Source organism: Kitasatospora sp. NPDC090091 (genome assembly GCF_044747365.1).
Classification (GTDB): Bacteria; Actinomycetota; Actinomycetes; order Streptomycetales; family Streptomycetaceae; genus Kitasatospora.
This window is the reverse complement of record NZ_JBIVDY010000017.1, coordinates 168,328-222,290: the sequence shown is the minus strand read 5'-3', so window position 1 is coordinate 222,290 and position 53,963 is coordinate 168,328. Positions and strand designations below refer to the sequence as shown.

General features: G+C 74.0%; 52 protein-coding genes (1 of these 52 running past the window's edge). 21 read left to right on the top strand and 31 right to left on the bottom strand.

The window, feature by feature from the left end:
* Nucleotides 1–110 precede the first annotated feature (110 nt).
* The 3 genes from ACIPSC_RS28045 to ACIPSC_RS28035 form a co-directional block, all read right to left on the bottom strand.
* A complete protein-coding gene (locus ACIPSC_RS28045; protein WP_400829038.1) occupies nucleotides 111–848 on the bottom strand; it encodes a class I SAM-dependent methyltransferase in 738 nt (245 codons plus the stop codon).
* 313 nt (nucleotides 849–1,161) lie between these two features.
* On the bottom strand, nucleotides 1,162–1,356 hold the full coding sequence (locus ACIPSC_RS28040; protein ID WP_400829036.1) for a DUF397 domain-containing protein: 195 nt from the start codon (nucleotides 1,354–1,356) through the stop codon (nucleotides 1,162–1,164).
* Entirely contained in the window at nucleotides 1,353–2,207 is an 855-nt protein-coding gene (locus ACIPSC_RS28035) for a helix-turn-helix domain-containing protein (RefSeq protein ID WP_400829034.1), read from the bottom strand. The genes ACIPSC_RS28040 and ACIPSC_RS28035 overlap by 4 nt, the downstream gene beginning before the upstream one ends.
* A gap of 258 nt (nucleotides 2,208–2,465) precedes the next feature.
* Here ACIPSC_RS28035 and ACIPSC_RS28030 point away from each other — a divergent pair, with 258 nt between their 5' ends.
* From ACIPSC_RS28030 to ACIPSC_RS28015, 4 genes are all read left to right on the top strand, one after another.
* The gene (locus tag ACIPSC_RS28030) at nucleotides 2,466–2,918 is read left to right on the top strand and encodes an ATP-binding protein (RefSeq protein WP_400829032.1); all 453 of its coding nucleotides are present in this window, start codon (nucleotides 2,466–2,468) and stop codon (nucleotides 2,916–2,918) included.
* Nucleotides 2,915–3,202 (top strand): hypothetical protein, encoded by a 288-nt coding sequence (locus ACIPSC_RS28025; protein ID WP_400829031.1) that lies wholly within the window; start codon nucleotides 2,915–2,917, stop codon nucleotides 3,200–3,202. Before ACIPSC_RS28030 ends, ACIPSC_RS28025 begins: the two co-directional genes overlap by 4 nt.
* Nucleotides 3,199–3,354: a hypothetical protein gene (locus tag ACIPSC_RS28020; RefSeq protein WP_400829029.1), complete on the top strand. Its 156-nt coding sequence runs from the start codon at nucleotides 3,199–3,201 to the stop codon at nucleotides 3,352–3,354. The genes ACIPSC_RS28025 and ACIPSC_RS28020 overlap by 4 nt, the downstream gene beginning before the upstream one ends.
* Before the next feature lie 80 nt (nucleotides 3,355–3,434).
* The gene (locus ACIPSC_RS28015) at nucleotides 3,435–3,959 is read left to right on the top strand and encodes a GNAT family N-acetyltransferase (RefSeq protein ID WP_400829027.1); all 525 of its coding nucleotides are present in this window, start codon (nucleotides 3,435–3,437) and stop codon (nucleotides 3,957–3,959) included.
* A 35-nt stretch (nucleotides 3,960–3,994) separates the two neighbouring features.
* On the opposite strand, the gene ACIPSC_RS28010 is transcribed toward ACIPSC_RS28015, so the two are convergent.
* From ACIPSC_RS28010 to soxR, 3 genes are all read right to left on the bottom strand, one after another.
* Nucleotides 3,995–4,501: a cupredoxin domain-containing protein gene (locus tag ACIPSC_RS28010; RefSeq protein WP_400829025.1), complete on the bottom strand. Its 507-nt coding sequence runs from the start codon at nucleotides 4,499–4,501 to the stop codon at nucleotides 3,995–3,997.
* A 126-nt stretch (nucleotides 4,502–4,627) separates the two neighbouring features.
* Nucleotides 4,628–5,341: an SDR family oxidoreductase gene (locus ACIPSC_RS28005; protein WP_400829023.1), complete on the bottom strand. Its 714-nt coding sequence runs from the start codon at nucleotides 5,339–5,341 to the stop codon at nucleotides 4,628–4,630.
* Between the two features lie 178 nt (nucleotides 5,342–5,519).
* On the bottom strand, nucleotides 5,520–6,056 hold the full coding sequence (gene soxR / locus ACIPSC_RS28000) for a redox-sensitive transcriptional activator SoxR (RefSeq protein ID WP_400829021.1): 537 nt from the start codon (nucleotides 6,054–6,056) through the stop codon (nucleotides 5,520–5,522).
* A 56-nt stretch (nucleotides 6,057–6,112) separates the two neighbouring features.
* On the opposite strand from soxR, the gene ACIPSC_RS27995 reads away from it, so the two are divergent.
* Both ACIPSC_RS27995 and ACIPSC_RS27990 read left to right on the top strand, forming a co-directional pair.
* A complete protein-coding gene (locus tag ACIPSC_RS27995; RefSeq protein WP_400829019.1) occupies nucleotides 6,113–6,814 on the top strand; it encodes a transketolase in 702 nt (233 codons plus the stop codon).
* A gap of 147 nt (nucleotides 6,815–6,961) precedes the next feature.
* Nucleotides 6,962–7,855: a transketolase family protein gene (locus tag ACIPSC_RS27990; protein WP_400829017.1), complete on the top strand. Its 894-nt coding sequence runs from the start codon at nucleotides 6,962–6,964 to the stop codon at nucleotides 7,853–7,855.
* Nucleotides 7,856–7,952: 97 nt separating this feature from the next.
* Here the strand turns inward: ACIPSC_RS27990 and treZ are convergent, their stop codons facing one another.
* From treZ to glgX, 3 genes are all read right to left on the bottom strand, one after another.
* Nucleotides 7,953–9,743 (bottom strand): malto-oligosyltrehalose trehalohydrolase, encoded by a 1,791-nt coding sequence (gene treZ / locus ACIPSC_RS27985; protein ID WP_400829015.1) that lies wholly within the window; start codon nucleotides 9,741–9,743, stop codon nucleotides 7,953–7,955.
* A complete protein-coding gene (gene treY, locus ACIPSC_RS27980) occupies nucleotides 9,740–12,178 on the bottom strand; it encodes a malto-oligosyltrehalose synthase (protein ID WP_400829013.1) in 2,439 nt (812 codons plus the stop codon). Before treY ends, treZ begins: the two co-directional genes overlap by 4 nt.
* 71 nt (nucleotides 12,179–12,249) lie before the next feature.
* The gene (glgX, locus tag ACIPSC_RS27975) at nucleotides 12,250–14,382 is read right to left on the bottom strand and encodes a glycogen debranching protein GlgX (RefSeq protein ID WP_400829011.1); all 2,133 of its coding nucleotides are present in this window, start codon (nucleotides 14,380–14,382) and stop codon (nucleotides 12,250–12,252) included.
* A 460-nt stretch (nucleotides 14,383–14,842) separates the two neighbouring features.
* Between glgX and ACIPSC_RS27970 the strand changes: the two genes are divergently transcribed.
* Together ACIPSC_RS27970 and ACIPSC_RS27965 are read left to right on the top strand one after the other, a co-directional pair.
* On the top strand, nucleotides 14,843–16,120 hold the full coding sequence (locus ACIPSC_RS27970; RefSeq protein ID WP_400829009.1) for an SAV2148 family HEPN domain-containing protein: 1,278 nt from the start codon (nucleotides 14,843–14,845) through the stop codon (nucleotides 16,118–16,120).
* A 136-nt stretch (nucleotides 16,121–16,256) separates the two neighbouring features.
* Entirely contained in the window at nucleotides 16,257–16,958 is a 702-nt protein-coding gene (locus ACIPSC_RS27965) for an exonuclease domain-containing protein (RefSeq protein WP_400829007.1), read from the top strand.
* Between the two features lie 102 nt (nucleotides 16,959–17,060).
* On the opposite strand, the gene ACIPSC_RS27960 is transcribed toward ACIPSC_RS27965, so the two are convergent.
* The 3 genes from ACIPSC_RS27960 to ACIPSC_RS27950 all read right to left on the bottom strand — a co-directional run bounded on the left by ACIPSC_RS27960 (nucleotide 17,061) and on the right by ACIPSC_RS27950 (nucleotide 21,610).
* Nucleotides 17,061–18,140, bottom strand: a complete 1,080-nt coding sequence (locus tag ACIPSC_RS27960; protein WP_400829005.1) for a polysaccharide deacetylase family protein — start codon at nucleotides 18,138–18,140, stop codon at nucleotides 17,061–17,063.
* Nucleotides 18,141–18,325: 185 nt separating this feature from the next.
* The gene (locus ACIPSC_RS27955; RefSeq protein WP_400829003.1) at nucleotides 18,326–19,219 is read right to left on the bottom strand and encodes a phosphotransferase enzyme family protein; all 894 of its coding nucleotides are present in this window, start codon (nucleotides 19,217–19,219) and stop codon (nucleotides 18,326–18,328) included.
* 132 nt (nucleotides 19,220–19,351) lie between these two features.
* On the bottom strand, nucleotides 19,352–21,610 hold the full coding sequence (locus ACIPSC_RS27950) for an MMPL family transporter (RefSeq protein ID WP_400829062.1): 2,259 nt from the start codon (nucleotides 21,608–21,610) through the stop codon (nucleotides 19,352–19,354).
* Nucleotides 21,611–22,161: 551 nt separating this feature from the next.
* Here ACIPSC_RS27950 and ACIPSC_RS27945 point away from each other — a divergent pair.
* The 6 genes from ACIPSC_RS27945 (at nucleotide 22,162) to ACIPSC_RS27920 (ending at nucleotide 29,325) form a co-directional block, all read left to right on the top strand.
* Nucleotides 22,162–24,336: an MMPL family transporter gene (locus ACIPSC_RS27945; protein WP_400829001.1), complete on the top strand. Its 2,175-nt coding sequence runs from the start codon at nucleotides 22,162–22,164 to the stop codon at nucleotides 24,334–24,336.
* Nucleotides 24,337–24,632: 296 nt separating this feature from the next.
* Complete coding sequence (locus tag ACIPSC_RS27940; RefSeq protein ID WP_400828999.1) at nucleotides 24,633–24,839, top strand: cold-shock protein; 207 nt, start codon at nucleotides 24,633–24,635, stop codon at nucleotides 24,837–24,839.
* Between the two features lie 149 nt (nucleotides 24,840–24,988).
* On the top strand, nucleotides 24,989–26,635 hold the full coding sequence (locus tag ACIPSC_RS27935; RefSeq protein ID WP_400828997.1) for a DEAD/DEAH box helicase: 1,647 nt from the start codon (nucleotides 24,989–24,991) through the stop codon (nucleotides 26,633–26,635).
* A 310-nt stretch (nucleotides 26,636–26,945) separates the two neighbouring features.
* The gene (locus tag ACIPSC_RS27930) at nucleotides 26,946–27,674 is read left to right on the top strand and encodes a ricin-type beta-trefoil lectin domain protein (protein WP_400828995.1); all 729 of its coding nucleotides are present in this window, start codon (nucleotides 26,946–26,948) and stop codon (nucleotides 27,672–27,674) included.
* Between the two features lie 80 nt (nucleotides 27,675–27,754).
* Nucleotides 27,755–28,510 carry an RICIN domain-containing protein gene (locus ACIPSC_RS27925; RefSeq protein WP_400828993.1) on the top strand — a complete coding sequence of 252 codons (756 nt, stop codon included), beginning with the start codon at nucleotides 27,755–27,757 and terminating at the stop codon, nucleotides 28,508–28,510.
* Nucleotides 28,511–28,563: 53 nt separating this feature from the next.
* Complete coding sequence (locus ACIPSC_RS27920) at nucleotides 28,564–29,325, top strand: RICIN domain-containing protein (RefSeq protein WP_400828991.1); 762 nt, start codon at nucleotides 28,564–28,566, stop codon at nucleotides 29,323–29,325.
* Nucleotides 29,326–29,463: 138 nt separating this feature from the next.
* Here ACIPSC_RS27920 and ACIPSC_RS27915 read toward each other — a convergent pair whose 3' ends face one another.
* The 11 genes from ACIPSC_RS27915 to ACIPSC_RS27865 all read right to left on the bottom strand — a co-directional run bounded on the left by ACIPSC_RS27915 (nucleotide 29,464) and on the right by ACIPSC_RS27865 (nucleotide 39,390).
* Nucleotides 29,464–30,261 carry a sirohydrochlorin chelatase gene (locus ACIPSC_RS27915; RefSeq protein ID WP_400828989.1) on the bottom strand — a complete coding sequence of 266 codons (798 nt, stop codon included), beginning with the start codon at nucleotides 30,259–30,261 and terminating at the stop codon, nucleotides 29,464–29,466.
* Between the two features lie 10 nt (nucleotides 30,262–30,271).
* Entirely contained in the window at nucleotides 30,272–31,180 is a 909-nt protein-coding gene (locus ACIPSC_RS27910; protein ID WP_400828987.1) for an ABC transporter permease, read from the bottom strand.
* Nucleotides 31,167–31,970, bottom strand: a complete 804-nt coding sequence (locus ACIPSC_RS27905) for an ABC transporter ATP-binding protein (RefSeq protein WP_400828985.1) — start codon at nucleotides 31,968–31,970, stop codon at nucleotides 31,167–31,169. Before ACIPSC_RS27905 ends, ACIPSC_RS27910 begins: the two co-directional genes overlap by 14 nt.
* Before the next feature lie 193 nt (nucleotides 31,971–32,163).
* Nucleotides 32,164–33,345 carry an aliphatic sulfonate ABC transporter substrate-binding protein gene (locus ACIPSC_RS27900; RefSeq protein WP_400828983.1) on the bottom strand — a complete coding sequence of 394 codons (1,182 nt, stop codon included), beginning with the start codon at nucleotides 33,343–33,345 and terminating at the stop codon, nucleotides 32,164–32,166.
* Nucleotides 33,346–33,611: 266 nt separating this feature from the next.
* Complete coding sequence (locus tag ACIPSC_RS27895; protein WP_400828981.1) at nucleotides 33,612–34,937, bottom strand: sulfate adenylyltransferase subunit 1; 1,326 nt, start codon at nucleotides 34,935–34,937, stop codon at nucleotides 33,612–33,614.
* Nucleotides 34,938–35,876, bottom strand: a complete 939-nt coding sequence (gene cysD / locus ACIPSC_RS27890; protein ID WP_400828980.1) for a sulfate adenylyltransferase subunit CysD — start codon at nucleotides 35,874–35,876, stop codon at nucleotides 34,938–34,940.
* Nucleotides 35,873–36,454, bottom strand: coding sequence for an adenylyl-sulfate kinase (cysC, locus tag ACIPSC_RS27885; RefSeq protein WP_400829060.1), 582 nt, complete (start codon nucleotides 36,452–36,454; stop codon nucleotides 35,873–35,875). Before cysC ends, cysD begins: the two co-directional genes overlap by 4 nt.
* 71 nt (nucleotides 36,455–36,525) lie before the next feature.
* Nucleotides 36,526–37,227, bottom strand: coding sequence for a phosphoadenylyl-sulfate reductase (locus ACIPSC_RS27880; RefSeq protein ID WP_400828978.1), 702 nt, complete (start codon nucleotides 37,225–37,227; stop codon nucleotides 36,526–36,528).
* Nucleotides 37,208–37,387, bottom strand: a complete 180-nt coding sequence (locus ACIPSC_RS27875) for a hypothetical protein (protein WP_238740113.1) — start codon at nucleotides 37,385–37,387, stop codon at nucleotides 37,208–37,210. Before ACIPSC_RS27875 ends, ACIPSC_RS27880 begins: the two co-directional genes overlap by 20 nt.
* A complete protein-coding gene (locus tag ACIPSC_RS27870) occupies nucleotides 37,384–39,108 on the bottom strand; it encodes a nitrite/sulfite reductase (RefSeq protein WP_400828975.1) in 1,725 nt (574 codons plus the stop codon). Before ACIPSC_RS27870 ends, ACIPSC_RS27875 begins: the two co-directional genes overlap by 4 nt.
* Before the next feature lie 198 nt (nucleotides 39,109–39,306).
* Nucleotides 39,307–39,390 (bottom strand): putative leader peptide, encoded by an 84-nt coding sequence (locus ACIPSC_RS27865; protein WP_310593185.1) that lies wholly within the window; start codon nucleotides 39,388–39,390, stop codon nucleotides 39,307–39,309.
* A 176-nt stretch (nucleotides 39,391–39,566) separates the two neighbouring features.
* Here ACIPSC_RS27865 and ACIPSC_RS27860 point away from each other — a divergent pair, with 176 nt between their 5' ends.
* The 3 genes from ACIPSC_RS27860 (at nucleotide 39,567) to ACIPSC_RS27850 (ending at nucleotide 43,100) form a co-directional block, all read left to right on the top strand.
* Entirely contained in the window at nucleotides 39,567–40,865 is a 1,299-nt protein-coding gene (locus ACIPSC_RS27860; protein WP_400828973.1) for a YihY/virulence factor BrkB family protein, read from the top strand.
* 389 nt (nucleotides 40,866–41,254) lie between these two features.
* A complete protein-coding gene (gene rsgA, locus ACIPSC_RS27855; RefSeq protein WP_400828971.1) occupies nucleotides 41,255–42,394 on the top strand; it encodes a ribosome small subunit-dependent GTPase A in 1,140 nt (379 codons plus the stop codon).
* A 127-nt stretch (nucleotides 42,395–42,521) separates the two neighbouring features.
* Nucleotides 42,522–43,100: a YdeI family protein gene (locus ACIPSC_RS27850; protein ID WP_400828969.1), complete on the top strand. Its 579-nt coding sequence runs from the start codon at nucleotides 42,522–42,524 to the stop codon at nucleotides 43,098–43,100.
* Between the two features lie 63 nt (nucleotides 43,101–43,163).
* Here the strand turns inward: ACIPSC_RS27850 and ACIPSC_RS27845 are convergent, their stop codons facing one another.
* Nucleotides 43,164–43,598, bottom strand: a complete 435-nt coding sequence (locus ACIPSC_RS27845) for an ASCH domain-containing protein (RefSeq protein ID WP_400829058.1) — start codon at nucleotides 43,596–43,598, stop codon at nucleotides 43,164–43,166.
* Nucleotides 43,599–43,894: 296 nt separating this feature from the next.
* On the opposite strand from ACIPSC_RS27845, the gene ACIPSC_RS27840 reads away from it, so the two are divergent.
* On the top strand, nucleotides 43,895–45,415 hold the full coding sequence (locus ACIPSC_RS27840) for a DNA-3-methyladenine glycosylase 2 family protein (protein WP_400828967.1): 1,521 nt from the start codon (nucleotides 43,895–43,897) through the stop codon (nucleotides 45,413–45,415).
* Nucleotides 45,412–45,921 (top strand): methylated-DNA--[protein]-cysteine S-methyltransferase, encoded by a 510-nt coding sequence (locus tag ACIPSC_RS27835; RefSeq protein WP_400828965.1) that lies wholly within the window; start codon nucleotides 45,412–45,414, stop codon nucleotides 45,919–45,921. The genes ACIPSC_RS27840 and ACIPSC_RS27835 overlap by 4 nt, the downstream gene beginning before the upstream one ends.
* 51 nt (nucleotides 45,922–45,972) lie before the next feature.
* On the opposite strand, the gene ACIPSC_RS27830 is transcribed toward ACIPSC_RS27835, so the two are convergent.
* Nucleotides 45,973–46,488, bottom strand: a complete 516-nt coding sequence (locus ACIPSC_RS27830; protein ID WP_400828963.1) for a GNAT family N-acetyltransferase — start codon at nucleotides 46,486–46,488, stop codon at nucleotides 45,973–45,975.
* A 60-nt stretch (nucleotides 46,489–46,548) separates the two neighbouring features.
* The gene (locus tag ACIPSC_RS27825) at nucleotides 46,549–47,085 is read right to left on the bottom strand and encodes a MarR family winged helix-turn-helix transcriptional regulator (RefSeq protein ID WP_400828961.1); all 537 of its coding nucleotides are present in this window, start codon (nucleotides 47,083–47,085) and stop codon (nucleotides 46,549–46,551) included.
* A 100-nt stretch (nucleotides 47,086–47,185) separates the two neighbouring features.
* On the opposite strand from ACIPSC_RS27825, the gene ACIPSC_RS27820 reads away from it, so the two are divergent.
* A complete protein-coding gene (locus ACIPSC_RS27820) occupies nucleotides 47,186–48,691 on the top strand; it encodes an MFS transporter (RefSeq protein WP_400828959.1) in 1,506 nt (501 codons plus the stop codon).
* Between the two features lie 68 nt (nucleotides 48,692–48,759).
* On the opposite strand, the gene ACIPSC_RS27815 is transcribed toward ACIPSC_RS27820, so the two are convergent.
* The 3 genes from ACIPSC_RS27815 to ACIPSC_RS27805 all read right to left on the bottom strand — a co-directional run bounded on the left by ACIPSC_RS27815 (nucleotide 48,760) and on the right by ACIPSC_RS27805 (nucleotide 50,768).
* Nucleotides 48,760–49,461 (bottom strand): DUF305 domain-containing protein, encoded by a 702-nt coding sequence (locus ACIPSC_RS27815; RefSeq protein ID WP_400828957.1) that lies wholly within the window; start codon nucleotides 49,459–49,461, stop codon nucleotides 48,760–48,762.
* Nucleotides 49,458–50,120, bottom strand: coding sequence for a DUF3105 domain-containing protein (locus ACIPSC_RS27810; RefSeq protein WP_400828955.1), 663 nt, complete (start codon nucleotides 50,118–50,120; stop codon nucleotides 49,458–49,460). The genes ACIPSC_RS27815 and ACIPSC_RS27810 overlap by 4 nt, the downstream gene beginning before the upstream one ends.
* A 135-nt stretch (nucleotides 50,121–50,255) precedes the next feature.
* Nucleotides 50,256–50,768 carry a hypothetical protein gene (locus ACIPSC_RS27805; RefSeq protein ID WP_400828953.1) on the bottom strand — a complete coding sequence of 171 codons (513 nt, stop codon included), beginning with the start codon at nucleotides 50,766–50,768 and terminating at the stop codon, nucleotides 50,256–50,258.
* A gap of 283 nt (nucleotides 50,769–51,051) precedes the next feature.
* Here ACIPSC_RS27805 and ACIPSC_RS27800 point away from each other — a divergent pair, with 283 nt between their 5' ends.
* Nucleotides 51,052–52,710, top strand: coding sequence for a hypothetical protein (locus tag ACIPSC_RS27800; protein WP_400828951.1), 1,659 nt, complete (start codon nucleotides 51,052–51,054; stop codon nucleotides 52,708–52,710).
* Between the two features lie 82 nt (nucleotides 52,711–52,792).
* Here ACIPSC_RS27800 and ACIPSC_RS27795 read toward each other — a convergent pair whose 3' ends face one another.
* Together ACIPSC_RS27795 and ACIPSC_RS27790 are read right to left on the bottom strand one after the other, a co-directional pair.
* The gene (locus tag ACIPSC_RS27795; RefSeq protein ID WP_400828949.1) at nucleotides 52,793–53,398 is read right to left on the bottom strand and encodes a TetR family transcriptional regulator C-terminal domain-containing protein; all 606 of its coding nucleotides are present in this window, start codon (nucleotides 53,396–53,398) and stop codon (nucleotides 52,793–52,795) included.
* A 109-nt stretch (nucleotides 53,399–53,507) separates the two neighbouring features.
* On the bottom strand, nucleotides 53,508–53,963 hold the end of the coding sequence (locus ACIPSC_RS27790; protein ID WP_400828947.1) for an agmatine/peptidylarginine deiminase. It continues 588 nt past the right edge of the window; the window shows 456 of its 1,044 coding nt (coding positions 589–1,044); its start codon lies beyond the right edge, outside the window — the gene reads right to left on this strand; its stop codon occupies nucleotides 53,508–53,510.

The window sequence follows — 53,963 nt, the reverse complement described above, 5'->3', positions numbered from 1 at the left end:
GCGGGGGGGGGCGGGGGGCGCGCGCGGCGGCGGCCCCTCCGCGTGGCGGGGGGGGGGGGGGGGGGGGGGGCCGCGCCCCCCCCCCCCCCCCCCCCCCCCCCGGTGGGGTGCTACGGGCGCCCGGCCGGCCGCCGGAACAGTGCGGTGAGCAGGACGGGGATGCCGAAGAGGGGCGAGTCGGCCGGCTGCGGCTCCATCGGGCGGATCTCGATCTCGGTGAAGTCCGAGAAGAGGTGGCGCAGTTCGTCGGGGGTGTAGGCGAGGCCGCCGTCGAGCCGGCCGTTGCGGTACAGCTCCTCGTCGGGGAGCTCGCTGCCCATCGCCCCGGCGGCGAAGGCGTTGACGACGAGGTGGCCGCCGGGCGCCAGCACGCGGTCCAGCAGGGCGAGGTAGCTGATCCGGCGGTGGGGCGGGAGGTGGTGGAGGCAGCCCGAGTCGTAGACCAGGTCGTACTGGGTGTGCGGGAGTTCGACGTCGAAGATGTTCCCGCAGTGGAACCGGACGGCGGCGCCGGCCTCCCGGGCCCGCTCCTCGGCCCAGGCGACGGCGGTGGGGGAGAGGTCGACGGCGTCGACGTCGAAGCCGAGCGAGGCGAGGTGGATCGCGTTGCGGCCGGGCCCGGCCCCGAGGTCCAGAGCGCGGCCGGAGGAGGGGAGGAGGCCGCGGTCGAGGTAGCAGACGAGGTTCTCGTCGGGCTTGGGAACGAAGAACGGGCGGCCGGAGGACCGGTCGGCGTAGAAGGTGTCCCACCAGCCGGCGGCGTTCTCCGTCCAGCGGTCGGCCTCGGGGAGGAAGAGCCGGTCGAGAAGGTCGAGGACGTCCTCGGTGGTACGGATGTCGCGATGCATTCACAGCCCCCTGTACGGCGGACGGTCGGGTTGTCCGCTGCTGTGAATTCTAGTGATCGGGGGCGGGAAATTCGCTGGTCAGAGGTGGTGCGGCGAGTGGCGGCGGGGGGCCGTGGAGGCCCTTGTGTGCGGCCCGGGACCTGGCCCCTTCGAGGGGGTACGGGTGTGTCTTCCGACCCCCACTGCGGCCCGGCCGAGGCCCTTTGTGGGTGGCGGCGACGTCCACGTTCGAGGCGGCCCGGATAACGCTTTCAGCACAGAGGTTCGGGGGGCCCTTGGCCCCGTCGGGTGCCCACCCGACGGGGCCGAGAAGTCAGCCCTGGAGCTCGCCGTTGTGGATGGCGCCGACGAACGCGCGCCAGGCGTCGGCGGTGAAGGTGAGGGCGGGCCCGTTGGGATCCTTGCTGTCCCGGACGGGGACTATTTCGGTGCAGCCATCGGCGACCTCGATGCAGTCGCCCTGACCGTTGCTGTAGGTGCTCTTGCGCCACTTGAGGTCTTGCTTCATTCCGTGCACTCCTCTGCGACCTTCCTCAACCATGAGATGGACTTCTCGGGTTGGACTGACGAGGCCATGAGGCGCAGGAACGCGTCCTCATGGCGTGCGACCTCCGAGGGCCGCTCCGAGTAGATGCTGCTGGTCGTAGCCTCGGTGTAGGCCACACTTCCGGGGATATCACTGAACGAGAGCACTGAGAAGGAAGCGCCCATGGCGGCGTGGGCACCCGCAGAGAATGGCAGGACTTGGATCGTGATGTTGGGCCGCTCGTCGGCCATGTCGGCAAGGTGATTCAACTGCTCGGCCATGCTCGGAGCATCCCCCACGGGGCGCCGTATGACGGCCTCACCGACGATTGCCCAGAGCTGCGGTGGATCAGGGCGGTCGAGAATCCGTTGACGGTCCATCCGTAGCGCGACGCGACGTTCAACTTCCTCGGTGGATTCGGTCGGGTTCATTGCCCGGATGACACCTCGGGCGTACTTCTCGGTCTGGAGAAGCCCTGGGATCAGCTCGCACTGATACGTGACGATCTTCGTGGCATCGGATTCGAAGCCTACGTAGGCGCGGAACCACTCCGGCAAGGCATCGCCGTAGGCGTGCCACCAACCTTGCTGGCGGCTTTGCCTGGTCAGGCTGAGGAAGTGCTTCACCTCTTCGGGTGAACTGACGCCGTAGTGAGCCAGGAGCTTCGCTGCGTCCCGCTCCTGCAGCGGAACCTGCCCGCTCTCGATCCGGCTCAGCTTGGAAGCGGACCAACCGAGCGCAGCGGCCACATCCTTGGCGTTCATCTCGCGCGAGGTGCGCAACTTGCCGAGCTCGCCACCGAGCCTACGCCGCAGCACGGTCGGACTGCCCACGCGTCACACCCCCTGGCTGGTTGGTTCCTTGCATAGTGTGCCACCCCCTCTGGGGCTCAACCCCCGCTAGAGATCATGCAATTGCTTGACGGAAGCGGTTGCATGCAATTGCTCGATGGGGGCATGCTACTCGCAGTAGCTCGACGGTTCGTCTGAGTGATCACGATGGCTGCTCGCCGGGCATTCCCATGCCTCCGCCCGGCCATCCCCCCTCGCCAACTCGCCTTCATCTCACTGCGCCTGGAAGGTGGCTCCCCCATGCCCGAAATCGCCGACTCGGACCGCGTCCCCATCCCCGTCGCCCGATCCGAGCACTGGCTGTTGCGCAGCCGGCGGTCGCCCGGCGAGGCCCGCCGGCACCTCCAGGCCCTCCTTGCGAGCACCCCGGTCGCTCAGCAGTTCGCCGACGTCGGACTCCTGCTCGTCTCCGAGCTCGTCACCAACGCCGTCGTGCACGGCACGCCCATCGGCAACAAGGTGCTCCTCGTGATCGACCTCGCTCCCGCGCGCCTCCGGATCGAGGTGCACGACGCCCGGGGCGACCGAGCGCCCCTCCTCCGAACCGCCGGCAGGGACGACGAGTCCGGCCGCGGGCTGGTCCTCGTCAAGTCCCTTGCCCTCCGCTGGGGTTGCTGCCCCCGTCGTGGCATCGGGAAGATCGTCTGGGCCGAAGTCGGCCCCACTGCCACCCCCGCGGAGCGTGCCGCATGAGGGAGGACCGCCTCGTCACCGCCGAGATCACCGGCGGCATCCTGCCCCCGGCGACCTACTCGCTCCTCCCCGACGCCCTCGACTCCCTCTGGAGCGCCCTCCGGTTCCGCCCCATCGGCAGACCCCAGTGGCAGTGGTTCGAGCGCTACCTCACCGGCCCCTCGGCCGACCGCTTCGTCGCCGAATACCTCGACCGCACCGGTCCGCTCGACCTCCCCGTCGTCCTCCCCGAGGCCGTCCACCATCTGCGCCTCCACTGGACCGCCCTGGAGGCCGACCGGTGAGGCGCCCCCGCCACCTCCGGCGGGTCGTCGTAGTGCGCCTCCTGCGGGCCGAACGCCGCCGTCTCGACGCCGAGTTGGCCGACTTCCTCCCCGAGGCGTCCGCTCGCATTCGCCGCCGCGTCCTGGCCGCCCTCGCCGGCGACCTCCGCTGAACCCCGCAGAACCCGGCGCAGGAAGTCGACCGGATCGACTTCCTGCGCCCCGGCTCCGCACCCCTGATTAGAGTGACGGAATGATCGACCATCAGATATCTCTCCGCCCCTTCTCCGAGGTCGACTTGGCGCTGCTCGAAGCGCTCGTCCAGGACCCCGAGGCCATCGGCCCGCTGCAGTGGTACGGCTGGTCGGATCCCGGGCGGCTGCGGCGCAAGTGGGCCGAGAACGGGCTGTTGGGGGAGGAGCAGTCCCACCTGGCGGTGGTCGCCGAGGGTGCGTTCCGGGGCTTCGTCGCCTGGCGGCGCCGAGCTGTGGTGCCGGCCGCGCCGTACTGGAGCATCGGCATCCAGCTGGCCCCGGACGCGCGCGGCCGGGGCGTCGGCACGGCAGCCCAACGGCTGCTGGTGGACTACCTGTTCGCGCACTCGCCGGCCGTGCGCCTGGAGGCCGACACCGAGACCACCAACCTGGCCGAGCAGCGCGCCCTGGAGAAGTGCGGCTTCACCCGCGAGGGCGTGCAGCGCAGCCTGGTGTTCCGCGACGGCGAGTGGCGCGACATCGTCCGCTACAGCCTGCTTCGCTCGGACCCGCGCCCGGCCTGATCCGGCTCGGGCCGGGCCCCGGCGGCCCCGCCGCCCTACTGGACGACGAGCGTGCCCGTCATGTTCGGGTGGACGTCGCAGTGATAGGCGTACGAGCCGGGCGCGGACGGCGCGGTGATCGTCGCCGACTGCCCCTGCTCCAGCAGCCCGGTGTCGAACTCCTTGTTGATGGCCGTGAGCGTGTGCCCGGCGCTGTCCTGGTTGGTGACCACGATCTTCGCCCCCGGCGCCACCGTGAAGGTGGCGGGGTTGAAGAGGAAGTTCTTGATCGTCACGGAGACCTGCCCCGCGCTGGGGGAGCCGGTGGCCGTCCCCGTGGCCGTCGGGGAGGCCGTCGCGGTCGGCGACGGCGAGGGCGAGACCGGGGAGGTCGGCGAGGGCGACGAAGCCGGTGACGGGCTGGCGGTCGCGGTCCCGGTCGGGGTCTTCGGCTCACCGCCCCCGTCGGAGGAGCAGCCGGCGGCGGCGAGCACGAGCAGGGCCGCCGCCGCGCCGACGGCGAGGGCGGTCCGGCGGGGACGGGACGGACGGACGGTCAACATGCTGCTCCAGCCTTGCTGCCTGCGGCGACGCGCCCACGCTAGACCGTTCCGGCCCGTTCGCCGGGCAACCGGAACCGAGGGTCACCCGAACGCCGGAGCGGCCGCCCCCGCCGCGCACCGCCGCCGCTACCAGGGCAGCGGCCGCCCGTGGCGGAAGAAGCCGCCGGTGGGGCCCGAGTCGGGCAGCGTGGCCGCCCAGACGACGCCGGCGCCGCCCTCCTCCACCGGGGCGCCGCCGGGGCCGCCCATGTCGGTGGCGATCCAGCCCGGACAGACCGCGTTGACCAGGATCCGTTCCGCCCGCAGTTCGTCGGCGAGCTTGCGGGTGAGCGCGTTGAGGGCGGCCTTCGAGACGCCGTACGCGGGTGTCCCGCCGCCCATGCTCGTCAGCGAGCCGGACTCGCTGGAGACGTTGACCACCCGCGGGTGGTCGGAGCGGCGCAGCAGTGGGAGGAAGGCCTGGGTGGTGCGCCATGCGCCGAAGAGGTTGGTCTCCAGGGTGTGGCGCACCTCGTCGAGATCGACGTCGGTGGCGCGGGCGGCGGTGTCGTAGTTGATCGCGGCGTTGTTGACGAGGACGTCGAGCCGCCCGAACTCCGCCTCGACGGCGCGGGCGAGGGCGTGGAGGCCGTCGCCGTCGGTCACGTCGAGCCGGCGGGGCAGGACGGTGCCCGCGGGCCAGGCGAGGTCGGTCAGTTCGGCGGCGGCACGCTCGGCGTCCTCCTGGCGCCGGGCGCAGAGCAGCACGGTGTGGCCGAGGCCGGCCAGCTGGCGGGCGGTCTCCCGGCCGATCCCCCGATTGGCGCCCGTGACCAGCGATACCGGTGCGTCGGTGCTCAAGCTGCTCTCCTCCTGCCGTTCCGGCGCCGGCGGTTCCGGTTCCGCTCCGTTCCGGCAGGCTATGCCGCCGGCGAAGCCCGCGGACCGGTCCGGGGAGGGAGCGGACGTGCGACCTTGGGCTTAGTCCGCCGAACGGAGTACCCGTCAGCAGCTCCCGGCGTCAGCGGCCGCCTCGGCGTCACCGGCCGCCGACGTCGCCGGCCTCCGCCGGGGCCGGCTCGGGGCCGGAGGCCGGATCGCGGGTGAGCAGGTACCGGGCGCCGGGGCCGGTCTCGCCGGCGCGGTCACCGGCGTTGTAGAGGCCGCAGCGGTTGAGCGACAGGCAGCCGCAGCCGATGCAGCCGGTGAGTTTGGCCTTCAGCCGCTCCAGTTCGGCGATCTGCTCGTCGATCCGGTCCTGCCAGGACGTGGCGACGCCGTCCCACTCGGCCCCGCTGGGGGCGCGGTGCTCGGGCAGCCGGTCCAGGGCGACGCGAGCCTCGCCGAGCGAGAGGCCGACGCGCTGGGCGGCCCGGACGAAGGCGACCCGGCGCAGCGTGCCGCGGGTGTAGCGGCGCTGGCCGCCGGTGGTGCGGGTGGCGTGGATCAGGCCGAGCTTCTCGTAGTAGCGCAGGGCCGACGTGGCGAGGCCGCTGCGGTCGGCGAGTTGGCCGATGGTGAGCAGATCGTGGCGGCTGGGGCCGGCGGGTTGCTCGGGGGCGGTGGGCGCGGTCATGGGCGCCACTGTAGCCGCTTGACTTCAAGTCGACTTCAAGTTGCACCATCGAGGACATGACGACGACGATCCCGGGCGGAGCCGCCTTCAGCGACCTCCCCGCCCTGATGGGCCTGATGACCGGCGACGAGAAGCACGGCCCCGCCGCCACCTCCACGCTGGATGCCCTCTGGGTGCTCTACGACCGCGTGCTCCGCGTCACCCCGGCCACCGCCGACGACCAGGGCCGGGACCGCTTCCTGCTCTCGAAGGGCCACGGCCCGATGGCGTACTACGCCGTCCTGGCCGCCAAGGGCTTCGTCGACCGGGAGGTGCTGACCAGCTTCGGCGCCTACGACTCGCCGCTCGGCCACCACCCCGACCGGACGCTCGTCCCCGGGGTGGAGATCGGCTCCGGCTCGCTGGGGCACGGGCTGCCGCTGGCGGTCGGCACCGCGCTGGGGCTGCGGGCCCAGGGGCTGAGCGAGCCGGCCGTCTGGGTGCTGCTCGGGGACGCCGAGTTCGACGAGGGTTCCAACCACGAGGCGGTCGCCTTCGCCGGGGCCGCCGGCCTGGAACGGCTGCACGTCGTCGTCATCGACAACTCCTCGGCCACGCACGGCTGGCGGGGCGGGATCGCGGCGCGCTTCGCCGCCGAGGGCTGGTCGACCGCGACGGTGGACGGCCGCGACCACGAGGCGCTCCACGCTGCGTTCACCGCCGCGCACCCGGGCCGCCCGCACGCCGTGGTGGCGCGCGTCGAGCCCAAAAACGCCTGAACGCCGCCCGCCCGCCCCTGCTGCCGGCCGCCTACCCGCCGCGGCCGCCCACTGCCGCCGACCGGCACCGACCGGCACCGACTGGCACCGACCGCCGCCGACCACCGAACGCCACCGAACGCCACCGAAAGGCACGGGACTTCACCGATGGACACCATGCGCGAGCGCTTCCTCGACGTCACCACCCGCCTGCTCGACGACGACCCCCGGCTCGCCGTGGTGCTCGCCGACATCGGTGCGGCCGGCTTCGCCCCCGCCGCCGAGCGGTACCCCGACCGGGTGGTCAACGTCGGCATCCGCGAGCAGCTGCTGATCGGGGCGGCCGGCGGCCTGGCGCTCACCGGGATGCGCCCGCTGGCCCACACCTTCGCCAGCTTCCTGGTCGAACGGCCCTTCGAGCAGATCAAGTTGGACCTGGTCCACCAGGGCGTCGGCGCCGTCCTGGTGAGCGCCGCCGGCTCCTACGACTGGCCGGCCGGCGGCCGGACCCACATGGCGCCGGGCGACGTCGCCCTGCTGGACACCCTGCCGGACTGGACGATCCACGTGCCCGGCCACCCGGACGAGGCGGAGCTGCTGCTGCGCCACGCCGTGGCCGACGGCGACCGCAACGTCTACGTGCGGCTCTCCGCGCACCAGAACGCCGCCGCCGTGCCGGTGGAACCCGGGCGGTTCACCACCGTGCGCGAGGGCGGCGGGGGCGTGGTGCTCGCGGTCGGCCCGATGCTGGACGCCGTGCTGGCGGCCACCGAGGGCCTGAACGTGACCGTGCTGTACGCGGCCACCGTGCGGCCGTTCGACCGGGCCGGTCTGCGCGCCGCAGTCGGCGGCCGGGCGGACGTGGTGCTGGTCGAGCCCTACCTGGCCGGGACCTCCGCCAACGAGGCGCATGCCGCGCTGAACGACCGGCCGCACCGGGTGCTCGCCCTCGGTGTGCCGCGCGAGGAGCACCGGCACTACGGCTCGATCCCCGAGCACCTGGCCGCCTACGGGCTGGACGCCGCCTCGCTGCGGGAGCGGATCGGCACCTTCTTCTGGTGAGTCCCGGGCGCGCCAGCGGGGCTCGCGCGCCCAGCGGGGCTCGCGCGCCCGGCGGGGCTCGCGCGCCTGCCGAACCCGGCCCAGCCGCCGTGCGTCCTCACACCGCGACGACCGCCACCGACTCCGCCCCCAGCCGCACCACCGAGCCGTCCAGCGTGCACTCCCCGAACGAGGCCGCCACCGCCCGGCCCGCGGCCCCCAGCGGGAGCGCCGCCGGCCCGCCGCCCAGGTTGGCCGCCACCCGGTACGGCCCCCGGTGCACCACCAGCCACCGCGCCGCCTCGTCGAACTCAACCCGGACCGCCGCCAGGTCCGGATCGGCCAGCGCCGCCCGCTCGCGCCGCAGACGGATCAACCTCCGGTACCAGTCGAGCAGTTCGGAGTGCGGGGCGCGCCACGGCTCGGTCCAGTCGAGGACGGAGCGCAGCACCGTGGCCGGTTCCTGCGGGTCCGGCACGGCCTCCGCCTGCCAGCCGTGCTCGGCGAACTCCCGCCGCCGGCCGCGGCGGACGGCCTCGGCGAGGCCCGGGTCGGTGTGGTCGGTGAAGTACTGCCAGGGGGTGGCCGCGCCCCACTCCTCGCCCATGAAGAGCATCGGGGTGAACGGCGAGGTGAGCACCAGGGCGGCGCCGCAGGCGAGTTGGCCGGCCGACAGCACGGCGGAGATCCGGTCCCCGAGTGCCCGGTTGCCGATCTGGTCGTGGGTCTGCAGGTAGCCCAGCAGCCGGTGGCCGCCGCCCGGCGGGAAGGGCCGACCGTGGCTGCGGCCGCGGAAGGAGGACCAGATGCCGTCGTGGAAGAACCCGCGGGTGAGCGTCTTGGCCACGGCGGCCAGCGGGGCGCGCGCGAAGTCGCCGTAGTAGCCGTGGGATTCGCCGGTCAGGGCGGTGTGCAGGGCGTGGTGGAAGTCGTCGCTCCACTGCGCGGTGATCCCCTGGCCGCCGGCCGCGCGCGGGGCGGTGGTGCGGGGCGAGTTGAGGTCGGACTCGGCGATCAGGAACAGCGGCCGGTTGGTCGCGACGGCCAACCGCTCGACCTCCGTGGAGAGTTCCTCCAGGAAGTGGACGGCCCGGTCGTCGGCGAGGGCGTGCACGGCGTCGAGGCGCAGGCCGTCGATCCGGTAGTCGCGCAGCCAGGAGAGCGCGCTGCCGATCAGGTAGGCGCGCACCTCGTCGGAGCCGGGGGCGTCCAGGTTGACCGCCGAGCCCCACGGGGTGTGGTACCGGTCGGTGAAGTAGGGGCCGTACGCGGGGAGGTAGTTGCCGGACGGGCCGAGGTGGTTGTGCACCACGTCCAGGACGACGCCGAGGCCCTTGCGGTGCGCGGCGTCCACGAAGCGCTTCAGGCCCTCGGGCCCGCCGTACGGCTCGTGCACGGCCCAGAGCGAGACCCCGTCGTACCCCCAGCCGTGCTTGCCGGGGAACGGGCAGACCGGCATCAGCTCGACCAGGTCCACCCCCAACTCGACCAGGTGGTCCAGGTGTTCGGTGGCGGCGTCGAAGGTGCCGGCGGCGGTGAAGGTGCCGATGTGCAGCTCGTAGAGGACGGCGCCCGGCAGCGCTCGGCCGCGCCAGCCGGTGCGGGACCAGCGGAACGCGGCGTGGTCCACCGGCCGGCTGGGACCGTCCGGCCCGTGCGGCTGGCGCGGCGAGCGCGGGTCGGGCAGCGGCGGGCCGCCGTCCAGCCGGAACGCGTAGTCCCCGTCCGGGGCCTCGCCCCGCCACCAGCCGGCCCGTGCGGTGTCGCGGGCCAGCCGGTGCCGGTCGCCGTCGACCTCCACCTCGACCTGTTCGGCGGCCGCCGGGGCCCACACCTCGTAGTGGCGCGGCGCGTCCGTCCGGGGTCGTGCCGGCCGCGGCCCGGCCGTCCGTTCCTCGTGGCCCGTCATGCCCCGCCCCTCCTGGTCAGCAGTGCCACCGGGTGCGCCGCCAGCAGCTCGGCCACCGGCACCTCGCCGGCGGCGAAGCGCCGCCGGGTGAGCGTGTCCGTCCAGGCGCCGCCGGCCGGCAGTGCCAGCGCGGTGCCCTGCCAGCCGCCGGCCCGCTCCAGGCCGTACGGGAGCCGGGTGACCGCGGTGACCACGTCCTGCCCGCGGGCGAAGGCGAGCAGGTGGCCGGCGGCCGTGCCGGTGGCGGTGAGCGGGCCGTACGCGCCGAGCGGCCGGGACCGGCGCAGGTGCAGTGCGGTGGTGGTGAGGTGGAGCTTCTCCCGGGCCGGGTCGTCCGGCCGGGGCGTCGCCGAGTCGGTCAGCCGGACGGCGAGCGCGCCCAGGTCCACCACGCCCCGGTTGTCCGGGTCGACCAGGGTGTACAGCGGCTCCTCGCTGCCCTGGTAGAGGTCCGGCACCCCCGGCACGGTGAGGTGCAGCAGGGCGGCGGCCAGTGTGTTGGCGCGGGCGTGCGGGGCGATCGCCCGGACGTACCCCTCGATCCGGGGCAGCAGGCCCGGGTTCCCGTAGACGCCGCGGGCCCGCTCGGCGAGCGCCTGCTCGTAGCGGTCGTCGGGGGTCGTCCAGGAGGTGCGCAGCTTGGCCTCGCGGGCGGCCTTGAGCAGGGCCCGGACCAGTCGGTCCGGGGTGATCGGCCAGGCTGCGACGAGGGTCTGCCAGAGCAGCCAGTCGCCCTCCCGGTCGCCGCCGGGGCCGGCGGCGGTGGACCAGGCGGCGGCCTCGGCGGCCCAGGAGTCGGGCTGCTCGGCGAGCACGGCCAGCCGGGCCCGGGCGTCGGCGCTGCGCTTGGTGTCGTGGGTGGAGAGCACGGTCATGGTGGCCGGCCAGTGCCGCTCGACGTAGTGGCACCAGGCGTGGAAGTCCGCCGGGGGCAGGCCCGGGCGGGCCGGGTCGCCGCCGACCTCGTTCAGGCCGATGAGGGCGTTCCAGCGGTAGAACGCGGTGTCCTCGACGCCCTTGGCGGCGACGGCGGCGGCGGTCTGGGCGAACCGCACACAGAACTCGTCCTGTTCCGGGCCGCGCCCGAGCCGGCCGAGGGCGAGCCCGGCGACCAGCCGGTCGGTGGGGTCGCCGGAGCCGTCCAGGGCCGCCCGGAGCTGCTCCTGCGAGGCCGCGGGCGCCGGCTCGCCCGGCCGGACGTAGGGGCGGTACGCCGGGTAGCCGGTGAGCACCCGCTGCAGGGCCGCGCGCAGCTGCCAGGGCGCGTGGTCGGCGTGCGCGGGGTCGGCGGCGCCGATCCGGACCGCGAGCCGGACCAGCCGGTCGACCTCGGCGGCGAGCTCGCCGAGCGGCGCGGTCATGTCGGCCCGGCCGCGCCGGGCGGCGGCCACGGCCGGGTGCGGGTCGGCGCAGGGCTCGCCGGCGGCCGCGCCGGAGACGAAGTGCTCGTAGTGGCCGGCCAGCCGGCAGGCGCCGGAGTGGTCGGTGAGGACGCCGTCGATCCGGTGCAGCGCGTCGTAGCCGGTGGTGCCGGCGCAGGGCCAGTCGGTGGGGAGCCGCTCGTCGCCGGTGAGGATCTTCTCGACCACGGTGTAGGCGCCGCCGGTGGCGTCGGCGAGCCGGGCCAGGTAGCCGCGCGGGTCGGCGAGGCCGTCGGGGTGGTCGATCCGGAACCCGTCCAGGACGCCGTCCGCGTGCAGGCGCAGCAGTACCCCGTGGGTGGCCTCGAAGACCTCGGGGAGCTCCACCCGGACGGCGATCAGCTCGTTGACGGTGAAGAACCGCCGGTAGTTCAGCTCGGTGCGGGCCAGCCGCCACCAGGCGAGCCGGTACCACTGGCGGGCGAGCAGCTCGGGGAGCGGGAGGCCGGCTGTGCCGGGCCGCAGCGGGAGGACGTGGTCGTGGTAGCGGAGCCGTTCGCCGTCGACGGCGAGGTCGCCGAGGACGGCGCCGAGCCGGTCGCCGAGCACGGGCAGCAGCACCCGCCCGCGGTCGGGGGCGTCGGCGGGGCCGGGCTGGGCGGTCCAGTCGATGTCGAACCAGCGCGCGTAGGGCGAGTCCGGGCCGTCCCGCAGGACGTGCCAGAGCGGCCGGTTGAGCTGTTCGGGGACGGGGACGGCCATGTGGTTGGGCACCACGTCGGCGATCAGCCGCAGACCGTGCCGGTGGGCCGCGGCGGCCAGCTCGCGAAGCGCGGGCTCGCCGCCGAGCTGCTCGCTGATGCGGCCGTGGTCGACGGTGTCGTAGCCGTGGGTGGAGCCGGGGGCGGCCTCCAGCAGCGGGGAGAGGTGCAGGTGCGACACCCCGAGGGCGGCCAGGTAGGGCACGGCGGCGGTGGCGTCGCGGAGGGTGAAGCCGGGCTGGAGCTGGAGGCGGTAGGTGGCGGTGGGGACAGCGGCCGGGCGGGGCTGCGCGGGCTCGGCGGCGGAGGTCATGTGTCCATGAGTACCCGCGCTAGCCCGCGGCCAAGACCCGGTGCTGATCCGAACAGGTGACCGGGGCCCGGTCACGCGGGCCGCTGCAGCACCATGAGCGAGCGGTCCGTGAGCCAGAGCGTGTCCCCGGCCTTCACCCGGGCGCCCGTCCCGGGGGCGGGCAGCCGGGGCAGGGTGGTGTCGACCACCACCTGCCACTCCTGGCCGTGGTCGGCGGGGACGGTGAACTCCAGCGGCTCGAAGTGGGCGTTGAACATCAGCAGGAAGGAGTCGTCGACGATCCGCCCGCCGCGCCGGTCCGGCTCCGAGATGGCGTAGCCGTTGAGGAAGACGGTGAGCGACTTGGCGTAGCTGGCGCCCCAGTTGCGCTTGGTCATCTCCTCCCCGCCGGGGGTGAACCAGGCGATGTCGGTGAGGTCCTCGGAGCCGCCGGCGGCCGGGCGGCCGGAGACCGGGCGGCCGTGGAAGAAGCGGCGGCGGCGGAACACCGGGTGGTCGCGGCGGAGCCAGATCATCCCCTGGGTGAACTCCAGCAGCCGGGCCTCCGGGCCGTCCCCCTCCGGCCAGTGCACCCAGGTGAGTTCGTTGTCCTGGCAGTAGGCGTTGTTGTTGCCGAGCTGGGTGCGGCCGAGCTCGTCGCCGTGCGAGAGCATCGGCACGCCCTGGGAGAGCATCAGGGTGGCGATCAGGTTCCGTTGCTGGCGGGCGCGGAGCTCCTCGACGGCCGGGTCGGTGCTCGGGCCCTCGGCGCCGCAGTTCCAGGAGCGGTTGAAGGACTCGCCGTCCCGGCTGTCCTCGCCGTTGGCCGCGTTGCGCTTCTCGTTGTACGAGACCAGGTCGCGCAGGGTGAAGCCGTCGTGGCAGGTGACGAAGTTGATCGAGGCGATCGGCCGGCGGCCGTCGTCCTGGTAGAGGTCGGAGGAGCCGGTGAGCCGGGAGCCGAACTCGGCCAGGGTGGCGTTCTCGCCGCGCCACAGGTCGCGGACGGTGTCCCGGTACATGCCGTTCCACTCCGTCCACAGCGGCGGGAAGTTGCCCACCTGGTAGCCGCCCTCGCCGAGGTCCCAGGGCTCGGCGATCAGCTTGGCCTGGGAGACCACCGGGTCCTGCTGGACCAGGTCGAAGAACGAGGAGAGCCGGTCGACCTCGTGGAACTGCCGGGCCAGGGTGGCCGCGAGGTCGAAGCGGAAGCCGTCGACGTGCATCTCGGTGACCCAGTAGCGCAGTGAGTCCATGATCAGCTGGAGCACGTGCGGGCTGCGCATCAGCAGGCTGTTGCCGGTGCCGGTGGTGTCCTCGTAGAACCGCTGGTCCTGGGCGAGCCGGTAGTAGGAGACGTTGTCCAGGCCGCGCAGCGAGAGGGTGGGGCCGAGGTGGTTGCCCTCCGCGGTGTGGTTGTAGACGACGTCCAGGATCACCTCGATGCCGGCCGCGTGCAGCGCCTTGACCATCGACTTGAACTCCTGGACCTGCTGGCCCCGGTCGCCGTTCGAGGAGTAGGAGGAGTGCGGGGCGAAGAAGCCGACCGTGTTGTAGCCCCAGTAGTTGGCCAGGCCGAGGTCGCGCAGCCGGTGGTCGCGGACGAACTGGTGCACCGGCATCAGCTCGATCGCGGTGACGCCGAGCTTGGCCAGGTGCTCGATGACCGCGGGGTGGGCCAGGCCGGCGTAGGTGCCGCGGATCTCCTCGGGGATGCCCGGGTGGAGTCTGGTGAGGCCCTTCACGTGCGCCTCGTAGACGACCGTGCGGTGGTAGTCGGTGCGCGGCGGCCGGTCGGTGCCCCAGTCGAAGTAGGGGTTGATGACCACCGAGTGCATGGTGTGCGGGGCGGAGTCGAGGTCGTTGCGGCGCTCGGGGGCGCCGAAGTGGTAGCCGTAGACGGACTCGTCCCAGTCGATGTGGCCGCTCATCGCCTTGGCGTACGGGTCCAGCAGCAGCTTGGCGCTGTTGTGCCGCTGGCCCAGGCCGGGGTTGTAGGGGCCGTGGACGCGGAAGCCGTAGCGCTGCCCGGGCTGGACGCCGGGCAGGTAGGCGTGCCGGACGAAGGCGTCCGTCTCGCGCAGTTCGACGGCCGTCTCCGAGCCGTCCTCGGCGAGCAGGCAGAGCTCGATCCGGTCGGCGCTCTCCGAGAACACCGCGAAGTTGGTTCCGGCCCCGTCGTAGGTGGCACCGAGGGGATAGGGCTTCCCAGGCCAGACCTGCATCTGTCCCCAACTTCCTTGTGTAGAAGGAAAACTGACATGTAGTCCGACAATCAGCCCGGACCCCGACGCTCTCTTCCCGGCCGGGCGGCCGGGCATGTGCGGCGGTTGCGCACCGTGACGCACGGCACAGTCCGCATACTCCCCGACGCTTTCCCCGGCAGCGGGGCCATTTGGCGTGTGTTCGCCCGAACGGGTGTCCGGCGATGGCCGGGCGCCCGGTCCGGCGGCGGCCGAGGCCCGGTCCGGCGGCGGTTCGCGGCGGTCCGGCAGGCCCGCGGGACCGGTGGGGCGGACGGGCCGGCCGGGCCGGCCGACGTCCCTCGGCCAACCGGCTGCGGGCGGCTCGCGGCGGGCAGTACCCTTGATCGTCCGGCCGCCCCCGCGCTCGTGGCGATCCATCAGAAGACCGAGACCCAAGACCGACAGCAGTAGCTCCAGCAGGAACCAGGTGAGGTGGCGCATGGTGTACCCCGCCGGCGGCCGTGGCGGTGGGCCGGGCGGCCCCGACCGGGGCAACGCCCGCAGCGAGGCGCCGACCGTCGTCATGCGCCCCGCCCTGACCGGCCGCGCCGTGGTGCCCGCCCAGGGCGGGCCGGTCGAGATACCCGCCCTGGCCTGGTCCGGCACCGAGTGGGAGGACGCCTACCAGCGCGTCCGCCTCTCCGGGCGCGCCTACGTCTGGCTCAACCTGGTCGAGCAGCGGCTGCGCTCGCTCGTCGACGAGGTGCTGTACCCCATCTACGCACCCGCCCACGGCGAGGACTGGGTCACCGCCGCGGCCGGCCCCGCCGGCGAGGAGTGGGCCCACCGGGCCGGCGCCGTCCGCGAGGTCAGCCGCCGCAAGGGCTACCTGCTCGACCCGGCCGACGACGACCCGCTGGTCTTCCTCACCCTGCCCCAGCTGCGCGAGCTGATGGTCCAGCACTGGCCCTGCTTCGAGCCCTACCTGGCCGACCGCCGCGAGATCGAGCTGGCGCTCGACGAGTTGGAGGTCGCCCGGCACGTCGTCTCCCGCAACCGCGTCCTCACCCCGACCGTCCTCGCCCAGACCGAGCGCGCCGCGGCCCGGCTGCTGGCCGTCCTGGACGGCGGCGCCGGCGGCGTGCCCGCCGACGTGGTCGAGTCCCTGGTCGCCGGCCGGTACGCGGACGTCGTGGCGGTGCACCCCGACCGGGTCCGGCTCCAGCGCGACCTCCCCGTGGAGGACCTGCTGGACGGCGCCCGCCGGCTGGACGCGCTCGGCATCGGCCTCGGGATGCTCTGCCAGAACTACACCGGGAAGCGGCTGGTCCGGCTGGCCGGCGACGGCTGCCGGGTCCGGCTGCTCTTCCTCAACCCGGCCAGCAGCGCCGTCCGCCGCCGCGAGCGCGAACTCGGCCTCGGGCGCGGCGAACTGGCCCGCTCGATCGAGATGAACATCATGCACGTCCGCCGGGTCCGGGCCCGGCTGCGGGACCAGGGCGGCTTCGAGATCCGGGTCTTCGACGAGACCCCGCGCTTCACCGCCTACCTGGTCGAGGGCGCCCGCCCGGCAGGGCCGGCCGGCGGCCCCCGCCGGCAGAGCCGCGACCTCGGCGTCGTCCAGCCCTACCTGCGCCGCGCCCGCGGCATGGAGTCGCCCGCGCTCGTCCTGCGCGGCGGCGCCGGCCAGGAGCCGGGCGGCACCGACGCCGGGCTGCTGGAGGTATACCGGGAGGAGTTCGAAGGGGTCTGGGGGGACTCCCGGCCGGTGTCCTGACGCCGTCGGCCGGCCCGGCCGGGGCCGCTCGGGGCCGGGCCGGGGCCGGCCGCGCCGCGACCCACCGGCGGCATTGTCGGTGGGTCGGGCGATGATAGGGGCTGTTTCGACCAGCAGGACGGAAGGACACACCCCTATGAGCTGGTGGCAGCAGCCACTGGTCGGCTTCGACCTGGAGACCACGGGCACCGACCCGGCCGTGGACCGCATCGTCACGGCCGCCCTCGTGGACACCCTCGGAGCCCGCCGGCTGAGCGCCACCGGATGGCTGCTCGACCCGGGCGTCCCGATCCCCGCCGAGGCCGCGGCGATCCACGGCATCGGCGACGACACCGCCCGCAGCAAGGGCCGCCCGGCCAAGGAGGCGGTGGACGAGATAGCCGCCGCGCTCTGCGAGCGGCTCGCCGCCGGCCGCCCGGTGGTCGCCTTCAACGCCCCCTTCGACCTCTCGCTGCTCGACGCCGAGCTGCACCGCCACGGCCTCGCCCCGCTCGCCGAGCGGCTCGGCGGGCCGGTCGCGCCGGTGCTCGACGCCCTGGTCATCGACCGGGCCGTCGACAAGTACCGCAAGGGCTCGCGCACCCTGCAGCGGGTCTGCGAGGTCTACGGCGTCGAACTGACCGACGCGCACGAGGCCGGCAGCGACGCCCTCGCCGCCGTCCGGGTCGCCGTCGCGCTCGCCGAGCGCTATCCGGCGCAGGTCGGCGCCGTGCCGCTCGCCGAGCTGCACGCCCGCCAGATCGACTGGTACCGGGACTGGGCCCAGGGCCTGGAGTCCTGGCTGCGCCGCGGCAAGGACCCGCAGGCCGTCGTCGACCCGCGCTGGCCGCTGCGCTGACCCGCGCCGACCCGCCGCGCGGGCGGGCGCCCGCGGCGGAGCGCCCGGGTGAACCCGCCGCCGGGGCAAGGGGAGGGGTGCGGTAGCCGGAGGCCGGGCGGATCACCCGGCCGGGAAGTCGAACCGGTACCCCTGGGCGACGAGCCAGGGGAGCAGCTGCTTCAGCGCGGCGACGGTCTGGCTCCGGTCGCCGCCGCCGTCGTGCAGCAGGACCACGCCGCCGGGGCGCAGCTGGCTCTGCACGGAGGCGACGATCGACGCCGCGCCCGGGCGGGACCAGTCGCGCGGGTCCACCGACCAGCCCAGCGGGCGCAGGCCGAGGCCGGCCGCGATCCGCTGGTTGTCGGCGGTGAACCCGCCGCCGGGGGCGCGGAACCAGGAGACCCGGGTGCCCGGCCCGCCGGCCCGGACGATCTGCTCCTCGGCGTGGGCGATCTCGTAGCCGGCCCGGTCGTGCGAGAGCGCGGCGAACGGCTGCGGGTGGTCCACGCTGTGGTCGCAGAGCCGGTGCCCCGCGGCGACGATCCGCTTGACCAGCGCGGGGTTGGCGGCGGCCTGCTGGCCGATCTGGCAGAACGTCGCCCTGGCGCCGTACTGGGCGAGCAGGTCCAGCACCTGGCCGGTGGCCGGGCCGGGGCCGTCGTCGAAGGTGAGCGCGACCGTGCGGCCGCCGGAGGCGGTGGAGCGGACCACCGAGGTGGCGGTGTCGTTGGCGGGCGGCGGTGGCGGGGCCGGGGTCGGGGTCGCCGTGGGCGGCCGGGTGGCCGGCGGGGCGGTCGGCGTGGCCGGGGCCGGTGAGTGGGCCGGGGGTTCGGCGGTCGGTGCCGTGGCCTGGGGCTTGGGCGTGGTCGGCTTCGGCGCCGCCGGGGTGGGCGACGCGGCCGAAGTGCCGGGCGCGGTGGGTGCGATGGGTGCGGTGGACGGCGTCGGCGTGCCCGGCCCGGAGCCGGACGGGCCCGGGGACGCAGGCGTGCCGGTGGGCGCGGCGGACGGTGCGGTGGACGTCGGACCGGCGGGGCGCGACACGGCGGTGACGCTCGGCTGCGGCTGGAGCGCCCCGTTGGCGGTGCCGCAGGCGGCCAGACCCAGGGCGGCGGCCACGACGGCACAGCTCGCGGTCAGGGCGCGCCGGCGGCGCCGGGCGGGCGGTGAGGTGCGGGGGGAGGTGGCGTGCGACGGCATGGCGGCGGCTCCCGGATGCGGCGGTGGGTCCCGATCCCTCGGTCAGGCCCGGTTTCAGGCTGACTGTCAGACAGGACGCCGATCGGATCACGCCCGGTTGCGGTCCACAAGGGCGCGGCCCGCCGGGGTGGCCCCGCCGTTCCCGCCGGCACCTCGGGCCCCCTCCCCGAGGCCCCTGCCCGGGGTCAGAACGGGTACCAGCGCACCTCCGTCGCGCCCGCCCGCAGCGACTCCACCCGGCGGCGGAACTCGGCCAGCGCGGCCGGGTTGCCCGGCGCCTGCTGCGCCACCCAGGAGGCGCTCGCCGTCTCACGGGCGCCGCGCAGCACCGCGAAGCCGGGCCACTCGCGGACGTCCCAGCCGTAGCCGTCGGTGAACTCCCGGTACTCCTCGGCCGGGACGCCGTACCGGTCGTGGCTGAGCGCGAGCACCACCAGGTCGTGCTCGCGGAGGTCGTGCGCCGCGTTCTCCACGTCGAGCAGGACGGGGCCCTCCGGGCCGACGTGGACGTTGCGCGGCAGCGCGTCGCCGTGGATCACCCCGGCCGGCAGCTGCGGGACGAGGTCGGGCAGCGCGGCGGCGAAGGCGTCCCGGCGGTGGCGCAGGAAGGCGACGTCGGCGGGGTCGACGTGGCCCTCGGCGGAGGCCAGCCAGCGCTCGACCGGGGCGAGCAGGTCGCGCCGCTCCAGCGGGAAGGGCGGCAGCGGCAGCCGGTGCAGGGCGTGCAGCAGCGGCGCGAGGTCGGCGGGCCGGGCGGGCCGGACGGCCGGCGCGAGCCGGTGCCAGAAGGTGACGGGGTGTCCGTGGGCGAGCTGCGGCTCGGGCGCGACGGCCTCGTAGGGGCGGACCACCGGGATGCCCCGGCCGGCCAGCCAGTGGGCGACGGTGAGTTCGTGGTGCGCCCGGTCGTAGAGCTCCGGGCCGCGGCCGACCTTCGCGACCACGGCCGGGTCGCCGAGGTCGAAGACGGCGTTCTCGCCGAGCGCGAGCAGCCGGGCGCCGCCGGGGCCGGGCAGGCCGGCGGACTCGCAGGCGTGGGCGAGCAGCAGCCGGGCGCGGCCCTCGTCGAAGGGGAGCATGGGGAGTCCGTTCCGTGGTGGCGGCCGGGACGTCGACCGGGGGGTGTCGACCGGCGATCATTGTGGCAAACGCGGGCCGGGCCCCGCGTGAAGCGGGGCCCGGCCGGGAGTGCGGGTGGAGTTGTCGGGGGGTCAGACCCCGATCCGGCGGTGCCGGGAGCCGCCGGCCGGCTCCGGCCCGGCGGCGGAGGCCTGGCCGTGCAGGACCGCGGCGGCGCCGACCGGCGGGAAGGACGCGCCGTGCGAGAGGTCGGGCAGCCAGCGGAGCCAGGCCGGCAGGTACCAGTTGCGCTCGCCGAGCAGGGTCATCACCGAGGGCAGCAGCACCGCGCGGATGACGGTCGCGTCGATCAGCACGGCCACCGCCAGGCCGACGCCCATCTGCTTCATCGCCTGCATGGAGAGGGTGCCGAAGACCGCGAACACCGCCACCATGATCACCGCGGCGCTGGTGACCACCCCGGCCGTGGAGCGGATGCCGTGCGCGATGGCGGCCCTGGTCGGCAGGCCGCGGTCGTGGCCCTCCTTGATCCGGGAGACCACGAAGACGTGGTAGTCCATCGAGAGGCCGAAGAGGATCACGAAGAGGAAGAGCGGCACCCAGGACTCCACCGCGCCGACGCCGGCGGTGCCGAGCAGCGAGGCGCCCACCCCGTGCTGGAAGACCAGCGTCAGCACCCCGTAGGCGGCGCCGACCGAGAGCAGGTTGAGTACCACGGCGGTGGCGGCGACGGCGAGCGAGCGGAACGAGGTGAGCATCAGCAGGAAGGCGAAGGCCACCACGAAGCCGAAGACCAGCGGCATCGAGCCGGTCATCTTCTCGTTGAAGTCGTACGAGCCGGCGGTGCGGCCGGTGACCGGGGCCTCGGTGCCGGGCACCTTGAGCACGGTGGCGGGGACGATCTCCTCGCGCAGGGTCCGCAGGGCGTCGTTGCTGACCGAGTCGTTGCCGGTGCCGTTGAGCGGGATGTCGACGGTGGCGACGTTCTGCTCCGGGTGGACCGCGATGTCCACCGGCCCGTGCATCCTCCCGCTCGCCAGGGCCCTGGCCCTGAGGTCGGCGAGCGCGGCGGTCATCGCGGGGGAGTCGATGTCGGCGGCCTTGACCACCACCGTGGCCGGGGCGGGGCTGCCGGGGAAGGCGGCCTCGATCTTCTGCGAGACGGCGACCAGCTCGTTGCCCTCCGGCAGCTGCTGCCCGAAGGTGAGGTTGGCGGTGTGCATGGTGAGCATCGGCGCGGCGAGGCCGACCAGCAGGGTGCCGGCCAGCACCGTGGCGGCCAGCGGCCGGCGCAGCACCGGGGTGAGGACGGCGTTCCAGACCCGGCCGCCGGCGGCGGCGGCGCCGGGGCGGCGCAGCCGGGCCAGCAGCGGGACGCGGCCCTTCTCGACCCGGTCGCCGAGCAGCGAGAGCAGCGCGGGCAGCACGGTGAGCGAGCCGAGCACCGCGGTGATCACGACCACGATGGTGGCGTAGGACATCGCCTGGAACTCGGCGATGCCGGTGAGGAACATGCCGGCCATGGCGACCACGACGGTCACCCCGGAGACCAGGACGGCCCGGCCGCTGGTGGCGGCGGCGACGGCCAGCGCGGTCGCCGCGTCCCGCCCGGCGGCCCGCTCCTCGCGCTCGCGGCGCAGGTAGAAGAGGCAGTAGTCGACGCCGACGGCGAGGCCGACCAGCAGCATCACCGAGCTCGCGTTGTCGCTGGTGTGCAGGAAGCCGCTGCTCAGCGCGACCAGTCCGCCGGCCGCGACGAAGGCGGTGATGGCCAGCACGACCGGCAGGACGGCGGCGACCAGCGCGCCGAAGGCGACCAGCAGGATGCCGAGGGCGAGCGGGACGGCGGTCCACTCGGCGCGGGCGAAGTCGTCGGAGAACTGTTCCTGGATCCACTTGCCCGAGCTGGCGTCGCCGAGTTCGACCACGGTGAGGTCGGGGTGCTGCTTCTGCACGGCGGCGACCGCGGCCAGGACGGCCGGGACGTTCTCGACGGCGTCCTCGTGCTCGCCCTTGAGGGTGAGCTGGACGAGGGCGGCGTGGCCGTCGGCCGAGACCGCGCCGGTGTCGTAGGGGGAGCGGACCTCGGCGGCCTTGCCGGTGGCGCCGACGGCGGCGACCACCTGGCCGACGGCGGCCCGGAAGGCGGGGGCTGTGCTGGTCAGGGCGTCGCTCTGGACCAGGACCGTCTCGCTCGCCGGGGACTTCAGCCCGGCGTCGTCGAGGATCCGGGCGGCGCGGGAGACCTGGCCCGGCATGGACTCGGACTCCTTGACCTGTGTGCTGCCGTGCAGGCCGCCGAGGACGGCGGCGAGGACGACGAAGAGCAGCCAGCCGAAGACGGCGGTCTTCCGGTGCCGGGCGCTCCAGGCGCCCATGGCGGCGGCCATGCCGAGTTTGGTCTTCACGGGATTTCCCCCCAGGGAGAGCGGCGGCCGCCGCCGGCGGAGGGCAGCGGGTGCGTGGGGCCGGACGGCCGCCGGAAGCGGGCGCCGGCTGCGGTTCCGGCGTCGCAATCGACGGTAGAAGAGCCGGAGTTGAGGTGGTATCCGGCTGGCGGGGGAGTCCCTCCTGGGGTGTTCCCATGGGCGCGGGGTGGGGTTTTCCCTACCCGGTGACCCTGACCTTCTCCTCCCACGGTCCGGGACCTGGCTCCACCCTGAGGGGGAGGTGTCTCCACCCCCAGCACGAGGTGAGAGGGCTGGTCGGCGGGTGAAGATGGTGCGGGGCCGCCGCTCGGCGTCCCCGGGGGGATTCGGCCTGCGGAGTAAATGACTTGCCGGGCGGCTAGCAAGTTCTCGTAGGATGATGCCCAAACAACACTTACCTGCCGACCGGCTAGGGGCGGGGCGCCGTCGCCATGCCGTCATGCCGGTCCATCCGTCGCCCGACCCCGTCCCCCGAGGGCTGCGGTGAACCATGCCCAGGAGGCATCACGAGCATGTTCCACCGACTAGGACACTTCGTCGTCCGTCGCGCCTGGTGGGTGATCGCCGCGTGGGTGATCGCGATGATCGCGATCGCCGCGAGCGCGCCGAAGATCACCGCGCAGACCGACGAGGCCGCCTTCCTTCCGAAGCACTACGAGTCGATCCAGGCCGCGCAGGTCCAGGAGAAGGCCTTCCCGGCCAGCTTCACGCCCTCGGCGCTCGCCCTGTTCGAGCGCAACGACGGCGCCCCGATGGGCGACGCCGACAAGGCCGCGATGGCCAAGATCGTCCAGGGTCTGACCGACAAGAGCATCGAGCACGTCGAGAAGATCATCCCGGTCAGCGAGCAGTCGACCTCCAAGGACGGCAAGTACGCGCTGGCGCCGATCGCCATCGACAAGACCACCCAGCAGTCCGAGGCCTTCGGCGAGACCGCCAAGAAGCTGCGCGAGGAGGGCAAGGCGCTCACCTCGGGCACCGACCTGAAGTTCCAGCTCGGTGGCGCCGCCGCCCAGCAGCTGGACCAGAAGGAGGCCTCCGGCGCGGCCGACGCCATCATCGCGCTGAGCAGCGTGTTCCTGGTCGCGATCATCGTCGGCATCATCTTCCGGAGCATCCTCGCCGGCATCCTGCCGGTCCTGCTCTCGCTGGCCGTCGCCATGCCGACGTCCAACGGCCTGATCGCCTACGCCACCAAGGCCTTCGACCTGGAGAGCACGCCGATCCTGTCGGCCATCCTGATCGTCGTCGTGCTCGGTGTCGGGACGGACTACTTCCTCTTCCTGGCCTTCCGCTACCGCGAGCGGCTGCGGGCCGGTGACGACCGCAAGGAGGCCGTGGCCAACGCGGTCGGCCGGGTCGGCGAGGCGATCGCCTCGGCCGCCGGTGCGGTCACCGTCGCCTTCGCGGCGCTGATCCTCTCCAGCCTCGGCATGTTCAAGGCGCTCGGCCCGGCGCTGGCCATCGCGGTCGTCGTCACCGCGTTCGCCTCGGTCACCCTGGCCCCGGCCGTCCTCGCGGTCATCCCGGCGCGCGGCGTCTTCTGGCCCGGCAAGAAGTGGATGACGGAGCCCGGCAACGCCCGCTTCGCCGCGCTCGGCCGCATGGTCCAGAAGCGCCCCGCCATGGTCGCCATCGCCTCCGGCGGTGTGCTGGTGGCCCTGACCGCCGGCGCGATCAACTACAACGGCACCTTCGACCTCGCGGGCAGCTCCATGCCCAAGGACAAGGAGTCGATGGTCGTCCAGGACAAGCTGGTGAACGGCTTCTCCGCGGGCGCCGCCGACCCGACGCACGTCTACCTCTCCACCACCGGCGGCGGCAAGCTCGACCAGGGCAAGTTCGACGGCTACGTCGCCAAGCTCGGCGCCGTCCCCGGCGTGGCCACCGCGGCGCCGAAGCCGCAGGTCAGCCAGGACGGCGCGACCGCCGACTTCACCGTCCTGCTCAAGAACGAGCCGTCCAGCAACGACGCGATCGACACCCTCACCGAGCTGCGCGAGGTCGCCCACGCGCAGGCACCGGACGGCACCGAGGCCAAGGTCGGCGGCATCACCGCGATCTACAAGGACATCAACCTGGCGATGAGCCACGACTACAAGCTGGTGTTCCCGGTCGCAGGTCTGCTGATCCTGCTCATCCTGGGCCTCCAGCTGCGCAGCGTGGTCGCCCCGTGGTACCTGATGGCCTCGGTCGGCCTCGGCTTCAGCGCCACCCTCGGCTCCTCGACCCTGCTGTTCCAGAACATCAAGGGCGAGCACGGCATGATGTTCATGCTGCCGATCCTCATCTACCTCTTCGTGGTGGCGATCGGCACCGACTACAACATCCTGATCATCGCCCGTCTGCGCGAGGAGGCCCGCGCGGGCCGCAACCCGCGCGAGGCGGCCCGCGAGGCCGTGCGCCACGGCGGTCCGACCGTCGCGGCGGCCGGCTTCATCCTGGCGGTGTCGTTCGCGACCTTCATGCTCGCGGGCAACATCTTCATGCTGGAGTTCGGCTTCGCGATGGCCTTCGGCATCTTCCTGGCGGCCTTCGTGATGGCGATGTTCTTCACCCCGGCGCTCACCGCGCTGGTCGGCCGCGCCGCCTGGTGGCCCGGTCACGGCGACACCGCCGGCCACGACAGCGGCCCGGCGCCGCTGACCGGCTCGCACGGCGTCCCGGAGCCGGCCGGACGGCGCTGACCGTCCCCCACGCACGGCAGGCAGGCGGCGTCCGCTTCGGCGGGCGCCGCTTGCCCCGTTCCCGAAGCCTGCAAACGTGACGTGCCCGGCAGGAATCCCCCGGTCAACCGGGGTGGCGGCGTGCTACAGTCGAAGCAGTTGCAGTTTTGGTTCCCATGAACGTTTGTGTGCGCCTGCTGGTTCCAACCAACAGGCGCATTTGTTTTGTCCGGTGTTTCAGTCTCCGGATGGGGATCGCGGCTACTTGGGGTCCACGAGGTGTGGGCCCTGATGCCCCAGTTTTTGAGGAGACGGTTATGGCTACCGGCACCGTGAAGTGGTTCAACAGCGAAAAGGGCTTCGGCTTCATCGAGCAGGACGGTGGCGGCGCTGACGTGTTCGCCCACTACTCGAACATCCAGGCTCAGGGCTTCCGTGAGCTGGTCGAGGGCCAGAAGGTCGAGTTCGACGTCACCCAGGGCCAGAAGGGCCCGCAGGCCGAGAACATCCAGATCATCGGCTGAAGTCGGCCTCCCAGCTGACTTGCGCGGCGAGGGCCCGCACCGCACGGTGCGGGCCCTCGCCCATGCCGCCGAACGGCCGGGGCGGCGCACTCCACTCCGACGGCCGACCAGCCCGCACCGGGCTGTGCCCACCACCGGACGGAGACTCCGTGACCATCCCTGCCCGCCCGTCCCGCGACGGCGACCGCACCCGCAAGCCCCGTAGCCGCGGCGGCGCCGCCCGCACCACCGGGGCCGCCCGCACCGACGGCCCCCGCACCCCCCGGCGCAGCGCCCCGCGCGCCGCCGCCCAGGCGCCCGCCGACTTCACCGTCGTCGAGGGCACCCCGGCCCGCCCGCCGGCCGCGAGCTTCGCCGAGCTCGACCTTCCCAAGGGCATCCTCAGCGCACTGACCCGCGAGGGCGTCACCGAGCCGTTCCCGATCCAGGCCGCCACGCTGCCGGACTCCATCGCCGGCCGTGACGTGCTCGGCCGCGGCCGCACCGGCTCCGGCAAGACCCTCGCCTTCGGCCTGCCGCTGCTGGCCCGCACCGCCGGCCGGCGCGCCGACGCCCGGCACCCGCTGGCGCTCGTCCTCACCCCGACCCGTGAGCTGGCCCAGCAGGTCACCGAGGCGCTCACCCCGTACGCGACCGCCGTCAACCTGCGGATCGCCACCGTCGTCGGCGGCATGTCCATCACCCGGCAGGCCAACGCGGTGCGCCGCGGCGCCGAGGTGCTGGTGGCCACCCCGGGCCGACTGGACGACCTGATCAACCGCGGCGACGTGCGGCTCTCCGACGTGGCGATCACCGTCCTGGACGAGGCCGACCAGATGGCCGACATGGGCTTCCTGCCGCAGGTCACCAAGCTGCTGGAACAGGTCGCCGAGGGCGGGCAGCGGATGCTCTTCTCCGCCACCCTGGACCGCAACGTCGACCGCCTGGTCAAGCGCTTCCTGACCGACCCGGTCACCCACTCGGTGGACCCGTCGGCCGGTGCGGTGACGACCATGGACCACCACCTGCTCCAGCTGGAGCCCGCCGACAAGGCGTCCGCCACCGCGCACATCGCCTCCCGCGAGGGCCGGCTGATCATGTTCGTGCACACCAAGCACGGCGCCGACCGCCTCGCCAAGCAGCTGCTCGCCAACGGCGTGAAGGCCGCCGCCCTGCACGGCGGCAAGTCCCAGCCGCAGCGCAACCGGGTGCTCGACCAGTTCCGCGACGGCCACGTCACCGCGCTGATCGCCACCAACGTCGCCGCCCGCGGCATCCACATCGACGGCCTCGACCTGGTCGTCAACGTCGACCCGCCGATCGACCACAAGGACTACCTGCACCGCGGTGGCCGCACCGCCCGGGCCGGCGAGTCCGGCACCGTCGTCACCCTGGTCCTGCCCGAGCAGCGGCGCGAGGTCAACCGGCTGATGACGGTGGCAGGCATCCGCCCCACCACCACCAAGATCCGCCCGGGCGACGCCGAGCTGGCCCGGATCACCGGTGCCCGCACCCCGAGCGGCGTGCCCGTCACCGTGGCCGCGCCGGTGCAGGCCGCGCCCGCCGAGTCCAAGCCCGAGGGCAAGGCCGGCGCCCCGCGCCGCCGCCCCGGCAAGCGCTCCGGGCTGCCCACCGACGTCGACATGAGCGGCAACCCGCGCCGTCCGCGCCCCAAGCAGCGCATCGGCGGTGCCCAGGGCGAGCGGCACCAGGCGGCCGGCTTCATCGGCCGCTCCTCGGGCCGCGCCAAGCCCGGCAGCGGCTCCAAGTCCGGCTCCAACTACGGCACCGGCCGCCAGCGCCGCAAGGCCGACTAGGCCCGAGGCCTGGCCCGAGGCCCGAGGCCCGACGTCCGACCACGGCCCGGCTCCCCCTTGTACGGGGGAGCCGGGCCGTGTGCGTTTCCGGCCGGATCGGCCACCCGCCCGGCCTGCCCGGGTGTGTGCCGCCCCGCGTCGTACACCTTCCGTTCGTGAACGGACCGGTGGCGTGATCTCCACCCCACCCCGTTGACCGTGAACACGTCGCACCCGAGACTTTCACGCGGCCTGCACAACTGTCGCACCGTCATCACGGTTCACGGGCATGCGGGTCGACCGGTTCACCGTCTTCGGAAGGACCTCCCCGATGCGTCGCACCGCCGCCCTGCTCTCCGGCGCCGCCATCCTCGGCGCGGCCGCCACCTTCGCCGCACCAGCCGTCGACGCCCAGGCCGCCGGGGGGTGCTACGCCTACACCGGCGGCTGGAACGCCTACGGCGCCTGCTCCGGCGGCACCGACCCGCTGCAGACCTGGTACGTCACCGCCACCTGTCAGTACTGGAACGCCGACCACACGGTGCAGTTCTCCCGGCCGGTCAACGGTTTCCTGGTGGCCGGTGACGGCACGTCGGTCGCCTCCTGCGGGATCAACGACACCGTGCTCTTCCCGCGTGTCGTCTACGCCGGCCGGCTGCCCACCCAGCCCGCCGGCCCGGTCGGCCGGATCACCGGCTACGCGGACAAGTGCGTCGACGTGAAGGGCGCCAGCAGCTCCGACCGCACGCCGGTCCAGATCTACGACTGCAACGACACCAGCGCCCAGCAGTGGAAGATCGCCGTGGACGGCACCGTCCGTGCCCTCAACAAGTGTCTGGACGTCGCCGGCGGCAACACCGCCAACGGGACCAAGGTCCAGCTGTACTCCTGCAACGGCACCGGCGCGCAGCAGTGGCAGGTCCGGGCCGACGGCTCGATTCTCAACCCGCAGTCCGGCCGCTGCCTGGACGACCTGGGCTTCTCCACCACCAACGGCAACCAGCTGGGCATCTGGGACTGCAACGGCGCCGCCAACCAGGTCTGGCACGTCCCCTCCTGACCGGCTCGCGCAGTCGAGCCCACCGGACCGGCAGTCTCGCCGTCCGGACCACCCTCACGTCTTCCGCTAGGAGCTTCCCCATGCGCAGAACCGCCGCCCTGTTCGCCACCGCCCTGCTCGCGGGAGCCGCCGCGCTCACCGCGCCCGCCGCCGGCGCCGCCGAAAACCCCGCCCCTGCGGCCGCGCAGTCCGCCACGACCGTCCCGGGCCCGGGCGGCGTCGGGAGCTGCACCGAGTCCGGCCCGTCCGCCACCTGTACCGGCCTCGACCCGATGCAGACCTGGAGCGTCGGGGGCACCTGCGCGACCTGGGACTTCAACACCAACATGTACACCTTCTCGCCTGCCTACGGCGCCACGGTCACCGGTGACGGCACCGCCTCCGCGGGCTGCTTCGGCATGGGCATGTGGTGGGGCGGCGGCGTCTACTTCGGCCCCGCCGTCCCGGCCGGCCCGGTCGGCCGGATCAGCGGCTATGCGGACAAGTGCGTGGACGTGCGCGGCGGCAGCACGGCCAATGGCACGCCCGTCCAGATCTGGGACTGCCTCGGCAACGTCAACCAGAAGTGGAAGATCGGCACCGACGGCACCGTCCGCGCCCTCGGCAGGTGCCTGGACGTCCAGGGCGGCCGCACGGGCAACGCCACCCGGGTCCAGATCTACGACTGCAACGGGACCGGCGCGCAGCAGTGGCGGGTCCGGGCCGACGGCTCGATTCTCAACCCGCAGTCCGGCCGCTGCCTGGACGACCTCGGCTTCTCCACCACCAACGGCAACCAGCTCGGCATCTGGGACTGCAACGGTGCCGCCAACCAGGTCTGGCACGTGCCGGCCTGATGCGCGCGGCAGCCCCGTCGACCGATTCACTCTCACCCCCAAGGACTTCTCCGATGCGCCGTACCGCCACCCTGTTCGCCACCGCCCTGCTCGCCGCGGCCGCGGCCCTCACCGCGCCGGCCGCCAACGCAGCCGAGAGCTCCGCTCCCGCCCCCGCCGCCACGCAGTCCGCCACCACCGTCCCGGGCCCGGGCGGTGTCGGGAGCTGCACCGAGTACGGCCTGTCCGCCACCTGCACGGGCTTGGACCCGATGCAGACCTGGAGCCTCGGGGGCACCTGCGCGACCTGGGACTTCAACACCAACTCGTACACCTTCTCGCCGCTGTGGAGCGGCACGATGACCGGTGACGGCACCGCCACCGCGGGCTGCTTCGGCATGGGCACGCCGTGGTACATCGGCGTCTCGTTCGGCTCCGCCGTTCCGGCCGGCCCGGTCGGGCAGGTCACCGGCCTGGCGGGCAAGTGCCTGGACGTCCGCGGCGCCAGCACGGCCAACAAGACGCCCACCCAGGTCTGGGACTGCCTCGGCAACGTCAACCAGCGGTGGAAGATCGGCACCGACGGCACCATCCGCGCCGTCGGCGTGTGCCTGGACATCTGGGACGGCCGCACCGGCAACGGCACCCAGGTGCACACCGGCCCCTGCAACGGCAACATCGCCCAGCAGTGGTGGGTCCGCGGCGACGGCGCGATCGTCAACACGAAGTCCGGCCGCTGCCTGGACATCCGGGGCTACGACACCACCAACGGCAACACCGTGCAGATCTGGGACTGCAACGGCACCTCGAACCAGCTCTGGCACCTGCCCGTCTGATGCCGCACGGCCGCCCGGACCCGGGGTCGCTCCCGGGCCCGGGCGGCCGTCGCTTCGCTGCGCCGCGCATGTTCGGTGAGGACCTCGGTGAGCACAGCGTCCTGGACCACGTCTGAGCCGGGCTTCCGTGCCCCGGGCTCAGGCCGTCAGCGCCGGCGCGGTCCGCACGGCCTGCCGGGCCTCGTCGTAGCGGGTCAGGAGGAGGGTGGCGACCTCGGGCGCGGCGCCGAGGACGTCGGCGAGCAGGCCGGCGGAGCCGGCGGCGGTCTCGGCGATGCGGTCGGGGAGGCGGCCGGGGGCGAGCAGGTAGGGGGAGACGGCCACCTCGGCGGCGCCGGCGCGGCGCAGGGCCGCGACGGCGTCCGGGACGCGGGGGCCGGCGGCGGAGGCATAGGCGACCTCGACGGCGGCCCAGCCGCGGGTGCGGCGCCACTCGGCGGCGACCGCACGGGTGGCGGCGTCGGCGGCCGGGTCGGAGGAGCCGGCCGCGGCGAGCACGACCCCGGTGCGGGACCGGACGGCGGGGGAGCCGAGGTCGAGCCCGGCCTCGGCGAGGCGCCGGTCCAGCGCGGCGAGCAGCAGCGGCGAGGGCCCGAGCACGTCGGCGACCGGGAGGGCCGAACCGCAGGCCCGCAGCGCGGCGGGGATGTCGTGCTTGGCGTGGAAGGCCCGGTTGAGCAGGAGCGGCACGGCGACGGCTTCGGCGCCGGCCTCCGCGAGCCGGGCGGCCACCTGGGGGATCCGCGGCGCGCAGTGGTCGAGGTAGGCAGTGGCCACCTCCAGCCCGGGGCGCAGCGCGCGGACCCGCTCGACCAGGGCGGCCACCGTCGCGGCGTGCCGGGGGTCGCGGCTGCCGTGGGCGATCAGCAGCAGGGCGGGGCTGCCCGCCGCCACGGGGGTGGCGGGGGCGGCGGTCAGCCGGCGGCCTTCGGACACGGGAGCCGCCTCACTTGACGGCGGCCAGCAGGCCGCGGTTGCGCAGGACCCGGCGCTCGACCGGGGTGAACACCAGCAGCTCGATGGCGATGCCGACGAAGAGGATGAGCAGGATGCCGAGCAGCACCCCCGCCATGTCGGAGAACTCGCGCTGGTTCTCCAGGTAGCGGCCGAGGCCGAGGCCCAGGTCGGGGGAGGAGGCGACCAGTTCGGCGGCCATCAGCGAACGCCAGGAGAAGGCCCAGCCCTGCTTGAGGCCGGCCAGGTAGCCGGGCAGCGCGGCCGGCAGCAGGACGTGCCGGGCGCCGTTCAGGCCGGTGGCGCCGATGGTGCGGCCGGCCCGCAGGAACAGCGGCGGCACCTGGTCGATGCCGGCCACCAGGCCGTTGGCGATCGACGGGACGGCGCCGAGCAGGATCACCGCATACATCATCGAGTCGTTGATGCCGAGCCAGATGACGGCGGCCGGCACCCAGGCGACCGAGGGCAGCGACTGGAGGCCGGAGAGCACCGGGCCGAGCGCGGCCCGGACCGGCCGGACCCGGGCGACCACCAGGCCGATGGGGGTGCCGATGGCGAGCGCGACCAGGAAGCCGGACAGGCCGCGCCAGACGCTGGTCCAGATGATCGAGAACAGCGTGCCCGCGGTCCAGAGGTCCTCGGCGGCGTGCCAGACGTCGAGCGGGCTGGGCAGCTTGTACTCGCTGGTCAGGTGCAGGCTGTAGGCGCCCTGCCAGAGGGCGAGCACCAGGACGGCGCCGAGCAGCGGCGGCAGCGCCTTCTGTCGCAGCGCCTCGGCGAGCGAGCGGCTCGGTGCGGCGACGGCGTCCAGCGCGTCCAGGCCGGCGCCGACGTCGGCGGTGTCCACCCCGGCGGCCGGGGACTTCTTCGTGGTGGGGGCGGTGTCAGTGCTGGCCATGGCGGCGGATCTCCCCACGCAGTTCTTCGGTGATCTCGATGGACAGGTCGGCGACGCCGGCGGACTCGATCCGGCGCGGCTGCGGCAGGTCGATCCGCCACTCCTTGGCGACCCGTCCGGGGCGGGAGGAGAGCAGCACCACGCGCTGGGCGAGCCGGACGGCCTCCCGCACGTTGTGGGTGACGAACAGGACGGAGAGCTTGCGCTCGGCCCAGATCCGGGTGATCTCGTCGTGCAGGACGTCCCGGGTGATGGCGTCGAGCGCCGCGAACGGTTCGTCCATCAGCAGCACCGAGCCGCCCTGGGCGAGGGCACGGGCCATCGCGACGCGCTGACGCATGCCGCCGGAGAGCTCGTGCACGCGCTTGCCGTAGGAGCCGGCGAGGCGGACCAGTTCGAGCAGGCGCTCGGCCTCGGCCCGGCGCTCCGTGCGCGGGACGCCGGCGAGCTTGAGGGCGAGCTCGATGTTCTTGCCGGCCGTGAGCCAGGGGAACAGCGCGTGCTCCTGGAACATCAGCGCGGGGCGACCCCCGGGCACCTCGATCGTGCCCGCGGTGGGCCGGTCGAGGCCGGCGACCAGGTTGAGCAGGGTGGACTTGCCGCAGCCCGAGGCTCCGAGCAGCGTGACGAACTCGCCGGGCGCGACGTCCAGGGTGATGTCGTCCAGCACGTGGGTCTGCGCGCCGGCGCGCCCGAAGGACTTGTGCACGTGCGAGATCCGGACGGCGGGCGAGCCGTCCAGGGCCTCGGTGCGCGGGGCGTCTTCCGTGGTGGTCAGTGCCGGGGTCATGGGCACCTCCTGCAGGAGTGGTCAGGGCCCCTCCGGCCGGTCGGCGGGGTCGGAGGGAGGGTGGCGAAGTCGGGTACCGGGGTCCGGGCCCCGCCCGTCCCGTGCTTGGGGCATCGATCGGGCATCGACCGGGCGGGCGGGGTTCCGGACCGCGGGGCTTGGCCGCGGCGGCGCGGGGCCGTCGCGGGCGGGGCTACTTGCTGCCGAGTCCGGCGTCCGCCACAGGGCTCTGGCCCTTGGCCGCGAGCACCTTGTTGAGCAGGGTCAGGTCGTAGATCCCGTTCAGGTTCGGCTTCTTGAGCAGGCCGGCGGTGACGGCGTGGTCGGCCTCGGCCTGCAGCGTGCCGGCCAGCGGGTCGTCCAGGAAGTCGATGTCGGCCCAGGCCGGGTCGAGGACGGCCGGCTCCAGGGCGTTGCCGGCCTCCTTCTTGATGGCCTCGTTGGCGTCGGCCTTGGCCTTCTCCGGGTTGGCCTTGATGAAGGCGTTGGCGGCCACCGAGCCGCGCAGCACGGCCTCCACCACGTCCGGGTGCTCGCGGAGGAACTTCTGCGAGACGATGAGGTTGGTGATCACGAACTTCTTGTCCGGCCAGACGTCCTTCTCGTTGAGCAGGACCTTCGCGCCGAGGGTGACCAGCTTGGAGGCGGTCGGCTCGGGCACCCAGGCGCCGTCGATCGAGCCCTGCTTGTAGGCGTCCGGGGTGACCTTGTTGTCCGAGCGGACCACCGAGACGTCGCCGGCGCCGGACTGGGCGTCGACCTTGTAGCCCTTGCCCGCCAGGTAGTTGAGCAGCGCCACGTCCTGGGTGTTGCCCAGCTGCGGGGTGGCGATCTTCTTGCCCTTGAGGTCGTCCAGGGAGGCGACCTTGTCCGGGTTGACCACCAGCTTGACCCCGCCGGAGGCCGAACCGCTGATGATCTTCAGCGACTTGCCCTCGGACTTGGTGTAGCCGTTGATCGCCGGGGAGGGGCCGATCCAGCCGATGTCGATGGAGCCGGCGTTCAGCGCCTCGATCTCGGCCGGGCCCGCGTTGAAGACCTGGGTCTTGATCTGGGTGCTGCCGAGCTCCTTCTGGAAGAGGCCCTCCTGGAGCCCGACCAGCGCGGTGCCGTGGGTCAGGTTGGCGAAGTAGCCGATCTTCACGGTGTCGGCGGAGAGCTTCGCGCCGGACGCCCCCGAGGACGAATTCCCGGCGGGGGCGGCGGAGTCGGACGCCTTGTCCGCACTCTTCGAGCCGTAGCCGCAGGCGGAGAGCAGCGTCACGGCGGTGAGGCCGGCCAGGGCGGCCGCGGCGGTGCGTCTGATCCGGCCGGCGGCCGGGCGTGCGGGCGTATGCGGGGCTCGGGCGTGCGGGAAGGCCTGGTTCGGTGCCATGGCGGGTCCTGTTCGCGGACGGACCGTCAGGAGACGGTCTCGGGAAGGAAGTCGGTCGGGACGTGCTTGCGGCACCGGGGGGTGCCGGGCAAGCCGGGTCGGTGCGCTGTTCCGGTGGTGGGGAGGGACAGCGGCCGGCCCGGTGACAGGGCGTTCTCAGCCCTGTCGGCCCACACATCGGGTCAGACCGCCCTGGCCGCTGCCGAGGACGCCGCTGCCGATGCGGCCGCCTTCCTTGTCCATGCCCGAGAACGCCTCGATGGGCATCAGACCCAGTCCTCCTCGTCGGGTGCCTCGGGGGCACCGGTGCGTACGGTGTCGAACGCCTCGCCCGCCATGCCGGCGGTGAGCGTGGTGCCGTCGGCCGGGTCGATCAACAGGAACGAGCCGGTCCGGCGGTTGTCGGAGTAGTTGTCGAGCGCCAGCGGCTCGGCGGTGCGCAGCACCACGTGGCCGATGTCGTTGACGTTCAACCCCTCGGCGCCGGAGCGCTGTTCGAGGCTGTCGATGTCGATGCGGTAGGAGATCTCCTTGACCAGCGCGCGGACCGTGCGGGTGGTGTGCTTGAGCAGCACCTTGTCGCCGGCGCGCAGCGGGCGCTCGTTGAGGTGGCTGACGGTGGCCTCGATGTCCTTGGTGGGGACGGGGGCCGCGCCGGCCGCGATCAGGTCGCCGCGGGAGATGTCGATGTCGTCGGCGAGGCGGACGGTGACCGACTGGGGGGCCCAGGCGATGTCCGTCTCCCTGCCGAGCGCGTCGATCGCGGTGACGGTGGTGGTGTGGCCGGAGGGCAGCACGGTGACGGTGTCGCCGACGCGCAGCACGCCGGAGGCCAACTGGCCCGCGTAGCCGCGGTAGTCGGGGTGCTCCTCGGTCTGCGGGCGGATCACGTACTGGACCGGGAAGCGGGCCGGCTCGACGCTCGGGTCGCTGCCGACCGGCACGGTCTCCAGGTGCTCCAGCAGGGTCGGGCCGCCGTACCAGTCCATGTGGGCGGACGGCTCGACCACGTTGTCGCCGGCGAGCGCGGAGATCGGCACCGCCACCACGTCCTTGACGCCGAGCGAGGCGGCGTAGGCGGTGAACTCGGCGGCGATGGCGGCGAAGACGGGCTCGGCGTAGTCGACCAGGTCCATCTTGTTGACGGCCAGCACCACGTGCGGCACCCGCAGCAGCGCGGCGACGGCCGCGTGCCGGCGGGTCTGCTCGACCACCCCGTTGCGGGCGTCGACCAGGACGACGGCGAGCTCGGCGGTGGAGGCGCCGGTCACCATGTTCCGGGTGTACTGCACGTGCCCGGGGGTGTCGGCGAGGATGAACCGCCGCCGCGGGGTTGCGAAGTAGCGGTAGGCGACGTCGATGGTGATGCCCTGCTCGCGCTCGGCCCGCAGGCCGTCGGTGAGCAGCGCGAGGTCGGGCGCCTCCTGGCCGCGGCTGCGGGAGGCGTGCTCGACGGCCTCCAGTTGGTCGGCCAGCACCGACTTGGAGTCGTGCAGCAGGCGGCCGACCAGGGTGGACTTGCCGTCGTCGACGGAGCCGGCGGTGGCGAAGCGCAGCAGGGACGTGGCGCTGGTCTCGGTGGTGGTGCTCATTTAGAAGTATCCCTCGCGCTTGCGGTCTTCCATCGCGGCCTCGGAGAGCTTGTCGTCGGCGCGGGTGGCGCCGCGCTCGGTCAGGCGCGAGGCGGCGATCTCGGCGATGACGGCCTGGATGTCGGTGGCGTCGGAGTCGACGGCGCCGGTGCAGGACATGTCGCCGACGGTGCGGTAGCGGATCAGGCGGCGCTGGACCGGCTCGTTGTCCTTGGGGCCGCCCCACTCGCCGGCGGTCAGCCACATGCCGTTGCGGGAGAAGACGTCGCGCTCGTGCGCGTAGTAGATCTCCGGGAGCTCGATGCCCTCGCGCTCGATGTACTGCCAGACGTCCAGCTCGGTCCAGTTGGAGAGCGGGAAGACCCGGACGTGCTCGCCGACGGCGTGCCGGCCGTTGTAGAGCGACCAGAGCTCGGGGCGCTGGCGGCGCGGGTCCCAGGCGCCGAACTCGTCGCGCAGGGAGAAGACGCGCTCCTTGGCGCGGGCCTTCTCCTCGTCGCGGCGGCCGCCGCCGAAGACGGCGTCGAAGCGGTTGCTCTCGATGGCGTCGAGCAGCGGCACGGTCTGCAGCGGGTTGCGGGTGCCGTCGGGGCGCTCGCGCAGCCGGCCGTCGTCGATGAAGTCCTGGACGTGGGCGACGTGCAGGCGCAGGCCGTGCTCGGCCACGACGCGGTCGCGGTAGGCGATCACCTCGGGGAAGTTGTGGCCGGTGTCGACGTGCAGCAGGGAGAACGGGATCGCCGCCGGGGCGAAGGCCTTGAGCGCCAGGTGCAGCATGACGATGGAGTCCTTGCCGCCCGAGAAGAGGATCACCGGGCGCTCGAACTCCCCCGCGACCTCGCGGAAGATGTGCACCGACTCGGCCTCCAGCGCGTCCAGGTGGGACAGCGCGAAGGGGGTGTCGTCGGTGTGGAGCAGGCGGTCGGTCGCGGTGGTCACGCGAGGCCCCTCTCGGTCAGGAAGGCGTGCAGCTCGGCGGCGGACTCGGCGACCGCGCGGCCCTGCGTCTGCAGGCGCAGCTCCGGGTCGGCCGGGGCCTCGTACGGGTCGTCCACGCCGGTGAGGCCGGAGATCTCGCCGGCCGCCTGCTTCGCGTAGAGGCCCTTGACGTCGCGCTCGGCGCAGAGCTCGACGGGGGTGGCGACGTGGATCTCCAGGAACTCGGTGCCGTTGGCGGCGTGCCGGGCGCGGACCGCGTCGCGGGAGTCGGCGTAGGGGGCGATCACCGGGGCGAGCACCTTGACCCCGTTGGCGGCCAGCTTCTCGGCGACGAAGCCGATCCGGGTGACGTTGGTGTGCCGGTCCTCGCGGGTGAAGCCGAGGCCCTTGGAGAGGAACTCGCGGATCTCGTCGCCGTCCAGGACCTCGACCTTGTGGCCCTCGGCGCGCAGCCGCTCGGCCAGCGCGAAGGCGAGCGTGGTCTTGCCGGCGCTGGGCAGCCCGGTCAGCCACACGGTGGCGCCGCGCTCGCAGGGGGCGGCCGCGGGGGCCGCCTCTGCGGCTCCGTCGGCGGCCAGGGTGTGGACTGTCGTCACGGTGGGGTCTCCAGGAGAGGGGTGGTGGGGGATCGGCGGGGGTCAGCGGTGGATCAGAGGTGGATGCCGCACTCGGTCTTGCCGGAGCCGGACCAGCGGCCGGCCCGGGCGTCCTCGCCCTCGGCCGGCTTGCGGGTGCAGGACAGCGGCGAGCAGCCGATCGAGGTGTAGCCCTCCCACAGCAGCGGGTTGAGCAGCACTCCGTGGGCGGCGACGTAGGCGTCGACGTCCTCCTGCGTCCACCGGGCGATCGGGGCGATCTTGACCTTGCGGCGCTTCGGGTCCCAGGAGACCACCGGGGTGTTCGCCCGGGTGGGGGACTCGTCGCGGCGCAGTCCGGTGGCCCAGGCGTCGTACCCGCCGAGTCCGCGGTTCAGCGGCTCGACCTTCCGCAGCGAGCAGCAGAGGTCCGGGTCGCGGTCGTGCAGGTCCGGCCCGTACTCGGCGTCCTGCTCGGCCACGGTCAGCCGCGGCGTGAGGGTGATGACGTTGACCGGCATGGTCGCCGCCACCGCGTCCCGGGTGCCGATGGTCTCCGCGAAGTGGTAGCCGGTGTCCAGGAACACCACGTCCACGCCGGGCAGCACCGAGGAGGCGAGGTGGGCGACGACGGCGTCCTCCATGGAGGAGGTGACGCAGAACCGCCTGCCGAAGGTGTCGGCGGCCCACTGCAGGATCTCCTGCGGGGTCGCCTCCTCCAGCTCGCGGCCGGCCCTCTCCGCTGCCGCCCGGTGGTCAGTCGTCGTGCCGGTCACGTGGCGTACCCCCGTTGGTCGGTGACAGCAGGCCGAGGAACTTCAGCTGGAAGGCGCGGCGGCAGCCGTGGCACTCCCAGGCGCCGTGCCCGGCCTCGGACGGGCGCAGGTCCTCGTCCCCGCAGTACGGGCAGAAGAACGGTGCCGCTCTTTCGCTCATGACAGCTGCTCCTCGTCGGCCCGGGCCGCCCACTGGGCGAAGCGCTCGCCCTCGGTGCGGCCGGCCCGGTAGCGGGTCAGCACGCGCTCGACGTAGTCGGGCAGGCCGTCCTTGGTGACCTTGAGGCCGCGGACCTTGCGGCCGAAGCCGGCCTCCAGTCCGAGCGCGCCGCCCAGGTGGACCTGGTAGCCCTCGACCTGGTCGCCGTTCTCGTCGGTGACCAGCTGGCCCTTGAGACCGATGTCGGCGACCTGGATCCGGGCGCAGGCGTTCGGGCAGCCGTTGATGTTGATGGTGAGCGGCTCGTCGAAGTCCGGGAGGCGCTCCTCCAGCTCGTCGATGAGCGTGCGGCCGCGCTCCTTGGTCTCGACGATGGCGAGCTTGCAGTACTCGATGCCGGTGCAGGCCATGGTGCCGCGGCGGAACGGCGACGGGTTGACCCGCAGGTCCAGCGCCTCCAGGCCGGCCACCAGCGACTCGACCCGGTCCTCGGCGATGTCGAGGACGAGCATCTTCTGCTCGGCGGTGGTGCGCAGGCGGTCGCTGCCGTGCTCGGCGGCGAGGTCGGCGATCTGCCCGAGCAGCTTGCCGTTGACCCGGCCCACCCGCGGGGCGAAGCCGACGTAGTACCGGCCGTCCTTCTGCCGGTGCACCCCGACGTGGTCGCGCCAGCGGCCGCTGGGCTCCTCCGGCGCGGGGCCGTCGACGAGCTGGTACTTGAGGTACTCGTCCTCCAGCACCTGGCGGAACTTCTCCGGGCCCCAGTCGGCGACCAGGAACTTCAGCCGGGCGCGGTTGCGCAGGCGGCGGTAGCCGTAGTCGCGGAAGATGCCGATCACGCCGCCGTAGACGTCCGCGACCTCGTCCAGCGGGACCCAGGCGCCCAGGCGCACCCCGAGCTTGGGGTTGGTGGAGAGGCCGCCGCCGACCCAGAGGTCGAAGCCGGGGCCGTGTTCCGGGTGGTTGACGCCGACGAACGCGACGTCGTTGATCTCGTGCGCGACGTCCAGCAGCGGGGAGCCGGAGACGGCGGACTTGAACTTGCGCGGCAGGTTGGAGAATTCGGGGTTGCCGATGAAGCGGCGGTAGATCTCCTCGATGGCGGGGGTGCCGTCGACGATCTCGTCCTCGGCGATGCCGGCCACCGGGGAGCCCAGGATGACGCGCGGGGTGTCGCCGCAGGCCTCGGTGGTGGAGAGGCCGACGGCCTCCAGCTTCTGCCAGATCGCCGGGACGTCCTCGATCCGGATCCAGTGGTACTGGACGTTCTGGCGGTCGGTCAGGTCGGCGGTGCCGCGGCCGTACAGCTCGGAGACCTCGGCGATCGCCCGGAGCTGGGCGACGGTCAGCCGGCCGCCGTCGACGCGGACGCGGAGCATGAAGTACTCGGCGTCCAGCTCGTGCGGCTCCAGGATCGCGGTCTTGCCGCCGTCGATGCCCTCCTTGCGCTGGGTGTAGAGGCCCCACCAGCGCATCCGGCCGCGCAGGTCCGCCGGGTCGATCGAGTCGAAGCCGCGGTGCGCGTAGATCGTCTCAATGCGTGTCCGCACATTGAGACCGTCGTCGTCCTTCTTGAACTGCTCGTTGGCGTTCAGAGGGGTGAAGTGGCCCATGCCCCACTGGCCCTCACCGCGGTGGCGGGTCGCCTTGCGGGCCGCGGCGGGGCGGCGCGCGGCGGCGCTGTCGGCCGTGGGCTCGGCAGTCTCGGGAGTGGTGGCCATGGTGAAGTCCTTCTGGGCAGGTGGCTCTGACGCCGGGTTGGTCGCGGTGCGTGCTCGGCGGTGCGGTGCTGCTGTGACCTGCGGGTTTCTCAGGGCCGGGAGAGCAGTGACCGGGGCCGGGCGGGCGCCTGCGCATCCGCTTCGGCGGTTGCGGCGAGGGTGGTGGGCGCCGGGTGCGGTGGGTGTCGCGGGGTGGGCTCAGGTCACCGGACAGATGGCGCTGGACACGCGAAGGAGATCGACGTGGAGTCGACCTACCAGGGTGGTTCCGGCGCTTGGCATGGCAAGAGATTCGCACGGCGCATGACTCTCGGTCCACTAACGTCCGTATTGTGGACGTGAAGGTTTCGAATCCCGAGACGATCGAGCGTTCCCGCCGCTCCCCGCTTCCGCCCCACTGTCGCCGCTTCGCGGTCCGGAGATCAAGGGACCGGTCCCGGCCCGATAACGTTGGGCCTGTGCAAGCAGCAGGCGAGACGACGAGACCGAACCCCGAGCGGCCCTCCCGTCGTCGGGGCAAGGGCTCCCGGCGGGCGGCCAAGCAGGTCACCTGGCGCAGTACCGCCTGGGCCCTGGTCAAGGACACCACCAACACCTGCGTCGAGTACCGGGTCACCGGGCTCGCCGCCGAGGCGGCGTTCTTCACCCTGCTCTCCATCCCGCCGCTGCTGCTCTGCCTGGCCGGAACGCTCGGCTACCTGGACGACTTCGTCGGCGCCGGCACCATCGACTCGCTGCGGCAGGACATCCTCAAGGCCTCCGGGACCGTCCTCACCGACTCGTCGGTCAAGGCGGTCGTGGTCCCGCTGCTGGACGACGTCTTCAACCACCGGCGGCCGGACCTCGTCTCGCTCGGCTTCCTGCTCTCGCTCTGGTCGGGCTCGCGCGCGCTCTACATCTTCATCGACACCATCACGGTGATGTACGGGCTGGACGGCAAGCGCGGCATCGTCAAGACCCGGACGATGTCGCTCGGCCTCTACCTCGGCGCGCTGGTGATCGGCTCGCTGGTGCTGCCGCTGCTGCTGGCCGGCCCCGGCCTGGTCCAGAACGCGGTGGGCGTCGGGCTCGCGTCCGTGGTCAACGCCTTCTACTGGCCGGTCGCGATCCTGCTGCTGATCGTCTCCCTCACCACGCTGTACCACCTGGCCGTGCCGGTCTCCACCCCGTGGCGGGAGGACATCCCCGGCGCCCTGGTGGCGCTGGTCGTCCTGGTCTTCTGCAGCGTCGGGCTCCGGTTCTACCTGGTGAGCTCGGTCGAGGGCCGCTCGGCGTACGGCTCGCTGGCCGCGCCGGTGGCCGTGCTGCTGTGGATCTTCGTGGTCGCGCTCGCGGTGCTGATCGGCGCCGCGATGAACGCCGCCATAGACCGCCGCTGGCCCACCCTGGAGACCGCCGACGCGCGCGCCGAGAACGAGCGCGCCCACGAGGAGGCGGCCGCGGCCGTGGTCCGCGAGGTGGCCGCCCGGCGCGCCGTCGAGCGGGCCCGCCGGGCGCGCGAGCTGGGCCTCGCGGAGGGCGCCGAGGAGGAGCACTGGGAGGACGAGGGCGAGGACGTCGACGTGCCCTCGGAGTACCCGGAGCGCTGGGCCGACGTGCTGGCCGCCGACAACGTGCGGGCCCGGCTCACCACGCGCGGCGGCCCGCACCACCGGCCGACCCCGCCGGCGCCGGACAGCGACCGGCCGACCGCGCCGCCGCCGGAGCGTCCGCTGCCCGGGCACCCGCCCCGGCCGCCGTGGGACCAGCAGCGCTGAGTCGGGGTCCGTGTCCGCGGGGGTGTCCGGTCCGTGGACAGCCGGCGGACGGCGGGCGGTGACGGGGTCCATGACCCCGTGGCGGCCGCGACCCGGTGGCGGGCCGTGGCCCGTTTCGGGTCGTGGTCCGGTGAAACCGGCGGGTGAAAAACCGGTTGGCAGGGCCTGGGTGGCTCGCTACGGTGTGATCAGTCCGGTTCGAAGGGCCGCCGTTCTCGCGGCCCGTGGAGAGAAGCAGGAGGTGGGTCCGGTGACTGTCACGGTCCTCACGGCTGCCCCGAGCAGCGCTCGCACTCACCTCTCCCTCCCGGCCGCCGGCTGACGCCGCTCCACTCGCGCGCGCAGCCGCAGCCCGGCGGGATCACATTCCTCCCGAAGGGCCCACTGCGTTGTTCAACGCTGCTTCCGTTCCGTCTTCCCCCGTCTCCACCTCTTCTTTCTCCCTGCTCGACACCCCGGGCTCCCCGCTGGCCGCCTACGGCTGGACGGACGAGCTCGCGGAGCAGTTCGCCCCGCTCGCCGAGGCCGGGCTGACGCCGGCCCGCATCGTCCGGGTGGACCGCGGCCAGTGCGACGCCGTCCTGGTCGACCCGGAGACCGGCGAGCTGTGCACCGTCCGGGCCGACACCCGCCCGGTCGCGGACGCCGACATGATCAACTGCGCGTGCACCGGCGACTGGGCGGCCGTGGACCTCGCGGCCAGGCCGATGACGGCCGTCGCCGCGCTGCTGCCGCGCTCCACCGCGATCATCCGCAAGGTGGCCGGCAAGCGGTCCGACGGCCAGGTCCTGGCCGCCAACGTCGACACCGTGCTGATCGCCGCCTCGCTCGCCGCCGAGCCGGACCTCGGCCGGATCGAGCGCTTCCTGGCGCTGGCCTGGGAGTCCGGCGCCGAGCCGGTGGTCGTCCTCACCAAGGCCGACCTGGTCCACGACGCGGAGTTCATCCGCGCCGACGTCGAGGCCGCGGCCCCCGGCGTCACCGTGCTGGTGGTCAGCGCCGAGACCGGCGAGGGGGTGGACGTGCTGCGCGCCTGCATCCCCGGCACCACCGCGTTCATCGGCCAGTCCGGTGTCGGAAAGTCCACCCTCACCAACGTCCTCGCCGGTGCCGACGTGATGGCCGTGCAGCAGGCCCGCGCGGTGGACCAGAAGGGCCGTCACACCACGACCACCCGCGAGCTGATCGCGCTGCCCGGCGGTGGCGTGCTGATCGACACGCCCGGCCTGCGCGAGGTCGGCCTCTACGGTGGCGAGGGGGTGGCCCTGGCCTTCGCCGACATCGCGGAGCTGGCCAAGTCCTGCCGCTTCCACGACTGCGGGCACGAGAGCGAGCCCGGCTGCGCCGTGCAGGAGGCGCTGGCCGACGGCACGCTGCCGGAGCGCCGGATGGAGAGCTACCGCAAGCTCCAGCGCGAGAACGACTGGATCGCCTCCCGCTCTGACGCCCGGCTCGCCACGGCCCGGGTGAAGAAGTGGAAGGCCATCACCAAGTCCATGCGCGCCGCGGGCGGCACCGTGAAGTGGTGACGTCCGGCCGGCCGTCCTGTTGATGCCCGTGTTGCTCTGCCCCGGACGGTTCCCGGGGCAGAGCGGTGCGGGCAGGCCGGCGGTCGGGCGCGCCGGACTGTCGGCGGCCGGCGATAGCCTGGGCCGCATGGACGAGATCGACGGGGTGGAGATCATCGCCTTCGCGGACGCCCGGGCGTTCGAGAACTGGCTGACAGAGCACCACACCCGCCAGGCGGGCGTGTGGATCAAGGTGGCCAAGAAGAAGTCCGGCATCCCCACCGTCACCGAGGACGAGCTGGTCGACCTCGGGCTCTGCTACGGCTGGATCTCCGGCCAGCGGCGCTCCCTCGACGAGCAGTACTACCTGCAGAAGTACGTGCCACGGCGGCCCAGGAGCCTCTGGTCGCGGGTGAACGTCGACCGGGTCGCGGTCCTGACCGCCGCCGGCCGGATGCGCGAGCCCGGACTCGCCGAGGTGCAGCGAGCGCAGCAGGACGGGCGGTGGGCGGCGGCGTACGCCCCGCAGCGGACGGCCGAGGTGCCGCCCGACCTCGCAGCCGTCCTGGCGGCGGACCCTGTGGCGGGCCGGGCGTTCGAGGCGCTCGACCGGACCGCGCGCTACCAGCTGATCCTGCCGCTGCTCCAGGCCCTGACGCCGGAGGCCCGGCGGACGCGCCTGGAGAAGGCGGTCCGCCTGCTGGCGGGCGGCGAGCCCGCGGAGTGACCCGGCGGCGGGCGCCGCTCCGGGCGACCGCCACCGGCGCGGCTCAGCGCGAGCCGGCGTCGATCAGCGCGGGTCGGTGGCCGGCTCGGCCCGGCGCAGGTCGGCGACCAGCCGGAACCGCTCCAGGACGACCGGCGTTCCGTCGTGCACCGTGAAGTCCGGGTCGCCCAGCGCGGCCCGCATCTCCGGACCGTGCCAGAACCCCTCGTGGACCCTTCGCCACTCGGCCACCGTCGTGCAGCCCTCGCCCTCGTCCAGCGCGTGCTGCAGGTCGACCTCGGCCAGCGCGACGACCCGGACCTCCGTCGTCTCGGTCACGGCCACCACCTCGCCGTCCGAGTCGATCACCGCCGAGCGCACCCCGGCCTGCGGCAGCGGCTCGTTCTCGTGCTCGTAGTCGGCGACCAGGCCGGTGGTGCTGGTCTTCGCACCGCTCAGCACGGCTGCGACCAGCTGGTCGCGCAGCGGTCCGGGAAAGGCGAACTCCTCGATCCGCATCGTGGACACCCGGGGGTCGTCCGGACCGGTGTACGGCTGCTCGTTCGGCTGCGCGCTCATGGGGCTCCTGTCCGGGCGGCGGCCGGTCTGCCGCGAAGGGGGCGCCGCAGGCGGGTGGGGCGGCACCGGGAGGTGGGCGTCGGCCAGCGTATCCGCCGGCCGGGGCCGACGGCGCGCGGTTTTCCGCCCTGTTCCCCGGGCGGTTCGCAGGACCTACGGGGACCGCCGTCCGGCCGCTCACGCCCACGTCCGATTTCCGCCAGTCGGCCGGCCGCGGGTGCCGCAGACTGGACAGCGTGATCGACGACGACATCCGGTACCGAGCAGTGGACAGCCGCGACGCCCGCTTCGACGGCGTCTTCTTCACGGCCGTCACCTCGACCGGCATCTACTGCCGACCGAGCTGCCCCGCCGTGACCCCCAAACGTGCCAACTGCACCTTCTACCCCAGCGCGGCCGCTGCTCAGGGCGCCGGATTCCGCGCCTGCCGCCGCTGCCGGCCGGACTCGGTGCCCGGCTCGCCGGAGTGGAACCACCGCGCCGACCTGGTCGGCCGCGCCATGCGGCTGATCGGCGACGGCCTGGTCGACCGCGAGGGCGTCGCCGGGCTCGCGCACCGCCTCGGCTACAGCGCCCGCCAGCTGCAGCGCCAGCTCACCGCCGAACTCGGCGCCGGGCCGATCGCCCTGGCCCGCGCCCGCCGGGCCCAGACCGCCCGGCTGCTGCTGCAGACCACCGAGCTGCCGATCACCGAGATCGCCTTCGCGGCCGGCTTCGCCTCCGTCCGGCAGTTCAACGACACCGTCCGCGAGGTCTACGACCGCACCCCGAGCGGGTTGCGCGCCGAGGTCGCCGCGGGCCGGCGCAGCGCCACCCCGGCCGGCGGCCTCACTCTGCGCCTCGCCTACCGGGGCGCCCTGGACAGCGAGCACCTGATCGACTTCCTGGCCCTGCGTGCCGTTCCCGGCGTCGAGGAGATCGTCCCCGGCGCGCGCCCCGGCGTCCGCACCTACCGGCGGACCCTCGCCCTCCCGTACGGGCACGGCATCGCCGAGGTCGACGGACTCGCACCCGCGGACCCGCGCACCCGCGGCTGGCTGGACTGCCGCCTGTTCCTCGCCGACCTGCGCGACCTGCCGACCGCCGTCCAGCGGCTGCGCATCCTGTTCGACCTGGACGCCGACCCGGACGCGGTGGACGAGCAGCTCGGCGCCGACCCGCTGCTCGGCGCGCTGGTCCGCGGCCGGCCGGGCCTGCGCTCGCCCGGCCACGTCGACCCGCACGAGCTGGCCGTCCGCGCCGTGCTCGGCCAGCAGATCAGCGTCGGTGCCGCCCGCACCCTGGCCGGCCGGCTCGCGGAGAAGTACGGCACCGCGCTGCCCGAGCCCAACGGCGGGCTGCGCCTGCTCTTCCCGACCGCCGCCGCCCTGGCGGTGGCCGACCCCGAGGACTTCGCCATGCCGGCCGCCCGCCGGAAGGCGCTCACGGGCCTCTGCGCCGCCCTCGCCGAGGGCATCGTCCGCCTGGACGGCGGCGTCGACCGGGAGGAGGCGGCGGCCGAGCTGCTCGCCCTGCCCGGCATCGGCCCGTGGACCGTCGGCTACCTGCGGATGCGGGCGCTCGCCGACCCGGACGTCTTCCTGCCCGGGGACGTCGGCATCCGCCACGGCCTCACGGCACTCGGCGCCCCCGGCGACCCGAAGTCCGCCGCCCGCGCCGCCGAGGCCTGGGCACCCTGGCGCTCCTACGCCGTGCACCGGCTCTGGGCGGGCGCCACCACAGACCTCAGCACCGGAACGGAGAACACCCGAGTATGAGCACCACCGTCTTCACCTTCATGGAGAGCCCCTTCGGCCGCCTGCTGCTGAGCGGCGTCCGGCCGGCGGAGGGCGGACCGGCCGCCCTGGCCACGGTCACCGCCCCGGGCCAGAAGTACGCGCTGGCCGAGCCCGCGGACGACTGGGTCCACGATCCGGACGCGCTCGCCGAGCCGGTCGCCCAGCTCACCGCGTACTTCGCCGGCCGGCGCACCACCTTCGACCTGCCGCTCGCCCCGGCCGGCACCGACTTCCGGCAGAAGATCTGGGCCGCCCTGGACGACATCCCGTACGGCGAGACGGTCACCTACGGCCAGCTGGCCGCCCTCGCCGGCGCCACCCCGCAGGCCGTCCGCGCCGTGGGCGGCGCGGTGGGCGCCAACCCGCTGCTCATCGTCCGGCCCTGCCACCGCGTGGTCGGCGCCAACGGCGCGCTGACCGGTTTCGCGGCCGGGGTCGACCGCAAGCGCTGGCTGCTGGACCTGGAGAGCGGCGCGCTGTTCTGAGGCACCGGCCCTTCCGGGGCGCCGGCCGGGCCCCGGAAGGCCGAGCCCTTCCTAGCTGATCGCCCTGAGGTCGACGCGCCAGTCGTGGCTGCGCATCCACCGGCCGGCGGGGAACTCGAAGTCGGTCTCGCCGACCAGGGTGAAGCCGGCCTTGCGGCAGACGGTGTTGGAGGCGGGGTTGTCCACCGACGGGAAGGCGTGCAGGTACCGGAGCCGGGCCGCCGCCCGTGCCTCGGCCACCGCGGCGCGGGCGGCGGCGACCGCGATGCCCCGGCCCTGGTACTCGGGGAGGACGTTCCACCCCATCTCGTGGACGCGCCCGCCCTGCCAGGTGCGGGTGCCGTAGCCGACCGTGCCGACGGGCTCGGCCTCCCCGGCGAGGACGATGCGGAACATGCAGCCCAGGCCGGACGGGACGAAGTCCAGGTAGCGCCGGTGGCGGACGAGCAGCTGCTCCTCGGTCTCCGGGCCGCCGACGTGCTTCTTCATCCCCGGGGTGTTCACCCGGCGCAGCAGCGCGAGGTCGGCGTCCGTCCAGGGCTCGATGCGGATCGGTGCGGCGGTCATGCCCGGGAGGCTAGCCGGAGCCGGGCCCCGGCGGACACCGAGTTTCGCCGTCGCGGCGGACTACTCGGCCCCGGTCGGGCGGGCCAGGGCGCGGGCCAGGCTGTCCAGCGCGGGCAGCGCCTGCATGACGGCCTCGCGGTCGGCGGGGGAGAGGGTGCCGAGCGCGGTCGCGATGCGGCGCTCGTGGGCGTGCTGCCAGTCGTCCAGCTGGCGCCGACCGGCCGGGGTGAGGGCGATCCGGGCGGTGCGGCGGTCGCCGGGGTCGGCCTGGCGGTCGACGAAGCCGGCCTCCAGCAGCTTGCCGACCAGGCCGCTGACGGTGTTCGGGGCGAGCCGCTGGCGGTCCGCGAGCTCGCCGACCCGCAGCGGGGCGGCGGCGAGCGTCTGGAGGAGTTCGACCTGCGCCATCGGCAGGGACTCCCACGGGTAGTCGGTGCGGATGCTGCTGCGCAGGGCGCGGCGCAGCCTGGTGACCACGTCGGTCAGCCGCCGGGCGCGCTCCAGCGCCGGGGGCGCGAGGTCCGTCGGGGTCTCCTCGGCCGCCCGGTCTTCGGCGGGTTCGGTGGCGGGGTCGGGTACGGACGGCGACGGAGACATGGCGGACAGCGTATCGCCTGGTGGCGGCCGTCTCAGGCGAGCCGGTCGGACACCGATCAGATCGTGGAGAGAACATCTCTGTATCCGATATATTTCTCGTATGGACACCGCCGCCCTCGCCTCCCGGCTGCTCACCGAGCGCCCCCGGCCGCGCAGCGTGGCCCGGTGGCGGTACGCCCACTGGCTGGCGGTCGGCACGGTCTGCCTCGGGGCGTTCCTCGGGCAGCTGACGGCGAGCATCACGGCACTCGTCTTCCCCGCCCTCGGGCGGCACTTCGGCGCCGGCTTCGCCTCCGTCGAGTGGGTCGCGCTCGCCTACCTGCTGGTGCTGGTGGCCCTGCTGGCCCCGATCGGCCGGCTCTCCGACCTGGTCGGGCGCAAGACCATGTACCTCGGCGGCTTCGCCGTCTTCGCGCTGGCCTCGCTCGGCGCCGGACTGGCCGGCGGCCTCTGGGTGCTGGTGGCCTGCCGGGCGGTCCAGGCCGTCGGCGGCGCGATGATGCAGGCCAACAGCGTAGCGCTGGTGGCGCGCGGTGTTCCCGAGCACGCGATGCGCAGGGCACTGGGCGTGCAGGCGGCCGCGCAGGGCCTCGGCCTGGCGCTCGGGCCGAGCCTGGGCGGCCTGCTGGTGGAGCACGCCTCCTGGCGCTGGGTGTTCTGGATCAACGTGCCGATCGGCGTGCTGGGCATCCTGGCGGGCTGGTTCCTGCTGCCCCGCACCCGTCCCGAGGCCGTGCCTGGCCCCAGGGCGGAGGAACCGCGGCAGCCGCGGGGAGGGCGGAAGCCCCGGATCCGGGCGACGGACCACGGCGGCGGCCACTTCGACCTGGCCGGACTGCTCCTGCTCACCGCGGCGACCAGCGCGCTGCTGCTGGCCCTGTCCACCGCCTCCGGCCTGCCGCTGCCCGGCTGGGCGGTGGCCGTGCTGCTGCTCGCCGCGGTGGTGTGCACGCTCGGGCTGGTCCGGCAGGAACGGCGCGCGGCCCGGCCGATCCTCGCACCGGGCCTGGTGAACACCCCGGGGGTGCGGTCCGGCCTGGTGGTCTCGCTGATCGGCTACCTGCTGCTGTTCTGTCCGCTGGTGCTGGCCCCCGTCCTGCTCGCCGGTGCCGGTGTGCCGGCGTCCCGGGTGGGCCTGGTGGTGACGCTGCTGCCCGCCGCGTTCGCGGTCGCCGCGACGGGCGGCGGCGCGCTGCTGCCCCGGGGCTGGTCGGACCTGGCCCGCTGCCGGCTCGGCGCGGCGGTCGCGGGCGCGGGGCTGCTGCTCTTCGCCCTGCTGCCGGTCGGTGGTGCGGGCGCGGGTGCTGCGGGGGCGGGCGGTCCGCTGCCGGTCGCCGTCGCGCTGGCGGTCGCCGGCTGGGGGCTGGGCCTGCTGCTGCCGGCCAACAACGCGCTGGTGATGCGGGCGATCCCGGCGGAGTGCTCGGCGGTCGGCGGCGGCATGGTCAACATGGCCCGGAGCCTCGGCACCGCCCTCGGCACGGCGCTGCCCGTGCTCGGCGTCCACCTGGCGGGCGCGGCGGCCGGTGGGCGGGCGGTGCTGTTCGCGCTCGCCGCGGTCGCGGGCCTCGCGGTGGCGGTGGCCCGCCCGGCCCGGCGCCGCTGAGCGGACCCGGAAACGGAACCGGGGCGCGGCGGACGGTCGAGCCGTCCGCCGCACCCCGGCCCGAGCCGTCAGGAGGCGGGGACGCCCGGGGCGGCGCCGCGCTCCTTGAGCATGTCGGTGATCAGCTGGATCTCCGAGGTCTGCCCGTTCACCATCGACTGCGCGAGCCGCTTCTCGGTCGCGTTCTTCGCCATGTCGACGTAGCCCTGGGCCATCTCGACCCCGCCCTTGTGGTGCTCCAGCATCAGCTGCAGGTAGTACACCTCGGCCTCGCGGCCGCTGAGCGAGCGCAGCTTGCCGAGCTGGGCGTTGGTGGCCATGCCGGGCATCAGCGAGCCGTCGTGCGCCTCGTAGCTGTGGTGCATGTTCATCCACGTCATCGGCTTGGCCGCGGAGTGCTGCGAGAGCCCCCACTGGTCGAGCCAGCCCATCATCATCCCGCGCTGGTTGGCCTGGGTGTTGATGATGTCGAAGGCGAGGGTGCGGACCGGCTCGTCGCTCGTCCGGTCCCGGACGATGAACGAGAGGTCGACGGCCTGCTGGTGGTGGGTCGCCATGTCGCGGGCGAACCCGGCCTCGGGGGAGTCGTCCGCCGGCACGCTGAGCGCCGACGAGCCCGAGGCGGACGTCCCGCTCGCCACCAGGGCGGGTATGCCGAGGGCGAGGGCGAGCGAGGCGGCCAGCGCGGCCGGCCACCAGAGCCGCCGACGGGAGGACGCCCGGGGCGCCCCGCCGTCCTCCTCCGCGGGGGTCACCGCGTCCGCGGTCACATCGACCCCATGGTGCAGGACGCGCCCGGCTCCTGGGTCTGCTGGCCCTGCACGTACTTGGTGAAGAAGGCGTTCACCCGGGGGTCACTGGCGCTGTCCACGACCAGCTGGGTGCTCCAGGCGTTGAGGGTGATGGTGCCCTTCTCGTCCGGGTACGGGCTCATCAGCGAGTACGGGGTGGCCTTCACCTTGTCGGAGAGGGTCTTGATGTCGTCGGGGGTGGCCTTGCCGTTGTAGGTCACCCAGACCGCGCCGTGCTCCAGCGAGTGGACGGCGCGCTCGTTCTCGACCGGCTGGTCGTAGACGTGGCCCATGCAGTCCAGCCAGATCGCGTTGTGGTCGCCACCGACCGGCGGGGTCTGCGGGTAGGTGACCTTCTCCTTGACGTGGTTGCGGCTCAGGTCGCCGAAGGTCTGCACGCCGTCGATCGGCGCGCTGGCGGCGACCTCCTTGGCCTTCTTGTCCTTGTTGGCGTCCATCACGATCCAGGTGCCGGTGGCGATCGCACCGATCACCAGGACGCCGACGACCACCGAGGCGATGATCTTGTTGCGGCGGTCACGGCGCTGCTCGGCTGCGCGGAGCTCGGCGATCCTGGCGCGGCGGTCGAGGCCGGCCTTGCCGCCGGGCTTGTTCGACTGCTTGGAGGCGGAACCCATGTGGTGTCCTTGTCCCCGCCGCGCGCTCGTGGCGCGGCGGTCTGAAGAGGGGGGCGGAGGGGCGGATCCGTCGGTGGCGCCCGTCCTGCCGGCCGCTCGGGCGGGCAGGGTGGGAGGACCGGCGGTGGGTTCCGCTCAGGACCGGTGTACTTGGAGTTCGTGCAGGTCGGGCGCCGGGTGCGGACCGTCCAGCAGCCCGGTCGGCACCACCCGGGGCAGGGCCTCGGGGAGTTCGGTGCCGGGCGTCATGGCGGGCTGGGGATGCGGCGGCGGGTTGGGCAGCTGGGCGTCCTGCCCGCAGTACGGGTGGCCGGAGCAGCCGTTGTCGCGGTGCGGCGGCTCGCCGTCGGCGGAGCACAGCGTCCGGTGCCGCGGACCCTCGGCGTGCCGGCCGTCGGTGCGGGGCCGGTCGGTGCGCGGGCCCGCGTGGTGCGGCGGGGCGCCGTCCGGTCCTTCCGCGGTGGGACCGGTCGCGGTGGTCGCCGGGGCGGTCGGGACCGGTGCGGAGCGGTCGGCCGCCGTGGCCTGGCCCGCGCACGGCAGCGCCGTCAGCAGCCCGACCAGCAGCAGGACCAACAGCGCACCCACCGGGCGGCCCGCGAGTACGGCCCTCCCCGGTCGGGGCGAACTGGGGGCCGACGCGGTCATGCGCACATTTAATCAGCCGAACGAGTGAAGCGATGCCCCTCCTCGGACCCCATTTTCGGCACCCGACGGGGGCGAACACCCCGTAAACACCCTGGCCGGGGCAGTTCCGGCAAGCGCGGACGGAACGGAACCCGAACGCGGGGCAAATCCGGTGACCCAGATCATCCGATCAGTGCACGGTTTGTCGCCGAAAGCCGGACAGGGTCGTTTGCACTTGGAGACAATGACGCGAGTCCGGCCCCGCCGGGGGCGGCGCGACCACGGACCGACCAGGAGCCGCCAGATGACCACAACGGGTGCACCCGCACAGCCCCACCGGCCGGACGACAGCTGGTGGGAGACGGTCTACGAAGGGCCGGCGGGCACCCTCCCGGACACCCCGGGCGCGGCAGCGGGGGAGGGCAGTGTCGACGACTGGTTCGAGACGGCCGCCGGGCTGATCGGACCGCAGCGCACGGGCGAGCAGGCGGACGTGGCGATGGGTGCCGCGGTGGCGGCGCCGGTGGCGGCGTCGGCGGAGGTTCCGGTGGCGGCGTCGGCGGATGCGGTGGCCTCGTCGGGCGGGGACGGGCCGGCCGGTGACGCGCTGCTGGAGCGGGACAGCATCGACGACTGGTTCGACACCGCGGTCGGCGTGATCGGTCCCGAGTACACGGGCGAGCAGACGGGGACGCACAAGTTCCCGGCGCCCGCCTGGGCCGACGCCGCTCCGGAGCCGGAGCCGGCGGCGGCAGTCGAGCCCCAGCCGGAGCCCCAGCCGGAGCCGGAGCCCCAGCCGGAGCCGGAGCCCCAGCCGGAGCCGGAGCCGGAGCCGGTTGTTGAAGCTGTCCCCGAGCCCGAGCCGGCTCCGGCGCCCGTCCTGCAGAAGACGCCGGAGCCCGAGCCCGTCCCGGAGCCGGCGCCCGAGGCGCTGTCGGAGCCCGCCCCCGAACCGGTGGCCGAGCCCGAGCCCGAGCCCGCCCCCGAGCCCGGAGCCGCCCCCGCCGCGTCGCCCGCGATCCGCCCCGCCGCCCGCTCCTCGCTCGCCGCCGGCGGGCCCGCGATGCCGCACGTCGGCGAACGCCCGCCCACCTACGGCCCCGAGCCGACCACCGTGCCGGAGGCGGACCCCGGCGCGCTCGCCGCAGTCGTGCCGGACACCGTGCTGGAGGGCGCCCAGTACGGCAGCGCGATCCTGCGCGCCGCCTCCGTCCGCGGCGACTCCGCCCGCTACCGGGGGGAGCCCCGGCGGGACACGCTGCTGGTGACCAGGTTCGGCGAGGCCCCCGACGGGCTGCTGCTGGCCGCGATCGGGGGCTTCGACCGGGCCGACGGCGACGAGGCGGCCCCCGAGGCCGTCGCCACCGCCACGGCCGAGGCCTGCCGTCAGCTCGCCGGTGCGATCGGACGGAGCCGGGCCGGGCTGGCCGCCGACCTGCGGTCCGGCGCGCGCGACCGGCTCCGGTACGGCCTGCAGCGCCTCGCCACCAGCGCCGCCGCCCCGCTGCGGGCGCTCGCGCCCCGGCCGGAGGAGGAGGGCGCGTCGTCCCCCGCCGTGCTGCACTGCCTGCTGGTCTCGCTCGATCCGGCGGCCTCCTACCGGGTGGCCTTCGGGGTCGGTCCGGGCGGGCTCTACCTGCTGCGCTCCGGCCACTGGATCGACGCGTACGCGGCGCGGCTGCTGCACCACCCGGACGGCCAGCCGCCGGTCCCGGACGCCCCGGTGGCGGAGCCGCGGCCGTTCCGGTTCCGGATGGTCCCGGCGACGCCGGGCGACATCCTGCTGCTCTGCACCCCGGGCCTGGCCCGGCCGATCGCGGAGGAGCCGGCCGTCGCCCACTTCCTGTCCACCCACTGGGCGCACCCGCACCCGCCGGGCACCGTGGACTTCCTCCGCCAGGTGCAGGTCCGCGCCAAGGGCTACGCCGACGACCGCACGGCGGCCGCGGTCTGGACCGAGTGAGGGCCCGGCCCCAGGGGCAGGCGATGTGAAGGCCCGGCGATGTGAAGGCCCGGGACGCGGGGCCCGGTGGCGTGATGGGCCGTCAGCCCTCGGCGCCGAGCAGCGCGCCGCAGGCCGACTCGGCCAGTGCCAGGGCCCGGGTGCGCCGGGCGCCGGGGAGGCCGAGGGCCACTGGGACGGCGAGGCCGTCGAGCAGGGCGCGGATCTGGGCGGCGCGCTCGGCGGCGGCGCCGGGGGTGAAGCGGCCGGAGGCGGCGCCCTCGTCGAGCAGGGCGACGAGGTCGGCGTCCCACGGGGCCTCGATCTCCAGCTGTCCCTGCCGGAGCTCCTCACTGGCGGGGGAGCGGCCCCACACCTCGACCCAGAGGATCCAGCGCGGGTCGCCGGGGCCCTCGGGCAGGTAGAGGCGGGTGTAGTCGGAGAGCCGGTCCCGGACGTCGCGGCCGCCGTCGGACAGGGCGGCGTGGCGGCGGCTGCCGAGCTGGTCCTCGCTCCAGCGCAGCGTCTCCAGCAGCAGCTGGTCCTTGCTGCCGAAGTAGTAGAGCAGGTGCCCGGCGCTCATCTGGAGCTGCTTGCCGAGGCCCGCCATGGTGAGCTTCGCGAGCCCGTGTTCGGCGATCGCGGTACGCGCGGTGGCGAAGACCTCCTCGCGGGGGCGCGCCGGGCGGCGCGGGCGGGGGTCCGCCATCTGCTGTTCTCCTCTGTGCCGCTGGGGACCAACACGGTACTGGCCGGGCCCGTGCGGCCGCCCACGGAGGTGGCGGCCGGCCGGGCCCGGCCGGTCAGGCCCGTACGGGTCAGGCCTGCGGCTGCTGCTGGGTGATGCAGTGGATGCCGCCCCCGTTGGCGAAGATCTCGCGGGCGTCGACCAGCTCGACGGTCCGGCCCGGGTAGGCCTTCTCCAGGATGGCCTTGGCCTCCTGGTCGCGCGGGTCGGCGAAGGCGCAGAGGATCACGGCGCCGTTGGCCACGTAGTGGTTGATGTAGGAGTAGTCGACCGGCTCGTCCTCCTCGTCCAGCAGGACGGTGGGGGCGGGCAGTTCGATCACCTCCAGGGCGCGGCCCCGGGCGTCGGTGGAGGCGCGCAGGATCGCCACCAGTTCCTTGCACACCTCGTGGTCCGGGTGGGCCGGGTCCGGCTGGACGTGGGCGACCACGACGCCCGGGCGGACGAAGGAGGCGACGATGTCGATGTGGCCGCGGGTGCCGAACTCGTCGTAGTCGCGGGTGAGTCCGCGCGGCAGCCAGATCGC

Coding starts and splice junctions, on each gene's coding strand:
- ACIPSC_RS28045 (WP_400829038.1), bottom strand. CDS start 848: ATGCATCGCGACATCCGTACCACCGAGGACGTCCTCGACCTTCTCGAC.
- ACIPSC_RS28040 (WP_400829036.1), bottom strand. CDS start 1,356: ATGAAGCAAGACCTCAAGTGGCGCAAGAGCACCTACAGCAACGGTCAG.
- ACIPSC_RS28030 (WP_400829032.1), top strand. CDS start 2,466: ATGCCCGAAATCGCCGACTCGGACCGCGTCCCCATCCCCGTCGCCCGA.
- ACIPSC_RS28025 (WP_400829031.1), top strand. CDS start 2,915: ATGAGGGAGGACCGCCTCGTCACCGCCGAGATCACCGGCGGCATCCTG.
- ACIPSC_RS28015 (WP_400829027.1), top strand. CDS start 3,435: ATGATCGACCATCAGATATCTCTCCGCCCCTTCTCCGAGGTCGACTTG.
- ACIPSC_RS28010 (WP_400829025.1), bottom strand. CDS start 4,501: ATGTTGACCGTCCGTCCGTCCCGTCCCCGCCGGACCGCCCTCGCCGTC.
- soxR (WP_400829021.1), bottom strand. CDS start 6,056: ATGACCGCGCCCACCGCCCCCGAGCAACCCGCCGGCCCCAGCCGCCAC.
- ACIPSC_RS27995 (WP_400829019.1), top strand. CDS start 6,113: ATGACGACGACGATCCCGGGCGGAGCCGCCTTCAGCGACCTCCCCGCC.
- ACIPSC_RS27990 (WP_400829017.1), top strand. CDS start 6,962: ATGGACACCATGCGCGAGCGCTTCCTCGACGTCACCACCCGCCTGCTC.
- treZ (WP_400829015.1), bottom strand. CDS start 9,743: ATGACGGGCCACGAGGAACGGACGGCCGGGCCGCGGCCGGCACGACCC.
- treY (WP_400829013.1), bottom strand. CDS start 12,178: ATGACCTCCGCCGCCGAGCCCGCGCAGCCCCGCCCGGCCGCTGTCCCC.
- glgX (WP_400829011.1), bottom strand. CDS start 14,382: ATGCAGGTCTGGCCTGGGAAGCCCTATCCCCTCGGTGCCACCTACGAC.
- ACIPSC_RS27970 (WP_400829009.1), top strand. CDS start 14,843: ATGGTGTACCCCGCCGGCGGCCGTGGCGGTGGGCCGGGCGGCCCCGAC.
- ACIPSC_RS27965 (WP_400829007.1), top strand. CDS start 16,257: ATGAGCTGGTGGCAGCAGCCACTGGTCGGCTTCGACCTGGAGACCACG.
- ACIPSC_RS27960 (WP_400829005.1), bottom strand. CDS start 18,140: ATGCCGTCGCACGCCACCTCCCCCCGCACCTCACCGCCCGCCCGGCGC.
- ACIPSC_RS27955 (WP_400829003.1), bottom strand. CDS start 19,219: ATGCTCCCCTTCGACGAGGGCCGCGCCCGGCTGCTGCTCGCCCACGCC.
- ACIPSC_RS27950 (WP_400829062.1), bottom strand. CDS start 21,610: ATGGCCGCCGCCATGGGCGCCTGGAGCGCCCGGCACCGGAAGACCGCC.
- ACIPSC_RS27945 (WP_400829001.1), top strand. CDS start 22,162: ATGTTCCACCGACTAGGACACTTCGTCGTCCGTCGCGCCTGGTGGGTG.
- ACIPSC_RS27940 (WP_400828999.1), top strand. CDS start 24,633: ATGGCTACCGGCACCGTGAAGTGGTTCAACAGCGAAAAGGGCTTCGGC.
- ACIPSC_RS27930 (WP_400828995.1), top strand. CDS start 26,946: ATGCGTCGCACCGCCGCCCTGCTCTCCGGCGCCGCCATCCTCGGCGCG.
- ACIPSC_RS27925 (WP_400828993.1), top strand. CDS start 27,755: ATGCGCAGAACCGCCGCCCTGTTCGCCACCGCCCTGCTCGCGGGAGCC.
- ACIPSC_RS27920 (WP_400828991.1), top strand. CDS start 28,564: ATGCGCCGTACCGCCACCCTGTTCGCCACCGCCCTGCTCGCCGCGGCC.
- ACIPSC_RS27910 (WP_400828987.1), bottom strand. CDS start 31,180: ATGGCCAGCACTGACACCGCCCCCACCACGAAGAAGTCCCCGGCCGCC.
- ACIPSC_RS27905 (WP_400828985.1), bottom strand. CDS start 31,970: ATGACCCCGGCACTGACCACCACGGAAGACGCCCCGCGCACCGAGGCC.
- ACIPSC_RS27900 (WP_400828983.1), bottom strand. CDS start 33,345: ATGGCACCGAACCAGGCCTTCCCGCACGCCCGAGCCCCGCATACGCCC.
- ACIPSC_RS27895 (WP_400828981.1), bottom strand. CDS start 34,937: ATGAGCACCACCACCGAGACCAGCGCCACGTCCCTGCTGCGCTTCGCC.
- ACIPSC_RS27875 (WP_238740113.1), bottom strand. CDS start 37,387: ATGAGCGAAAGAGCGGCACCGTTCTTCTGCCCGTACTGCGGGGACGAG.
- ACIPSC_RS27870 (WP_400828975.1), bottom strand. CDS start 39,108: ATGGCCACCACTCCCGAGACTGCCGAGCCCACGGCCGACAGCGCCGCC.
- ACIPSC_RS27865 (WP_310593185.1), bottom strand. CDS start 39,390: ATGCCAAGCGCCGGAACCACCCTGGTAGGTCGACTCCACGTCGATCTC.
- ACIPSC_RS27850 (WP_400828969.1), top strand. CDS start 42,522: ATGGACGAGATCGACGGGGTGGAGATCATCGCCTTCGCGGACGCCCGG.
- ACIPSC_RS27845 (WP_400829058.1), bottom strand. CDS start 43,598: ATGCGGATCGAGGAGTTCGCCTTTCCCGGACCGCTGCGCGACCAGCTG.
- ACIPSC_RS27835 (WP_400828965.1), top strand. CDS start 45,412: ATGAGCACCACCGTCTTCACCTTCATGGAGAGCCCCTTCGGCCGCCTG.
- ACIPSC_RS27830 (WP_400828963.1), bottom strand. CDS start 46,488: ATGACCGCCGCACCGATCCGCATCGAGCCCTGGACGGACGCCGACCTC.
- ACIPSC_RS27825 (WP_400828961.1), bottom strand. CDS start 47,085: ATGTCTCCGTCGCCGTCCGTACCCGACCCCGCCACCGAACCCGCCGAA.
- ACIPSC_RS27820 (WP_400828959.1), top strand. CDS start 47,186: ATGGACACCGCCGCCCTCGCCTCCCGGCTGCTCACCGAGCGCCCCCGG.
- ACIPSC_RS27810 (WP_400828955.1), bottom strand. CDS start 50,120: ATGGGTTCCGCCTCCAAGCAGTCGAACAAGCCCGGCGGCAAGGCCGGC.
- ACIPSC_RS27805 (WP_400828953.1), bottom strand. CDS start 50,768: ATGACCGCGTCGGCCCCCAGTTCGCCCCGACCGGGGAGGGCCGTACTC.
- ACIPSC_RS27800 (WP_400828951.1), top strand. CDS start 51,052: ATGACCACAACGGGTGCACCCGCACAGCCCCACCGGCCGGACGACAGC.
- ACIPSC_RS27795 (WP_400828949.1), bottom strand. CDS start 53,398: ATGGCGGACCCCCGCCCGCGCCGCCCGGCGCGCCCCCGCGAGGAGGTC.